This is a genomic window from Mesorhizobium sp. B2-6-4, from assembly GCF_006441495.1.
Taxonomy (GTDB): Bacteria; Pseudomonadota; Alphaproteobacteria; order Rhizobiales; family Rhizobiaceae; genus Mesorhizobium.
Genome location: NZ_VFUE01000014.1, coordinates 113,693 through 167,747 on the forward strand (window position 1 = coordinate 113,693; position 54,055 = coordinate 167,747).

Annotated in this window: 67 protein-coding genes and 1 pseudogene (2 of these 68 cut by a window edge); 48 read left to right on the forward strand and 20 right to left on the reverse strand. The window is 62.2% G+C overall.

Going from position 1 to position 54,055, the window contains the following annotated elements:
- The 5 genes and pseudogenes from FJ426_RS20450 to FJ426_RS20470 all read left to right on the forward strand — a co-directional run.
- Positions 1–2,138: the 3' portion of a cobaltochelatase subunit CobN gene (locus FJ426_RS20450; RefSeq protein ID WP_140825512.1), read on the forward strand. It extends 1,600 nt beyond the left edge of the window; the window shows 2,138 of its 3,738 coding nt (coding positions 1,601–3,738); its start codon lies beyond the left edge, outside the window; it ends in the stop codon at positions 2,136–2,138.
- A pseudogene (gene cobG, locus FJ426_RS20455) lies at positions 2,135–3,704 on the forward strand (precorrin-3B synthase). The gene FJ426_RS20450 and the pseudogene cobG overlap by 4 nt, the downstream one beginning before the upstream one ends.
- A complete protein-coding gene (locus FJ426_RS20460; RefSeq protein WP_140559575.1) occupies positions 3,628–4,260 on the forward strand; it encodes a precorrin-8X methylmutase in 633 nt (210 codons plus the stop codon). The pseudogene cobG and the gene FJ426_RS20460 overlap by 77 nt, the downstream one beginning before the upstream one ends.
- Positions 4,257–5,027, forward strand: coding sequence for a precorrin-2 C(20)-methyltransferase (locus FJ426_RS20465; protein WP_140521148.1), 771 nt, complete (start codon positions 4,257–4,259; stop codon positions 5,025–5,027). The genes FJ426_RS20460 and FJ426_RS20465 overlap by 4 nt, the downstream gene beginning before the upstream one ends.
- A complete protein-coding gene (locus FJ426_RS20470; protein ID WP_140495567.1) occupies positions 5,024–5,788 on the forward strand; it encodes a precorrin-3B C(17)-methyltransferase in 765 nt (254 codons plus the stop codon). Before FJ426_RS20465 ends, FJ426_RS20470 begins: the two co-directional genes overlap by 4 nt.
- Here FJ426_RS20470 and FJ426_RS20475 read toward each other — a convergent pair.
- Entirely contained in the window at positions 5,752–6,513 is a 762-nt protein-coding gene (locus FJ426_RS20475; RefSeq protein WP_140559574.1) for a cobalt-precorrin-6A reductase, read from the reverse strand. The genes FJ426_RS20470 and FJ426_RS20475 overlap by 37 nt on opposite strands.
- A 1-nt stretch (position 6,514) precedes the next feature.
- Between FJ426_RS20475 and cbiE the strand changes: the two genes are divergently transcribed.
- The 43 genes from cbiE to FJ426_RS20675 all read left to right on the forward strand — a co-directional run bounded on the left by cbiE (position 6,515) and on the right by FJ426_RS20675 (position 36,147).
- On the forward strand, positions 6,515–7,750 hold the full coding sequence (cbiE, locus tag FJ426_RS20480) for a precorrin-6y C5,15-methyltransferase (decarboxylating) subunit CbiE (RefSeq protein WP_140559573.1): 1,236 nt from the start codon (positions 6,515–6,517) through the stop codon (positions 7,748–7,750).
- Positions 7,747–8,133, forward strand: coding sequence for a cobalamin biosynthesis protein (locus FJ426_RS20485; RefSeq protein ID WP_140521152.1), 387 nt, complete (start codon positions 7,747–7,749; stop codon positions 8,131–8,133). Before cbiE ends, FJ426_RS20485 begins: the two co-directional genes overlap by 4 nt.
- Positions 8,130–8,894 carry a precorrin-4 C(11)-methyltransferase gene (gene cobM, locus FJ426_RS20490; RefSeq protein ID WP_140559572.1) on the forward strand — a complete coding sequence of 255 codons (765 nt, stop codon included), beginning with the start codon at positions 8,130–8,132 and terminating at the stop codon, positions 8,892–8,894. Before FJ426_RS20485 ends, cobM begins: the two co-directional genes overlap by 4 nt.
- Entirely contained in the window at positions 8,891–9,709 is an 819-nt protein-coding gene (gene cobA, locus FJ426_RS20495; RefSeq protein WP_140495562.1) for a uroporphyrinogen-III C-methyltransferase, read from the forward strand. The genes cobM and cobA overlap by 4 nt, the downstream gene beginning before the upstream one ends.
- Positions 9,706–11,019 (forward strand): cobyrinate a,c-diamide synthase, encoded by a 1,314-nt coding sequence (locus tag FJ426_RS20500; RefSeq protein ID WP_140559571.1) that lies wholly within the window; start codon positions 9,706–9,708, stop codon positions 11,017–11,019. The genes cobA and FJ426_RS20500 overlap by 4 nt, the downstream gene beginning before the upstream one ends.
- A 3-nt stretch (positions 11,020–11,022) precedes the next feature.
- On the forward strand, positions 11,023–11,799 hold the full coding sequence (gene cobS / locus FJ426_RS20505) for an adenosylcobinamide-GDP ribazoletransferase (protein ID WP_140554992.1): 777 nt from the start codon (positions 11,023–11,025) through the stop codon (positions 11,797–11,799).
- A gap of 24 nt (positions 11,800–11,823) precedes the next feature.
- Positions 11,824–12,834 carry a nicotinate-nucleotide--dimethylbenzimidazole phosphoribosyltransferase gene (gene cobT / locus FJ426_RS20510; protein ID WP_140559570.1) on the forward strand — a complete coding sequence of 337 codons (1,011 nt, stop codon included), beginning with the start codon at positions 11,824–11,826 and terminating at the stop codon, positions 12,832–12,834.
- Between the two features lie 39 nt (positions 12,835–12,873).
- On the forward strand, positions 12,874–13,137 hold the full coding sequence (locus FJ426_RS20515; protein ID WP_140516441.1) for a hypothetical protein: 264 nt from the start codon (positions 12,874–12,876) through the stop codon (positions 13,135–13,137).
- Between the two features lie 332 nt (positions 13,138–13,469).
- Positions 13,470–13,919: a helix-turn-helix transcriptional regulator gene (locus FJ426_RS20520; RefSeq protein ID WP_140579858.1), complete on the forward strand. Its 450-nt coding sequence runs from the start codon at positions 13,470–13,472 to the stop codon at positions 13,917–13,919.
- Positions 13,916–14,092 carry a hypothetical protein gene (locus tag FJ426_RS31455; protein ID WP_181176978.1) on the forward strand — a complete coding sequence of 59 codons (177 nt, stop codon included), beginning with the start codon at positions 13,916–13,918 and terminating at the stop codon, positions 14,090–14,092. Before FJ426_RS20520 ends, FJ426_RS31455 begins: the two co-directional genes overlap by 4 nt.
- Positions 14,093–14,118: 26 nt before the next feature.
- Positions 14,119–14,463 (forward strand): hypothetical protein, encoded by a 345-nt coding sequence (locus FJ426_RS20525; protein WP_140579859.1) that lies wholly within the window; start codon positions 14,119–14,121, stop codon positions 14,461–14,463.
- A complete protein-coding gene (locus tag FJ426_RS20530) occupies positions 14,460–15,062 on the forward strand; it encodes a hypothetical protein (RefSeq protein WP_140579860.1) in 603 nt (200 codons plus the stop codon). Before FJ426_RS20525 ends, FJ426_RS20530 begins: the two co-directional genes overlap by 4 nt.
- A gap of 1 nt (position 15,063) precedes the next feature.
- On the forward strand, positions 15,064–15,453 hold the full coding sequence (locus FJ426_RS20535) for a hypothetical protein (protein ID WP_140579861.1): 390 nt from the start codon (positions 15,064–15,066) through the stop codon (positions 15,451–15,453).
- 11 nt (positions 15,454–15,464) lie between these two features.
- On the forward strand, positions 15,465–15,764 hold the full coding sequence (locus FJ426_RS20540) for a hypothetical protein (RefSeq protein ID WP_140825513.1): 300 nt from the start codon (positions 15,465–15,467) through the stop codon (positions 15,762–15,764).
- 1 nt (position 15,765) lies between these two features.
- The gene (locus tag FJ426_RS20545) at positions 15,766–16,053 is read left to right on the forward strand and encodes a hypothetical protein (protein WP_140579863.1); all 288 of its coding nucleotides are present in this window, start codon (positions 15,766–15,768) and stop codon (positions 16,051–16,053) included.
- Complete coding sequence (locus tag FJ426_RS20550) at positions 16,046–16,411, forward strand: hypothetical protein (protein WP_140579864.1); 366 nt, start codon at positions 16,046–16,048, stop codon at positions 16,409–16,411. Before FJ426_RS20545 ends, FJ426_RS20550 begins: the two co-directional genes overlap by 8 nt.
- Positions 16,395–16,790, forward strand: a complete 396-nt coding sequence (locus tag FJ426_RS20555; protein ID WP_140579865.1) for a hypothetical protein — start codon at positions 16,395–16,397, stop codon at positions 16,788–16,790. Before FJ426_RS20550 ends, FJ426_RS20555 begins: the two co-directional genes overlap by 17 nt.
- A complete protein-coding gene (locus tag FJ426_RS31625) occupies positions 16,774–17,028 on the forward strand; it encodes a hypothetical protein (protein WP_140579866.1) in 255 nt (84 codons plus the stop codon). Before FJ426_RS20555 ends, FJ426_RS31625 begins: the two co-directional genes overlap by 17 nt.
- Positions 17,021–18,646 carry a helicase-related protein gene (locus tag FJ426_RS20560; RefSeq protein WP_140579867.1) on the forward strand — a complete coding sequence of 542 codons (1,626 nt, stop codon included), beginning with the start codon at positions 17,021–17,023 and terminating at the stop codon, positions 18,644–18,646. The genes FJ426_RS31625 and FJ426_RS20560 overlap by 8 nt, the downstream gene beginning before the upstream one ends.
- 122 nt (positions 18,647–18,768) lie before the next feature.
- A complete protein-coding gene (locus FJ426_RS20565; protein ID WP_140579868.1) occupies positions 18,769–19,440 on the forward strand; it encodes a hypothetical protein in 672 nt (223 codons plus the stop codon).
- Positions 19,441–19,533: 93 nt separating this feature from the next.
- Positions 19,534–19,797 carry a DUF2312 domain-containing protein gene (locus FJ426_RS20570; protein WP_140579869.1) on the forward strand — a complete coding sequence of 88 codons (264 nt, stop codon included), beginning with the start codon at positions 19,534–19,536 and terminating at the stop codon, positions 19,795–19,797.
- The gene (locus FJ426_RS20575) at positions 19,797–20,024 is read left to right on the forward strand and encodes a hypothetical protein (protein ID WP_140579870.1); all 228 of its coding nucleotides are present in this window, start codon (positions 19,797–19,799) and stop codon (positions 20,022–20,024) included. The genes FJ426_RS20570 and FJ426_RS20575 overlap by 1 nt, the downstream gene beginning before the upstream one ends.
- Entirely contained in the window at positions 20,021–20,791 is a 771-nt protein-coding gene (locus FJ426_RS20580; protein ID WP_140579871.1) for a hypothetical protein, read from the forward strand. Before FJ426_RS20575 ends, FJ426_RS20580 begins: the two co-directional genes overlap by 4 nt.
- Positions 20,788–23,502, forward strand: coding sequence for a DNA polymerase (locus FJ426_RS20585; RefSeq protein WP_140579872.1), 2,715 nt, complete (start codon positions 20,788–20,790; stop codon positions 23,500–23,502). The genes FJ426_RS20580 and FJ426_RS20585 overlap by 4 nt, the downstream gene beginning before the upstream one ends.
- Positions 23,499–23,969: a sigma-70 family RNA polymerase sigma factor gene (locus FJ426_RS20590; RefSeq protein WP_140579873.1), complete on the forward strand. Its 471-nt coding sequence runs from the start codon at positions 23,499–23,501 to the stop codon at positions 23,967–23,969. The genes FJ426_RS20585 and FJ426_RS20590 overlap by 4 nt, the downstream gene beginning before the upstream one ends.
- A complete protein-coding gene (locus FJ426_RS31460; RefSeq protein WP_181176979.1) occupies positions 23,966–24,139 on the forward strand; it encodes a hypothetical protein in 174 nt (57 codons plus the stop codon). The genes FJ426_RS20590 and FJ426_RS31460 overlap by 4 nt, the downstream gene beginning before the upstream one ends.
- The gene (locus FJ426_RS20595; RefSeq protein WP_140579874.1) at positions 24,136–24,432 is read left to right on the forward strand and encodes a hypothetical protein; all 297 of its coding nucleotides are present in this window, start codon (positions 24,136–24,138) and stop codon (positions 24,430–24,432) included. The genes FJ426_RS31460 and FJ426_RS20595 overlap by 4 nt, the downstream gene beginning before the upstream one ends.
- Positions 24,429–25,499, forward strand: a complete 1,071-nt coding sequence (locus tag FJ426_RS20600) for a hypothetical protein (RefSeq protein ID WP_140579875.1) — start codon at positions 24,429–24,431, stop codon at positions 25,497–25,499. Before FJ426_RS20595 ends, FJ426_RS20600 begins: the two co-directional genes overlap by 4 nt.
- Complete coding sequence (locus FJ426_RS20605; RefSeq protein WP_140579876.1) at positions 25,499–25,714, forward strand: hypothetical protein; 216 nt, start codon at positions 25,499–25,501, stop codon at positions 25,712–25,714. The genes FJ426_RS20600 and FJ426_RS20605 overlap by 1 nt, the downstream gene beginning before the upstream one ends.
- Positions 25,714–26,004 carry a hypothetical protein gene (locus FJ426_RS20610; RefSeq protein WP_140579877.1) on the forward strand — a complete coding sequence of 97 codons (291 nt, stop codon included), beginning with the start codon at positions 25,714–25,716 and terminating at the stop codon, positions 26,002–26,004. Before FJ426_RS20605 ends, FJ426_RS20610 begins: the two co-directional genes overlap by 1 nt.
- The gene (locus FJ426_RS20615) at positions 26,004–26,279 is read left to right on the forward strand and encodes a hypothetical protein (protein WP_140579878.1); all 276 of its coding nucleotides are present in this window, start codon (positions 26,004–26,006) and stop codon (positions 26,277–26,279) included. The genes FJ426_RS20610 and FJ426_RS20615 overlap by 1 nt, the downstream gene beginning before the upstream one ends.
- Positions 26,280–26,287: 8 nt before the next feature.
- Complete coding sequence (locus tag FJ426_RS20620; protein ID WP_140579879.1) at positions 26,288–27,082, forward strand: thymidylate synthase; 795 nt, start codon at positions 26,288–26,290, stop codon at positions 27,080–27,082.
- Between the two features lie 14 nt (positions 27,083–27,096).
- Positions 27,097–27,300, forward strand: coding sequence for a hypothetical protein (locus tag FJ426_RS20625; RefSeq protein ID WP_140579880.1), 204 nt, complete (start codon positions 27,097–27,099; stop codon positions 27,298–27,300).
- 100 nt (positions 27,301–27,400) lie between these two features.
- Positions 27,401–27,823 carry a hypothetical protein gene (locus FJ426_RS20630; RefSeq protein ID WP_140579881.1) on the forward strand — a complete coding sequence of 141 codons (423 nt, stop codon included), beginning with the start codon at positions 27,401–27,403 and terminating at the stop codon, positions 27,821–27,823.
- Positions 27,799–28,371, forward strand: coding sequence for a 3'-5' exonuclease (locus FJ426_RS20635; RefSeq protein ID WP_181176980.1), 573 nt, complete (start codon positions 27,799–27,801; stop codon positions 28,369–28,371). The genes FJ426_RS20630 and FJ426_RS20635 overlap by 25 nt, the downstream gene beginning before the upstream one ends.
- Before the next feature lies 1 nt (position 28,372).
- A complete protein-coding gene (locus FJ426_RS20640; RefSeq protein ID WP_140579883.1) occupies positions 28,373–29,344 on the forward strand; it encodes a metallophosphoesterase in 972 nt (323 codons plus the stop codon).
- Entirely contained in the window at positions 29,334–29,564 is a 231-nt protein-coding gene (locus FJ426_RS20645; protein WP_140579884.1) for a hypothetical protein, read from the forward strand. The genes FJ426_RS20640 and FJ426_RS20645 overlap by 11 nt, the downstream gene beginning before the upstream one ends.
- A complete protein-coding gene (locus tag FJ426_RS20650) occupies positions 29,557–31,557 on the forward strand; it encodes an AAA family ATPase (RefSeq protein ID WP_140579885.1) in 2,001 nt (666 codons plus the stop codon). The genes FJ426_RS20645 and FJ426_RS20650 overlap by 8 nt, the downstream gene beginning before the upstream one ends.
- The gene (locus tag FJ426_RS20655; RefSeq protein ID WP_140579886.1) at positions 31,538–31,927 is read left to right on the forward strand and encodes a hypothetical protein; all 390 of its coding nucleotides are present in this window, start codon (positions 31,538–31,540) and stop codon (positions 31,925–31,927) included. The genes FJ426_RS20650 and FJ426_RS20655 overlap by 20 nt, the downstream gene beginning before the upstream one ends.
- A complete protein-coding gene (locus FJ426_RS20660) occupies positions 31,920–32,447 on the forward strand; it encodes a hypothetical protein (RefSeq protein ID WP_140579887.1) in 528 nt (175 codons plus the stop codon). The genes FJ426_RS20655 and FJ426_RS20660 overlap by 8 nt, the downstream gene beginning before the upstream one ends.
- Positions 32,440–33,036, forward strand: coding sequence for a dATP/dGTP diphosphohydrolase domain-containing protein (locus FJ426_RS20665; protein ID WP_140579888.1), 597 nt, complete (start codon positions 32,440–32,442; stop codon positions 33,034–33,036). Before FJ426_RS20660 ends, FJ426_RS20665 begins: the two co-directional genes overlap by 8 nt.
- A gap of 62 nt (positions 33,037–33,098) precedes the next feature.
- The gene (locus FJ426_RS20670) at positions 33,099–33,653 is read left to right on the forward strand and encodes a hypothetical protein (RefSeq protein WP_140579889.1); all 555 of its coding nucleotides are present in this window, start codon (positions 33,099–33,101) and stop codon (positions 33,651–33,653) included.
- An 85-nt stretch (positions 33,654–33,738) separates the two neighbouring features.
- A complete protein-coding gene (locus FJ426_RS20675) occupies positions 33,739–36,147 on the forward strand; it encodes a ribonucleoside-diphosphate reductase (protein WP_140579890.1) in 2,409 nt (802 codons plus the stop codon).
- 30 nt (positions 36,148–36,177) lie between these two features.
- Here FJ426_RS20675 and FJ426_RS20680 read toward each other — a convergent pair whose 3' ends face one another.
- The 19 genes from FJ426_RS20680 to FJ426_RS20765 form a co-directional block, all read right to left on the reverse strand.
- The gene (locus tag FJ426_RS20680) at positions 36,178–36,477 is read right to left on the reverse strand and encodes a hypothetical protein (protein ID WP_140579891.1); all 300 of its coding nucleotides are present in this window, start codon (positions 36,475–36,477) and stop codon (positions 36,178–36,180) included.
- A 258-nt stretch (positions 36,478–36,735) separates the two neighbouring features.
- On the reverse strand, positions 36,736–37,050 hold the full coding sequence (locus FJ426_RS20685; protein WP_140579892.1) for a hypothetical protein: 315 nt from the start codon (positions 37,048–37,050) through the stop codon (positions 36,736–36,738).
- Positions 37,050–37,736, reverse strand: coding sequence for a lysozyme (locus FJ426_RS20690; RefSeq protein ID WP_246675577.1), 687 nt, complete (start codon positions 37,734–37,736; stop codon positions 37,050–37,052). The genes FJ426_RS20685 and FJ426_RS20690 overlap by 1 nt, the downstream gene beginning before the upstream one ends.
- Positions 37,723–37,956, reverse strand: a complete 234-nt coding sequence (locus FJ426_RS20695) for a hypothetical protein (RefSeq protein WP_140579893.1) — start codon at positions 37,954–37,956, stop codon at positions 37,723–37,725. The genes FJ426_RS20690 and FJ426_RS20695 overlap by 14 nt, the downstream gene beginning before the upstream one ends.
- 57 nt (positions 37,957–38,013) lie before the next feature.
- Complete coding sequence (locus FJ426_RS20700) at positions 38,014–38,358, reverse strand: hypothetical protein (protein ID WP_140579894.1); 345 nt, start codon at positions 38,356–38,358, stop codon at positions 38,014–38,016.
- A 57-nt stretch (positions 38,359–38,415) separates the two neighbouring features.
- Positions 38,416–38,595, reverse strand: coding sequence for a hypothetical protein (locus FJ426_RS20705; protein ID WP_140579895.1), 180 nt, complete (start codon positions 38,593–38,595; stop codon positions 38,416–38,418).
- Positions 38,588–38,977, reverse strand: a complete 390-nt coding sequence (locus tag FJ426_RS20710) for a hypothetical protein (RefSeq protein ID WP_140579896.1) — start codon at positions 38,975–38,977, stop codon at positions 38,588–38,590. Before FJ426_RS20710 ends, FJ426_RS20705 begins: the two co-directional genes overlap by 8 nt.
- On the reverse strand, positions 38,964–39,470 hold the full coding sequence (locus tag FJ426_RS20715; RefSeq protein ID WP_140579897.1) for a hypothetical protein: 507 nt from the start codon (positions 39,468–39,470) through the stop codon (positions 38,964–38,966). The genes FJ426_RS20710 and FJ426_RS20715 overlap by 14 nt, the downstream gene beginning before the upstream one ends.
- Positions 39,467–39,856 carry a hypothetical protein gene (locus FJ426_RS20720; protein ID WP_140579898.1) on the reverse strand — a complete coding sequence of 130 codons (390 nt, stop codon included), beginning with the start codon at positions 39,854–39,856 and terminating at the stop codon, positions 39,467–39,469. Before FJ426_RS20720 ends, FJ426_RS20715 begins: the two co-directional genes overlap by 4 nt.
- On the reverse strand, positions 39,849–40,142 hold the full coding sequence (locus tag FJ426_RS20725; protein WP_140579899.1) for a hypothetical protein: 294 nt from the start codon (positions 40,140–40,142) through the stop codon (positions 39,849–39,851). The genes FJ426_RS20720 and FJ426_RS20725 overlap by 8 nt, the downstream gene beginning before the upstream one ends.
- Positions 40,143–40,213: 71 nt before the next feature.
- Positions 40,214–40,615, reverse strand: coding sequence for a hypothetical protein (locus FJ426_RS20730; RefSeq protein ID WP_140579900.1), 402 nt, complete (start codon positions 40,613–40,615; stop codon positions 40,214–40,216).
- Positions 40,615–46,059 carry a phage tail protein gene (locus FJ426_RS20735; RefSeq protein ID WP_140579901.1) on the reverse strand — a complete coding sequence of 1,815 codons (5,445 nt, stop codon included), beginning with the start codon at positions 46,057–46,059 and terminating at the stop codon, positions 40,615–40,617. Before FJ426_RS20735 ends, FJ426_RS20730 begins: the two co-directional genes overlap by 1 nt.
- Positions 46,052–47,056, reverse strand: coding sequence for a hypothetical protein (locus FJ426_RS20740; RefSeq protein ID WP_140579902.1), 1,005 nt, complete (start codon positions 47,054–47,056; stop codon positions 46,052–46,054). The genes FJ426_RS20735 and FJ426_RS20740 overlap by 8 nt, the downstream gene beginning before the upstream one ends.
- A gap of 27 nt (positions 47,057–47,083) precedes the next feature.
- Positions 47,084–47,611, reverse strand: coding sequence for a tail assembly protein (locus tag FJ426_RS20745; protein ID WP_140579903.1), 528 nt, complete (start codon positions 47,609–47,611; stop codon positions 47,084–47,086).
- The gene (locus FJ426_RS20750) at positions 47,601–47,951 is read right to left on the reverse strand and encodes a hypothetical protein (RefSeq protein ID WP_140579904.1); all 351 of its coding nucleotides are present in this window, start codon (positions 47,949–47,951) and stop codon (positions 47,601–47,603) included. The genes FJ426_RS20745 and FJ426_RS20750 overlap by 11 nt, the downstream gene beginning before the upstream one ends.
- The gene (locus FJ426_RS20755) at positions 47,896–48,411 is read right to left on the reverse strand and encodes an NlpC/P60 family protein (RefSeq protein WP_140579905.1); all 516 of its coding nucleotides are present in this window, start codon (positions 48,409–48,411) and stop codon (positions 47,896–47,898) included. Before FJ426_RS20755 ends, FJ426_RS20750 begins: the two co-directional genes overlap by 56 nt.
- Positions 48,411–48,908 (reverse strand): hypothetical protein, encoded by a 498-nt coding sequence (locus FJ426_RS20760; protein WP_181176981.1) that lies wholly within the window; start codon positions 48,906–48,908, stop codon positions 48,411–48,413. The genes FJ426_RS20755 and FJ426_RS20760 overlap by 1 nt, the downstream gene beginning before the upstream one ends.
- On the reverse strand, positions 48,905–49,288 hold the full coding sequence (locus tag FJ426_RS31465; protein WP_181176982.1) for a hypothetical protein: 384 nt from the start codon (positions 49,286–49,288) through the stop codon (positions 48,905–48,907). The genes FJ426_RS20760 and FJ426_RS31465 overlap by 4 nt, the downstream gene beginning before the upstream one ends.
- A protein-coding gene (locus tag FJ426_RS20765) for a phage tail tape measure protein (RefSeq protein WP_140579907.1) crosses the window boundary here: on the reverse strand, positions 49,288–54,055 show its 3' portion. Its footprint extends 668 nt past the window's final position; only the last 4,768 of its 5,436 coding nucleotides appear in the window; the start codon falls outside the window, past its right edge; its stop codon occupies positions 49,288–49,290. The genes FJ426_RS31465 and FJ426_RS20765 overlap by 1 nt, the downstream gene beginning before the upstream one ends.

Below are 54,055 nucleotides of genomic sequence, written 5' to 3' on the forward strand. Positions count from 1 at the left end.
GGGGCAAAGCCGAAGGCGAGACAGGTTTGCGCGAGGCACCCCCCTCTGTCCTGCCGGACATCTTCCCCGCAAGGGGGGAGATTACGCCGTCATCTCTGTCTTCGCCAATCTCCAACGTTGCAAGAGTAGCTCCAGCGTCGAAACTGCCAATCTCCCCCCTTGCGGGGGAGATGTCCGGCAGGACAGAGGGGGGTGTTCAAGCGCTGCCCGCCGCCAAATTCCCCTTCCGCGCCGCGACCTTCGGCAACATCACCGTGGCGCTGGCTCCAGACCGCGGCCGCTCGGCCGACCGCCGCGCCGACTATCACGACCCGACGCTGCCGCCGCGCCATGCGTTGCTCGCCTTCGGCCTGTGGCTGCGCAAATTGCTCGGCGTCCATGCGCTCATCCATGTTGGCGCGCATGGCACGCTGGAATGGCTGCCGGGCAAGACGGTTGCGCTTTCGCAAAGCTGCTTCCCCGAGATCGTCACCGGTCCCCTGCCCGTCATCTATCCCTTTATCGTCTCCAATCCCGGCGAGGCGGCGCAGGCGAAGCGGCGGATCGCCGCCGTCACGCTCGGCCATCTGCCGCCGCCGCTGACCGGCGCCGGATTGGACGAGAACCAGCACAGGCTCGAACGGCTGGTCGATGAATACGCCCAGGCTGACGGTCTCGACCGCCGCCGCCGCGACCGTCTGGCCAGTCTGATCGTCGAAACCGCGCAGACCACGGGCCTCGCCGCGGAGGCCGGCGTTGCCCGCACCGACGCGCCGGACGAGGCCCTGCGCCGCATCGATGCCTGGCTCTGCGACCTCAAGGATTTCGCCATCAAGGACGGGCTGCATGTCTATGGCCGTGCGCCCGAGAACGAACCCGACGCCATGCGCCGGCAAAGCGCCGGAACCGAAAAAGCCGCCCTTCTTGCCGCGCTCGACGGCCGTCATGTCACGGCGGGCCCGTCCGGCGCGCCCGCGCGCGGCCGTTCCGACGTTCTGCCCACCGGCCGCAACCTGTTCACGTCGGACCCGCGCGCCATGCCGACGCCGACGGCTTACGACATCGGCAAGGCTGCTGCCGAGGAAGTGGTGCGCACCTATATGCAATCGCATGGCGACTGGCCGCGCTCGCTGATCATCGACCTTTGGGGTTCGGCGTCTTTGCGCACCGGCGGCGAGGAGATCGCGCAGGGGCTTTCGCTGATGGGCTGCCGCCCGCAATGGGATGCCGCCACAGGTCGCGTCACCGGCATCGAGGTGTTGGCACCGGCAGCGCTTGGCCGCCCGCGCGTCGACGTCACCTGGCGCATATCGGGCCTGTTCCGCGACATGTTCCCGACCCAGATCGCGCTGATCGATGCCGCTGCCAACGCCGTTGCCGCGCGCGACGAGGACGATTCGGAAAATCCGCTCGCCGCAAGGACCCGCGCCGAGGGCAAGATCAGCCCGCGCATCTTTGGCACCTCGCCTGGCACTTACGGCGCTGGCGTCGAGGAAATCCTGTCGAGCGGCGACTGGGCGGCGCGCGAGGAAATCGGCCGCGCCTATCTCGATGCCACGTCGCATTCCTATGGCGGCGCCGGCGGTGAGGGGATCGCCGCGCCCGGCGCATTCGAGAACCGCATCGCCGAAGCCGATCTTCTCGTCCACACCGGCGACGATCCCGGCCGCGACATCCTCGAAGGCTCCGCCGATGTCGCTTTCATCGGCGGCTTCTCGGCCGCCCTTGCAGCGCTTGGCAGGAATGCCGACGTCATCGTGCTCGACACGACCGATCCGCAGAGGCCGAAGCCGCGTTCACTTAGTGAGGCCGTGACGCGCGTCGTGCGCGCCCGCGCCGTCAACGCCCGCTTCATAGCGGGCCAGATGCGCCACGGCCCGCGCGGCGCCTCGGAATTCGCCGAAACGGTCGACCGGCTGGTTGGCTTCGCCGAAACCACGCAGGCGATACCGGACGCGCTGATAGAGGCCGTGCACGATGCCTATCTCGGCGACGCGGACGTCCGCGCCTTCATCCTGCGCGAAAACCCGGCCGCCGCGAAAGCCATTGCCGAACGCCTCCTGTCGGCGCGACGGCGGGGCCTCTGGCATCCCTTGCGCAATTCGATCGACGACGACCTCGCGGCACTGATTGCCGAGGCACGGGAGTTGGCGGCATGAACGCCTACTCCCGACGCGGCGCCTGCCCGGCCCTTTCGGCGCCGATGCAGACCGGCGACGGCCTGCTGGTGCGGCTCAACCCGGTCGCCGGAGGCCCATCTTCTGGCGGATTGTCGCCGAAGCTTCTGATCGGGCTGGCAGAATCCGCCCTGCGGCACGGCAACGGCATCATGGAAGTGACAGCGCGCGGCAGCTTGCAAATACGCGGATTGACCACGCAAAGTGCAACCCTGCTGGCGAAGGAAGTCGATGCGCTGGGCATTGTGGTCCGCACTGGCGTACCAGTGGAGACCGGACCACTGGCCGGCATCGATCCGCAGGAGATCGCCGACCCCAGGCCGCTGGCTGATCGGATCAGGGAAGCGGTCGAGGACGCCGGGCTGACGCAGCGGCTCGGGCCGAAGGTTTCGGTCGTTGTCGACGGTGGCGGGCAACTCACGATGGATGCTGTGACGGCCGACGTGCGGCTGAAGGCGGCGAGCACCGAGGCGGGAATCCGCTGGCGGGTGTCGGTTGCCGGTGACGGGCGGAATGCAAGGCTGCTCGTAACGGTCGATGCAGACGCCGCGCGCGACATTGTCGTAGCTGCGCTGAGAATGGTTGCCGAGAAAGGCCGCGACGCTCACGCAAGGGATTTGTCGGAGCGGCAGTTGGTGTCTCTGGCGGGTTGGCTATGCCTGACAAGTTTGCGCGAGGCGCCCCCCTCTGTCCTGCCGGACATCTCCCCCTCAAGGGGGGAGATTACGTGGTCACCGACGGTTTCGCCAATTTCCGGTGCTGCTAAAGAAAAGCCGACGTCGAAGCCGCCGATCTCCCCCCTTGAGGGGGAGATGTCCGGCAGGACAGAGGGGGGCGCCTCGCGCAAACCTATCGGCCCTTTCCCCTTAGCCGGCGACGTCCCCACTCTCGGCATCGGTCTCCCCTACGGCAGCATGCCCGCCGAAAGGCTCATCGCCCTCGCTCAAAGCGCTCTCACCCTCGGGACGTCGGAAATCCGCCTCGCCCCGGGCCGCGCCCTGCTCTTCCTCGGCCAGCCACCAGCCGCCAATCCTTCCCTCCAACTCACCGCCGCCACCCTCGGCTTCGTCACCTCCCCCACCGACCCGCGCACGCGCATCGCTGCTTGTCCCGGCGCGCCGGCTTGCGCCTCGGGTCGCATCGCCACGCGCGACATCGCCGAGGCGATTGCCACCGAAAACGCCGATAGTCTCGACTTCACCTTGCATGTTTCGGGCTGCGCCAAGGGCTGCGCGCATCCCGGCCCAGCGGCGCTGACTGTGGTCGGCGGCGAAAATGGAGCCGGACTTGTCGTGAACGCGACGGCAAAGGCCCTTCCTGCCGGTTACAGGCCGGGCTATGACGCCGCGCGCGGCATCGGCCGCGTCGCGGCGGCAATCCGCAGCGCACGCTATCAGGGCGAGACCGCCGCCGCCTGCCTGACAAGGCTGGGGCCGGCCGGCATCGCAGAGGCTTATCGACAGGAATGACAATGGTCGCCTACGACTACATCCACGACGGCACGGCGATCTACGAACGCTCCTTTGCCATCATCCGCGCCGAGGCTGATCTCGCGCGCTTTTCCGAAGCAGAGGCCGATGTCGCGGTCCGCATGATCCATGCCTGCGGCCAAGTGGAAGCCGCCAAGAATTTTGTCTTCTCCAGCGATTTCGTTTCCGCCGCACGGGCCGCGCTTGCCGCCGGCGCGCCGATCTTCTGCGACGCCGAAATGGTCTCGCACGGCGTCACCCGCGCCCGCCTGCCTGCCGGCAACGAGGTGATCTGCACCTTGCGCGACCCGCGCACGCATGAAATCGCCAAGACGATCGGCAACACACGTTCTGCCGCCGCGATCGACCTGTGGGGCGAGCGCATCGCCGGTTCGGTGGTGGCCATCGGCAATGCGCCGACCGCACTCTTTTATCTTCTGGAGAAGCTGCGCGACGGTGCGCCGAAACCGGCCGCCATCATCGGCATGCCGGTGGGCTTCGTCGGTGCCGCCGAATCGAAGGACGCGCTGGCGCAGAATTCCTACGGCGTACCCTATGCAATCGTGAGCGGCAGGCTTGGCGGCAGCGCCATGACCGCGGCAGCCCTCAATTCTCTCGCGAGGCCCGGCCTGTGAACGCGCTCCCCAAAACCGGCTCGAGGGGCCGCCTGGTCGGCGTCGGTACCGGTCCCGGCGACCCGGAACTGTTGACGCTGAAGGCCGCGCGTGCGCTGGCCGAGGCCGATGTGGTGGCGTATTTCGCCAAGCGCGGCAACAACAGCAATGCGCGCGCCATCGTCGAGACGCGCTTCCGACCCGACATGCTGGAGCTGCCGTTGCTCTATCCCGTGACCACGGAGATCGACAAGGATCACGACGATTACCGCGCGCAGATATCGGCCTTCTACGAGGAGTCCGCCGAGACCGTTGCCGGTCATCTGGATGCCGGTAGGATGGTCGCCGTGCTGTCGGAAGGCGATCCGCTCTTTTATGGCTCCTACATGCATCTGCATGTGCGCCTCGCCCATCGTTTTCCGACCGAGGTCATTCCCGGCGTTACCGCCATGTCGGGCTGCTGGTCGGCGACCGGCCTGCCGATCGTTCAGGGCGACGACGTGCTGACCGTGCTGCCGGGCACGATGAGCGAGTTCGAACTGACCCGGCGCCTCGCCGACACCGATGCCGCCGTTATCATGAAGGTCGGCCGCAACCTGCCCAAAATCCGGCGGGCGCTGGAGGCCACCGGCAAGCTGACACGCGCCGTCTATGTCGAGCGCGGCACCATGCCGGGCAGCGTCTCGATGCGGCTCACCGACAAGCCGGACGACAAGGCGCCCTATTTCGCCATTGTGCTCGTTGCCGGCTGGTCCGGACGCCCTGTCGCGTCGGCGGGTGGCGCATGAGCGGCCGCCTCACTGTCATCGGGCTCGGACCTGGCAACGCCGATCAGGTGACGCCGCAGGCGAGCCACGCCGTCGCCGAGGCAAGCTTCTTCTACGGCTACAAGCCCTATCTCGACCGGCTGGAATTGCGCCCGGACCAGACCCGCATCGCCTCCGACAATCGCGAAGAGCTTGCCCGCTCCAACGAGGCGCTGGCGAAGGCGGCCGAAGGTCACAATGTCGCCGTCGTCTCCGGGGGCGATCCAGGCGTCTTCGCCATGGCGGCGGCCGTCTGCGAGGCGATCGAAGCCGGCCCCTCCGAATGGCGCGCGATCGATCTCGCAATCGTGCCTGGCGTCACCGCCATGCTCGCTGTCGCTGCCCGCATCGGGGCACCGCTCGGCCATGATTTCTGCGCCATCTCGCTGTCCGACAATCTGAAGCCATGGGACTTGGTCGAACTGCGCCTGCTGGCGGCCGCCGGCGCCGGCTTCGTCATCGCGCTTTACAATCCCATCAGCAAGGCGCGCCCCTGGCAGCTTGGCCGCGCCTTCGAATGTCTGAAGGCCATTCTGCCGGGCACCACGCCCGTTATATTCGGCCGTGCCGCAGGCCGGCCCGATGAGCGCATCGAGGTGTTCCTGCTGGCGGATGCCGATGCCGACAAGGCGGACATGGCAACCTGCATCATCATCGGTTCGCCGGAAACCCGGATCATCAGGCGCGGTAACAGGCCGGCGCTGGTTTACACGCCGCGCTCCGCGGCAGGCTCGACAAGATGATCGACCATGTCGGCAAGCTGATCAACGGTCGCAGCCGAAGGAACCTCCGGCAGCGCAGGCCTGCGCACCATGACGACGTCGAGGCCAAGCGCCCGCGCCGCGGCGATCTTGCCATAAGTCGCCGCGCCGCCGCTGTTCTTGGATACGACGATGTCGATGCCGTGCCGCTGGAGCAGCGTGCGTTCCTCCGCCTCGCGAAACGGCCCGCGCGCCAGGAGATAGGTGGCATCGGGCACTGCCAGCTTCGGCTCGACCGGATCGACGCTGCGGATGAGATAATGGTGCTGGGGCGCGGCTTCGAAAGCCGCGACCTCCTGCCGGCCGAGAGCCAGGAATACACGGCGCGGCGCCGGTCCAAGCGCCTGCACGGCATCGCCTGTCGTATAGACCTGCGTCCAGCGATCGCCCTCGACAGGCTCCCAGCCGGGACGGCGCAGAGCGACGATCGGCACCCCGGCCATGCGCGCGGCCTGCGCCGCATTGGCGGAAATTCGCGCCGCGTAGGGATGCGTGGCGTCGATCAGCAGCTCGATGCTTGTCTCCTTGAGATAGGCGGCCAGACCATCGGCGCCGCCAAACCCTCCACTGCGTACCGGCACGCCCTGCGTCACCGGGCTTTCGGTGCGGCCCGCCAGCGACAGCATCACCGAGTGACCGGCTGCCAGTTTTCCAGCCAGTTGCCGGGCTTCGGTGGTTCCGCCGAGGATCAGAATGCGGTGGGTCATCATGCCTGCTAAGAGTCTACGCGGCGCCAACCAAAAATGGCTCACCATCGTCGGCATAGGCGAGGACGGTGTAGCCGGTCTCGGCGACGAGGCCAAGCAGCGGATCGCCGACGCTGAAATCATCTTTGGCGGCAAGCGGCATCTGGCGCTCGTCTCATCATTCGCCAAGGGCGATCCGCGCCCATGGCCGGTTCCCTTCGATGCCAAGATGCACGACGTGCTGTCGCTCGCCGGCAAGCGCGTTTGCGTTCTTGCCTCCGGCGATCCCTTTTTCCACGGCGTCGGCGTCACCCTCGCCCGCAAGGTCATGCCGCGGGAGATGCATGTCATTCCCGCCCCGTCGGCCATTTCGCTGGCGGCCGCTCGCCTTGGCTGGGCGCTGCAGGACATCGAAACCGTCTCGCTGCATGGCCGCCCCATCGACCTGATCCGGCCATTGCTGCAACCCAACGCACGCATCCTGGCCCTGACATCCGATGCCGATGCACCGGCGGCGATCGCCCGCCTGCTCACCGAGCTTGATTTCGGCGCCTCGCGGCTGACGGTTCTGGAGGCGCTTGGCGGGCCAAAGGAGAACCTGCGCTCGGCCCGCGCCGATGCGTTCAACCTCGAAAACATCAATCCGCTCAATGTACTGGCGCTCGAAATTCAATCTGGTCCGGATGCGCGTATCCTGCCTTTGACATCAGGCCTCGCCGATCATCTGTTCGACCATGACGGCCAGATCACCAAACATGACATCCGCGCCATCACGCTGTCGGCGCTGGCGCCGAGGCGCGGCGAACTGCTGTGGGATGTTGGCGCCGGCTCCGGTTCCATCGGCATCGAATGGATGCTCGCCCATTCCTCGATGCGCGCTGTTGCCATCGAAGCCGACCCGATCCGCGCCGCCCGCATCGCCCACAATGCTGCCGCGTGTGGCGTTCCCGGCCTCATCGTGGTCGAAGGCAGCGCTCCCAAGGCGCTTGCAAGGCTCGAGACGCCAGATGCGATTTTCATCGGCGGCGGCGGCAGCGATGCCGGCGTGCTGACCGCCGCCATCAAGGCGCTGCGCACCGGCGGCCGCCTTGTCGCCAATGCGGTGACGCTGGAAATGGAGACGCTGCTTCTTGCCCGTCATACCGAGCTCGGGGGCGATCTCACCCGCATCGCCATATCCCGCGCCGCGCCTGTCGGTTCGATGCAGGCCTGGCGGCCGGCGATGCCGGTTACCCAATGGAGTTGGATCAAGCCATGATGGTCGCGGGCATCGGCAGCCGAAAGGGCGTGAGCGTCGAGGACGTGCTTGCCGCGATAGAAACCGCGCTCGAAGCGCACGGGCTGGCGATGACGGCGCTCTCGTCGCTCGCCACCGCCACGCTCAAGAAAGATGAACAGGCGATCGCTGCCGCAGGTCGCACACTCAACCTTCCCGTCATTGTCGTCGATGAGGCAGCGCTTAAAGCAGCGTCGACGAAGGCGCTCAGCAACTCCAGCCTCTCGCAGGATCTGGCCGGCACAGCATCGGTGTCCGAAGCATCGGCGCTGGCCGTCGCCGGCGAAGGCGCCAGGCTGCTGGGACCACGCATCGTGCTCGGCCCGGTCACCTGCGCCATCGCCATCAGCGGAGACGCGGCATGACCGTCCATTTCATCGGCGCCGGTCCGGGCGCCGCCGACCTCATTACCCTGCGCGGCGCGCGGCTGCTGGCAAGCTGCCCGGTCTGCCTCCATGCCGGCTCGATCGTGGCGCCCGAATTGCTGCAGCATTGCACCCCGGGAACGAAGCTGATCGACACCGCGCCGATGTCGCTCGACGAGATCGAGGCCGAATATCTGGCCGCCCACAAGGCCGGCCATGATGTCGCGCGGCTGCATTCCGGTGACCTGTCGGTATGGAGCGCGGTTGCCGAACAGATCCGCCGGCTGGAAAGGCACGGCATTCCCTACACGCTGACGCCGGGCGTTCCCTCTTTCGCTGCCGCGGCGGCTGTTCTGCGGCGCGAGCTGACCATTCCCGAAGTCGCCCAGAGCCTGGTGCTGACCCGCGTCTCCGGCCGCGCTTCAAAAATGCCGCCTGGCGAAACGCTGGCCGGCTTCGGCCGCACCGGCGCCACGCTTGCCATTCATCTTGCCATCCACGCCATCGATCGCATCGTCGCCGAGCTGACGCCGCTCTATGGCCGCGATTGCCCGGTGGCGGTCGTCTTCCGTGCCTCCTGGCCGGACGAGCGCGTGCTGACCGGCACGCTGGAAACCATCGAGGCACAACTGGCCGCCGACCCGATGGAGCGTACGGCCATCATCTTCGTCGGCCGCTCGCTGGCGGCGGAAGGCTTTGGCGAGAGTTCATTGTACGACGCGCATTACCAACGGCGTTTTCGCGGACGGGACGGATTGTGAGCGACAGCACCAAAAATAAGGGCGAGAACGCCGCGCTCCAACAGGCGCTTGCCCGGCTGAACTTCAAGCCGCGGACGCTTGAGCCCGGCCATGTCTGGCTCGCCGGCGCCGGCCCCGGCGATCCCGGCTGCCTGACGCTGGAAGTGCTGGCGGCGCTGAGTGAGGCGGATGCGCTGGTCTACGATGCGCTGGTCTCCCCGGACGTCGTCGCGGTTGCCGAAAACGCCGAGCTTTTCTTTGCCGGCAAGCGCGGCGGAAAACCCTCGATGAAACAGGACGACATAACCGCCCTGCTGGTCCGGCTGGCGCGCCAGGGCCGCCGCGTCGTCAGGCTGAAGGGCGGCGATCCCTATATTTTCGGCCGTGGCGGCGAAGAGGCGCTGGCCCTGGCGCGGGAAAACATCCCGTTCCGCGTCCTGCCCGGCCTCACCTCGGGCCTCAGCGCGCTGGCCGCCACCGGCATCCCCGCCACCATGCGCGGCATCAACAAGGCGGTGATCCTGGCGACCGGGCATGCCGCCGGCACCGATGACGATCTCGACTGGGCCGCGATCGCGCGCACCGGCCAGCCAGTGGTTGTCTACATGGGCATGGCCAATTTGCCTGTGATATCGGCCGCATTGCTCGACGGCGGGTTGGCGCCATCGACTCCGGCGGCGGTGATCGTCGCCGCGACGACGCCGCAGGAACGCATCGTCGTCGCCACGCTGGCCACCATCGCCGAGGAAGCCGCCGCCGCCGGCCTGTCCGCGCCGGCGCTGATCGTGGTCGGCGGCATCGTCGCCATGCGCGCGGCGCTGGCGGGTGCGTCGTGAGCGCCCGCGCGATCATCATCGGCGCGCCGCGCTCCGGCTCGGGCAAGACCAGCGTCACCATCGGTATTTTACGCGCACTCACCCGGCGCGGCCTGAAAGTACGCGGCGCCAAGTCCGGCCCCGATTACATCGATCCCGGCTTCCACACCGCCGCCACCGGCCTGTCCGGCGTCAATCTTGACAGCTGGGCGATGTCGCCGTCGCTGCTCAACGCACTGGCCGTAAATGCCGCCGACGACGCCGATTTTGTCATCCTCGAAAGCGCCATGGGCCTGTTCGACGGCATTCCGGCCGCGCCGGGCCGCAGCGGTTCGGCGGCCGATCTCGCGCGGCTCTACGGCCTGCCGGTGCTGCTGGTGCTGGACGTTTCCGGCCAGTCGACCACGGCGGCGGCCGTCGCCAAGGGGTTCGCCACCTATGATCCGGAGGTTCGCATGGCGGGCGTCGTGCTCAACCGGCTGGGCAGCGAGCGCCACCGCCGGCTGTCCGGCGACGCCATCGAGGCGATCGGCCTGCCGGTCGTCGGCGCCATCCTGCGCGATCCCACCTTGAACCTGCCCGAGCGCCATCTCGGCCTCGTCCAGGCCGGTGAATATGATGACCTGATGGCGCATCTCGACCGGTTGGCCGACATGGCGGAAAAGTCGCTCGACCTCGACGCCGTCATGGCGCTGGCAACACCTCTCGCCCCGGAGCCCGGCAGCTTCGACGATGCGCTGCAGCCGCCCGGCCAGCGCGTCGCACTTGCCGAGGATACCGCCTTCACCTTCCTCTATCCGCACGTCGCGGCCTACTGGCGCAAGGCCGGCGCGGAGATGGTTCCGTTCTCGCCGCTCGCGGACGAGGCGCCTGACGACAGCTGCGACGTCTGCTGGCTGCCCGGCGGCTATCCCGAGCTTCACGCCGGCCGTCTCGCCGCCGCTGCGAATTTTCGGAAAGGAACGGCAAGGTTCGCCGGGACGAAGCCCATCCATGGTGAGTGCGGTGGCTTCATGGTGCTTGGCGAAGCCCTGGAAGATGCATCTGGCGAAACGCACAAAATGCTCGGCCTGCTCGGCCATTCAACCAGCTTCGCCAAGCGCAAGATGAACCTCGGCTATCGCGAAGCGCGGCTGCGCGCCGACTGTCCGCTCGGCCCGCGGGGCGCGTTGATCCGCGGGCACGAATTCCACTATGCGCAGATGACGGCTACCGGCGATGACGAGCCCCTGGCCGACCTCGCTGACGGGCAAGGCAATCCGATCGGCGCCTCGGGCTACCGGCGCGGCCAGGTCAGCGGCACCTTCTTCCATGCCATCGCAAGGGGCTGAGGCATGAAGTTCCCGAAGGTCACCCTTTCGCCCCGGCAAATCCCCAGCGATGTTGCCCTCTGCCTGGTCTTCTTCACCAGGCTGCCCTTGCCCGTCATCGACTTTCGCGGCCGCAGCCTTGCCGCCGCGATCTGGGCCGCCCCGGTCGCCGGCCTCGTCGTCGGCCTGATCGGCGCCATCGTCTTTGCCACGGCGGAACGGTTTGGCCTTGCCATCGGGTCGGCGGCAGCCCTTGCCCTGGTTGCAACCGCGGTCACCACCGGCTGCCTGCACGAGGACGGGCTGTCCGATGTCGCCGACGGTTTTGGCGGCGGCAACACGCGCGGTCGAAAGCTGGAGATCATGCGCGACAGCCGAATCGGCGCCTACGGCGCCATGGCGCTGGCGCTGTCGCTGCTCATCCGCTGGAGCGCGCTGTCGGAATTCGTCGATCCCACACAAGCTCTCTTCGCGCTCCTGGCCGCCCATGCGGCCTCGCGCGGCGTATTCGGCGCCTTCATGCATCTCTTGCCCCCGGCGCGCGACGATGGCCTCTCGGCCGGCGCCGGCACCGTCTCGCGGGAAATTGCCCTCGCCGGCGCCGTGCTCGGCGCCATCCCGCTCCTCCTGCTCGGGCTTGGCGGCGCCATCGCGGCGCTTATCCTGCTCGGACTGCTGTTTGCCGCCTTCCACGCGCTTTGCCTCAACCAGATCGGTGGCCAGACCGGCGACACGATCGGCGCTATGCAACAGGTGAGCGAAATCGCGGTGCTGCTCGTCGCTTCCGTAGCCCTTTCCTGACTCTGTTTCGGAGAATTTCCTTCCATGCCTTTCAAATCCCTAGATGAACTGCGCGCTGCTTGCCTCGACCTGCCTGATGGCGATGACGCCGCCGCGAGCGCGGTCGCTCGCCGCCAGGACACGTTGACCAAGCCGCAGGGCAGCCTCGGCCGGCTTGAGTCCATCGCCGCGTGGCTGGCGCGCTGGCAGGGCCGCGACATGCCTAGGCTCGAGCGGGTGAAAGTTTTCGTCTTCGCCGGCAACCACGGCGTTACCGCCCAAGGCGTGTCGGCCTATCCTTCGGAAGTCACGGTGCAGATGGTGGCGAATTTCGCCGGCGGCGGTGCGGCCATCAACCAGCTCGCCCGCATCGCAGGCGCCGAACTCGATGTCATTCCGCTCGATCTTGACCATCCGACCGGCGATTTCACGCAAACGCCGGCGATGGACGACAAGGCATTTCTTGCCGCCGTCTCGGCCGGCTACGATGCGGTGACTGATGATCTCGATCTCGTCTGCTTCGGCGAGATGGGTATCGGCAACACCACGCCGGCCGCCGCGATCTCGGCGGCGCTGTTCGGCGGCGGTGCCGAAAAATGGACCGGACGCGGCACCGGCGTCGACGATGCCGGCCTCGAGCGCAAGGTGGTCGCCATCGAATCGGGCCTGGAGCGCCATGCCGCTGTTCTTGCCGATCCACTGGGGATTGCCATGGCGCTCGGCGGCCGCGAACTCGCCGCCATCTTCGGCGCCACGCTTGCCGCCCGTCACATGGGCATACCGGTGCTACTTGACGGCTTCGTCTGCACCGCAGCCGCAGCACCTTTGGCAAAGCTGCACTCCACAGGCCTTGCTCATACGATCGCCGCCCACGTCTCGGCTGAATCGGGTCACCGCGGCCTGCTCGAAGCGCTCGACCTGCCGCCGCTGCTCGACCTCGGCATGCGGCTCGGCGAAGGCTCCGGCGCTTGCCTCGCCGTCAACATCGTCCGCTCGGCGCTGGAGTGCCATGCGAGGATGGCGAGCTTTGCCGAGGCCGGCGTGTCGGAGAAGTAACATCTTCCGGTTGTAGCGATTCTCGAATAGATCTGGTGGATGAAAAAGCTTCACCCGGCTGCCGCTGCTATGACTATCGCCGTGCTGCTTGCTGGTGTGCTTCGGCACAGTGGATATTCAACTTACGGCCCGATCGACACCGCAATTCTCGTTGTTTTTCTGGTTTTCTTCTGGTGGCTCATCAGCGATTTCTCAGGCGGAAAGGCCGCCATTGATGCCGACGACGGTCGGAGCGCGGACAACGGCATGGCTTTTCGGTTCGGCAGGTTTCTGAGCCGCGTTTTTCGGCGCGGCCAATCGTAGTCTTTGACCAAGCTGCAAAGTCCCGCGTCTCACCTGGCCAACGGCGGCCGGGTTGCGAAGGCAGCCAAACACTGATGAACGAGCGCGGCAATTGAACCGGCCTATTCAGGGTCTTTCCACCAAGTCTTTGAAGAATTTGGTGGGTGCGCACAGGATTGAACTGTGGACCCGCTGATTAAGAGATAGCGGGGACTTTCTGGTCTAAGTACCTGAAATCGCTATCATCTCCTTGAAAATCCTCGTCTTTCCGATCGCCAAAGAGCGACAAAGTCGGAAATAGCGGGTGTGTTCGGCAGCACGGTGCCGAACACACCCTCGGTCAACGAGGAAAGATGTCCATACAACCAATAGGTGCCGGGTCGAAAAAGCCCTGGCCTGAAGGCACCATCGAAGACTGGCAGCAAGGGGCCAGTTACGGGTGGCTCGCAGACAAGTACGGACGGTCGTATAGCACGGTCGTCAAACTCGTCCGTCGAGCTAAGGAAATGGGGACGAAGCGGATCGAGGTCACGTCGGCCAGACGCCGAGGCGGAAGGCTGGCTTTGGCCGGTCAGAAGCCTTTGAGCTATGGCCATCACTCGATCGGGATCCGCTTGAACAAATACCGGGAAATCGATCATGCCTTCACATACCAGCAGATGGCTGATCAGATCTCGGTTAACCGACTCACGGTGAGGAAAATGGAGATGGGTCTCCACGACTTCACCATCAGGGAGCTGCAGACCTTGGCGACCGTGATGAGCACGTCGATAGAGGAGTTGATGAGACCATTCGCGCAATGATTGACGACCGCATGAAGAACTACTGGGGGGCCGTCCGCGGACTGCGGACGGCCAAGAGCCGAGCCGACTGGCTCAAGGGCCCCTTCCAGCTTGCGATCACGCTGGAGAAGGACCCAAGGCTCCGAGCCCTGCTCATGAGCATCCACGACACGGAAATCAAACAGCCGGCCTAGCGCCGGCTTTTTTTATGGAGTCCAGAATGAACGAAAATATTAGGCCAACGGTGGACGAGCTGCTCGCCGTCAAGGCGAAGCTCGAACCGCTGGAGGCGCGCTACGAGGTTCTCAAGGAACTCATCCGCCCCGCCGGCGCCGACACCTACGACGTCCCAGGCGTCGGCAAGGTGATCGTCTCGGCCCCAGTCGAGCGCAGGGCCAAGGGCTCGGAGATCGTGATCGACCACGCCAAACTCGAGGCGGCCGACCGAAAATTCAAAGCCAAGCTGTTCGAGCTTGGAATTCTGAAGACCGAGACCACTTATACAAGGGCCTCGAAAGCCAAGGTCGAAGTCCAGCTCGCAGAGGAGGTCAAGAAAGCAGCGTGAACGGCATACACTGGGAAGGCGACATCGCCTTTCTGCTGCAAGGCGAGAAGACAACAAGCGCCTTCAATTTTGAGATCCCATGTCCGTTCGAACCGAGCAAGAACCCTTGCGATCATCGCATCGATCTCCGAGCTGAAGTCGACCCTTCACGCTTTCCCGCCGACCCGCTGGTAGACGCCATGTCGCCGGTGCCCCAGGAGATGGGGAACCAAGCGGTGTTCATCCCACAACCAGAACTCCACCTCATCCTTGCGATCCTGTCCAGGATGAGCAGCCCTACCCGACTCCCGATCGCTCCTTTCTGGAGCGTCAGACCTGACAAGATCATCAGATCCCTCGGATACACCAACGTCCAGCCCCTCGTCCTGACCGGCGTGCGGGCCAAGGACAAGCGTTTCGTTGACCAGGTCCTGGAGGCGGCTCCGTACCTGCCCCGCCGGCTCGTCCTTCAGGGTGAACCAACCCTCGTCCTCCGTCCCGAGGCGAGACGATCAACCAGTACTCTAGGGCAAGTGAATTTGGCCGACCTGATCGCCCTCCCCTGGGAGGCGTACGGCGCCCATTTGCTCAAACAGCACATGCTCAGCAAAGGAAACTGAAATGTCTATCGAACGTCAATCCAATGTCATCGCCGCCGTCTTCCACAACTCGGAATATGGCCGCTCAAAGCGGTACCATTATTTCTGCCCTTACCCGGTCGCGGTGGACGACCACGTCATCGTTGACAGCCCGATCGGCGGCTACACCTGCGTCAAGGTGGTCGACATCCTTCCGAATGGCTCGATAAAGGCGACCAAGCGCGTCATCCAAGTCGTCGATGACAGCGACTACAAGGCCCAGGCCGAGCGCGAGAAGCGAGTGGCCGAAATCGAGGCCGCGCTCGAACGGCGCACCAAGGAGTACTCGAAGCTCCAGTTCTTCAAGAAGATGGCCGAGATCGATCCCATCTCGAAGAAGCTGGTCGAGGAACTCGAGGCCCTCGCGGCATGATCGACCACGACTTGAAAGTCCTGCGATCCGTCGCAGGTGACGACGACGCGATTGACGGGTGGGGCGCCGCTGTCGGCGCCTCGCTCGGCTACCTCCAGGGCTCCGGCTACGTGACCAGGGGTATGTGGCCGGAACCCACCGAGAAGGGCTGGAACTATCTCCGCGACCAGGGGATCGAGATCTTCGGGAAGCTGGAGTTGTTCGACGGCCAGCTCCGGCGGGTCGAGGACGCCACCCGCCACGGCTGGTTCCGCTTCAACAAGCACTACGACCGCGGTGGTTACTGCGACAGTCCAGCACGAGGATACTGACATGGGATTGGAAATCGAACAGCTCCTTCGCGCCAAGGCGGAGGAGACGACACGTGATGCTGATCGCTACGCCCTGATCAAACGAGCCCTGCACTGGCTCGAGGACACTGGCCGGGACATCGACATCTTCCCCGAGTTCCGCGGCCACTACGCGTCGTCCTGCATCGGGTACAAGGACGTGATCAAGCTGCTCGACGAACACGTTTCGATGAAGATGAGCGCTGTGATCCAGACCGTCAGGGAAAGCGCTGAGGCCGAACTCAAAGCGCTGGATCAGAAGTATGGCTGACCTCCTGTTTCCCGAGGAGCAGAAAGCCTCGGCCGCCGACGTCGATCTCTATGAGAGCCGAGCCGACGACGGCTGGTATCGATACGAGGACAGCGCTTCCAACCGCACCAGCATCCACCTCTCCCGCTATCGCGTCCTGCGCGAGACGCCGAAGGGCGTCTGGCTCGACGACTACGGTCAGGGGCGCTTCGTCCTGAACGGCGCCGGTAAGCGCTGGGCTTACCCCACCATCGAACAGGCGCGCGAGTCATTCCTGATCCGCAAGCGCCGCCAGGTCCAGCACCTGAAACATTACCTTGCGCACGCCGAGATCGTGCTCGCAGCAGCGGAGAAATTCTTCAATGCACCACAAGGGTAAATCTGACAAGGAACTCCTCTGGGAGGTGATCCGGGAGCGCGATCGCGCGCTTGGCGAGCGTGACGCGTACAAGCTGGCCTGCAAGCGGGCCGGCGTCTGCATGAGTTGTGTGATCCAGCCTCCGGAGCCGTACGGCTGCTCGGATTGCATGAACACCGGCTGGCAGCAGGGTGATCCCTACGAGCGGATCAAGGAGTTGGCGGCGGTCGTCAAGATGACGCTGGATTGGGCTGAGAAGCGCTGCCCTTGCCACAACGAGGAGCCGAACCCATGCACCCTCTGTGGTGCTTCGGTCGAGAACCTCGAAGCCTGCAAATCGGCAGAGAACACGGTCCCTCCGATCATCCTTGACGAGCTTCGACATGTCCGAGCTCGCTGACCAACTAGAAGCCGCCCGCGCCGAGGTCGCCCGCATAGAGCGCGAGATCGCCCAGGGGCCGTGCCGTGAGCACGGCCACCAGTGGCAGTCCTATGGTGGGTCCAACGCAGGATGCACCCCGGACTGCTGGTGCTCCGTCCCGGTCAACGTCTGCTCGAAGTGTGGCGACTGCGACTACGGCGACAATCAGGAAGCGGACGAGGTCCGCAGGAACTGCAAGGATTTGATGAATGGATGATGGTGTATCGCTCCGCGATTACCAGATCGCCGACCTCGCCTACTATATCCGCAATCCGAAGTGGCTGAACCTGTCCGACCCGGGCACGGGGAAGACCCCCTCGGTCTGCGTGTATCAGTGGTGGCTGTGGAAGGAGCATGGCGTAGGTTCTGCGTTCGTCATGCCCCTTTCCCTGCTCAAGAAGAACAGGGACGAGATCCTCCGCTTCACGAACTTCAAGCCCGATGAGGTGACGATCGTCACGGGGCTGCGGCCTCTGTCCCCCGCCCAGAAGAAGCTGGCCGAGACCCTGATGGAATGGGATCACAGCCGCAGCAAGTACAAGCTGATCGGCTCTCAGAATGCCAGCTTCAAGGCCCTCCGCGAGACCGGCGTGGCCCGTGCGGACATGACCATCGACCGCCGAATGCTCCAGGCCCGCACCAAGCTGCCCTATGAGCTCGCCAACCCTGGCAACACCAAGGTGTTCCTGATGGGCTTCGATGCCTTCTCGACCCACTGGGAGGCGCTGCCTGACTTCGTCAAGGCGGTTCAGGTCGACGAGATCCACAAGGGATACAAAGGAGATGCCTCGCAGCGCACGCAGGGCTTCTACGACAGCTTCTTCCGCGGGCCGATGGAGTATTTCGGCGGCATGACCGGCACGCTCGTCTCCGGCCGCCTGGACAGCGCCTATCCGGCGATCCGCATCATCGAGCCGCGCTACTATCCCTCCTACAAGGGCTTCTACTACTACCACTCGATCGAGGACCCGATCACCGGGAAGCTCAAGGCCTGGCGCAACCACGAAAAGCTGTCGGCGATCTTCGGCAAGCACGGCATCCGCCGGACGTTCGAGATGGTCTACGGCAAGGAAGCCAAGGTCATCATCCCCGAATACGTCCAGATGTCCGAGAAGCAACGCGAGATCTACGACAAGTTCAAGGACGACGCATTTGTCGAACTCGACAAGTTCTATCTCGACGGCACCCAGCCGGGTGTCGGCTTCATCCGCGCCCGCCAGATCATGGAGCACCCGAACGCGTTCCCGGATCTCTCCGACCCTGAGAGCGGGAAGACGATCGACATCATGAAGGGTGCCCGCTGCGGGAAGGAGGAACGCCTCGATCTCCACTTCGAGGACCACGCCCGCACCGGCAAGCCAGTGATCGTCTACGCCGCCCTCAAGCCCCAGCAATATCGGATCCTGGAGCTGGCCCGCTCCTACGGACTGAAGGCAGACATCCTGAATGGCGACGTTACGCCTAAGCAGCGCGGTGAGATCGACCTGGCGTTCCGTGAGGGGCGCCTGAACTGCATCATCGCCTCGCCGGCCGTCGCCGACGTCGGCTTCAACTGGCAGTTCTGTGGGGATCAGGAGGTCGATCACATGATCTTCGCCTCGCTGGACTTCCTCGACACCACGGTGTTGCAGGCCTACCGGCGTGCAATCCGCGGCAAGCGTGGCTCGCCGTTGCGCATCACGGTCCTGCTGTACGAGGACAGCCTGGATAACCGGATCACGTTCATCATCTACCAGAAGAGCTTGGACGCTCACAAGGTGGATCCGACGCACGAGGTGCTCAAGCTTTACGAGCACAACATCGAAGGAGGAGAGGAACTAAAAGAGGCCGCATAGAAAACAATCACACCGGTACTCTAGGACAAGAAGAAAAGGCCCGTCGTAATTCGACGGGCCTTTCTTATTTCAAGTTCACCGCACGAAGCGGTGTTGAAAACGCAAACACGAAGGAACTGTTCATGAACAATATCGACAATGCCATCGCTCAGGCTACCCAAGCCGCCGCTGCCATCCCCCAGGACAACGCTCAGCACAACGGCGCCAACGCCGTTACCACTGCTTCGCCGAGCCAGGGTGCGGTCGCGCAGGCTGGTCGCCCGATGGGCCTGGACGACGCGATGGCGGGTGCCGTCGTTGTCGACGAGTGGCTCAAGGTCAACGAGCATGGCCTGCAGATCGGCGCGAAGAAGCCGCTTCTGGAGGAAATGAAAGTCCGGATCGACCTGAGCGACGTCGCCTACAGCGAGTCGGTCAAGTACGGCAACCCGGCGACCTACCGCAAGACCTACGACCGCGTGATGACCACGGACGGTTCGACCTGGGCTCAGGCCCTGTCGGAGGCCCGCGCGGTGGACCCGAAGGCCCGCCCGTACCGGTCGGCCGACATCCAGCTGGAACTGCTCGATGACATCAAGCTGAAGGACGAGACGGTCACCGCCGGCACGATCCTCGGCCACTCGTTCTCGACGACCGGCTTCAAGAGCTTCGCCAAGCTGGTGAAGCAGATGCAGAAGGACGGCAACGACCCGGCCGGCGACACGATCGACGTCACGGTGGGCTACCTGGAGCAGGCCTCCAACGGCAACACCTGGGGCATCCTCGACTTCCGCGACTACACGGTCGTTGGCTAACCGAGTTTAGCCGGGGCTTCTCATCCTTTCACCCGGCCAGCCTGGGCGGGACGCAAGTCCCGCCCTTTTTGTTTCAACTCCCGGAGAACAAACATGGATACCACCGAAGACAGCCAGACCGTGGCCGCTGGACAGCTGCGAGCTTTCATCGAGCGCATCGAGCGCCTCGAAGAGGAAAAGACCACGATCACCGACGACATCAAGGAGGTCTACGCCGAGGCGGGTTCCACCGGCTTTGACAAAAAGGCCATTCGCAAAATCATCGCCCGTCGCAAGCTGGACGCCGACGAGCGCCAGGAACAGGACTCGATCCTGGATCTGTACGAGGAAGCGCTCGGGATGGCGGCGGCCGACTGATGCAGCGCCGCTCCTTTCTCAAGGCGCTCGGGCTGGCTGCTGTCCTGCCCGCTTCGTCTGCGATCAAACCGGCGGCCAAGCCGCCGGTTCTGGTCACCGCCGACGAGGTCGCCGTCAAGCAGCTATCAGGGCTTGATCTGCAGCTAGGCACGATCACCGCCGGGACGCTCCGATACCCCGGCGGGGAGCTCAATCTCAACGCGCGTTACCTGGAGATTTTCGGGTGATCCGCGTTTACGACATGAACTCGTACCTGCGTGTCGAGCTGGAAACGGATGTCTCCGGCTTGGCACCACGCAACTTCATGCAGGACGTGTTCGCCTGTCCCGATCCAGTCATCTGTGTTTGGGACGGACCCAAGGGAAGCCAGAAACGCCGCGAGATTTTCCCCGGCTACAAGGTCGGCCGTAAGGCACCGGACACCGGCATCTACAACGGCTTCCACCTCACTCAAAAGACACTGGAGCACTCGAAGGCGGTACAGATCAAGGTCCCCGGCTACGAGGCCGACGACGTGATCGCGCTACTTGCACGCCGCTACGCGGCCCGGGGTGCCCTGGTCGCGATCTACTCAAACGACAAGGACATGTGGCAGCTCGTCGGCGAGTTCCCCAAGAACGTCGTCTGTGGTGCCAACCCGCTGAAGGGCGTCGAACCCAAGGACACCCGCCTCTACAAAACCTGGGTCGGGGACAGCTCGGACAAGATCCCTGGCGTACCCCGTTTCGGCGAGAGCTTGTGGGAGGAGAACGGCCCACGGCGCCTCCAGCGCGCCACCGACATGATCTTCGCCGGCCAGGATGGCTGGCAGAAACAGATCAAGCTCCAGCCGAAGATGGTCAGCTGGCTCGAAGAGAACCCCGACCAGTTCAAGGCCTACTGGGACATCATCGGGTTCCTCGACGTGCCGGAAGACCTCGTCACTGAGCACACCATCATCGGTCAGCCCGATTTCTACAAGGCCGACCAAGCCCTCAAGGAGTTCATGCAATGACGATCAAGACCGTGCTGGTCGACGCTCGCAACGTCGACCAGTTGATCCCGCACATCGTCAGCCAGGTGAAGGCCACCCCCTTCAACGGTCTGGACTGCGAAACCCAGGACGATGCGCGCCACGACGGCCTGAACCAGTTCATGAGCGTCGACCCGGTCAGCCGGAAGAAGTCCAAGGCGAAGAAGCTGGTCTTCGACATGCGCCGGACGGTGATGACCGGCTTCTCGGTCTACCCGGAGAATTCGGACACTGCCTACTATCTCAACCTGGCGCACGCCGACGTCGAGAACCGCGTCCCGTGGGACGCCGCCAAGGCCGTGCTCGACGCCAAGGCCGGCGATGCTTACTGGATCGCTCACAACGCGCCCTACGAGCTCAGCGCGTTCAAGTCCTGCTTCGGCTACGACCTGCCGGAGATCATCTGCACCTTGCAGATGGCGGTGTCGGCTTATGGCCCCGACGAATACGATCCCAACAATTTCCGCTATGCCGGCCGCGGTGCGTTCGCCCCGCTGATCACTCAGATGATGCAGCTCTGCTCGCAGGGCGGCTTCGACCCCGAGAAGGGAGAGTTCACCGACAGCCGGCTGGCCGAGATCGTCTATTCGATCATCGGCAAGCAATCGAAGGCGGCGCATAGCTACAACGGCTACGTCAACGACCTTGCCTACGGCTACGGCCTGAAAAAGGCGGTCAAGTCGTGGTTCGGCTACAACATGACCACGTTCGACGAAGTCCTCGGCGACAAGGCCCACATGGGCCAGTTGACGGGTGATGAGGTCGCCGCCTATGGCGCCGACGACGCCTACTGGGCTCTGCGTCTCTTCCGCCGCCTGCTCCAGTACATGGTCGACACCAACCGTGGCGTCACGCAGACGTTCTTCGAGCAGGAGAACCCGATGATCCACCTCTTTGCGCAGATGCGCGAGGTGGGCATGAAGGTCAACTTTGACAACATCCTGGCCCGCCGCGCCGAGGAGCGCGAGAACACCGCCGAGGTGCTCCGCAAGACCAAGTCCAGCGTCAAGGAGCTCCTGCCGTTCCCCGAGGAGAAACACCCCGGTCTCGAGAAACGCGACAGCTGGTATCAGAAGAGCGCCGACAAATACCGCAAGCAGATCGAGGACTGGTGCAAGCTGCCTGATTGGCCGGATGCCTACAAGCAGTGCATCCAGGTTCGTGGTGCGGTGTCGAACGCTTGGGCCAACGAGAACGGCGACCCCGAGCCCAAGGGCGTCAACCTCTCGCATTACATGCCCATGCGGACGATCTTCTATGACCTGACGGGCACGAAGGTCATCGTCAACCAGAACAAGACCCAGTCGGACGCTGAGGCGCGCGGCAAGCTGATCGACCGGTTCAAGGAGGACGGCCACGAGACGGCCAAGAACCTCCTCGTGTCGATGGGCGAGCTCGCCAGCATCGAACAGCGCATGAAGCTGTACCTGACGCCCTACAGCCAGCTCACCGACCCGGAGACCGGCCGGATGTACCCGACCGTCACCTCCATGCTGGCGTCTCGGCGCATGGCCTGTGAAGATCCGAACGCCATGCAGCTCGCCAAGCGTGGTGAGAGCACCTACGTCCGTGGCTTCTTCGAAGGCGACGACGACGAGCACCTTGTTCTCTCGCGCGACTGGTCGGCTATCGAGCTGGTCATCATCGGCGAGCTCAGCGAGGATCCGACGTTCATCGACGCTTATTGCCAGATCCCGCACAAGGATCTGCACACCGGCTCGGCGACGGCGGTGCTGGCGGCCGACTGCGAAGGCCTGACGGAGACGACCTTCAAGGCGCTTTCCAAATACGACAACGTCGAAACCTTCCTGGAGGAGTTTGGCGCCAAGTTTAACAACCACGATCGGCTCTTCACCAACCTGAAGGGCGAGCCGCTCCAGCCGGACAAGGCCTACAAATACTGGCGTACCGAGGCTGGCAAGAACTCGAACTTCAACTACTGGTTCTCGGGCTGGCTGGCGACCATCGGCGAGCGGATGGGCTGGTCGCAGGAAAAGACCAAGATGGCGACCGAAATGTATCGGGATCGCTTCTCGGTCGCCGAGCAGTGGCGCACTGGCCTGATCGAAGAGATCGCCCGTGAGGGTGTTGTCTACCTGCCTGACGGTCACCGTCGCGTCCGTTACGAGGCCACCAACCAGTGGCTCATCTCGTTCAAGCAGAAGTTCGACATGGGCAACGGCGCCGAGATGGCGACCTACAACGCGCTCGTCCACTGGATCGCCAAGAAGATCCAGAAACGGGCGTTCAACCAGGGTGTCAACTCGGTCGTCCAGGGCACATGCGCCACGATCGCCAAACGTACGGCGATCAGAGTCATGGCTCGGATGAAGGAGATGGGCTGGGACTTCCGCATCATGCGGCTCATGGTCCCGATCCACGACGAACTCGTGTTCTCGATCCACCACAAGCATGTGCTCGACGGCATCCAGATGCTCGGCGAGTGCATGAACAACCACCCGGACATCTTCAAGGCCTGCAAGCTCGACAGCTCGCCGGCACTGGGGGTCACCTTCGAGCCCTACGACCCGAAGAAGGCGCCGGCTGGCCAGATCGAGCTCTACGAGGCGCCCAAGCTCCCCGGCGTTCTGCCCGAGGACACCGCGGGCCAGCGCCTCGGCGACGACCACGTCCTGTCGGTCGTCGACTACCTGATGTTCCAGAAACGCAAGCTCATCAAGGAAGCAGCATGACATTTGAGGAGGAACTGGTGGGGCTGCGGCCCCACCTCTTCCGGCAGGCAATGAAACTCGCCCGCACGATCGATGGGGCCGAGGATCTTCTGCAGGATACCATGGTGAGAGCTCTCACCAACCGGACCCAGTTCCGGCCAGGGACAAACCTCGCGGCGTGGACATTCACCATCCTGCGAAACCAGTTCATCAGCAGTAAGCGCCGTGATGGACGCATCCTGGACGACCCGGACGACCATCACACCATGGCAATGGCCATGGACGCTCCACAGGAACCCCGGGAGGACTTTCGGGACTTCTTGGACGCCTTCATCACCCTCCCACTGAAGATGCAACAAGCCCTCTACCTGGTGGGGCTGCTGGGTCACGAATACGGCGAGGCCGCAGAGATGCTCGACCTGCCCGAAGGGACCATCAAGAGCCGGGTCAGTCGAGCAAGAACGAAACTGGAGAAAGCACTGACATGAAACTGCAGCTGATCGCCCGTCACATCCGTGACGACCAAGACAACATTCTCGAGTTGGACGACGACGTCGTCGCCCTGCTCGAACGTATGAAACTGGAGATCGAGGAGAACAAGTCCGAAGGCTCCAACTGGCGCTTCGCCATTACACCAACGAAGGAGGCTTACCAGTGAGCATCATCACCGCCAGGGCTAAACTCTTGGCGATTGCCGACCGCGCCCCAATCGAGCTTGGCGTCGAGATCATCGAAATCATCGAGAACGAGATGTTTCGGGCCTCGCCCATCCGGAAAGCCCGTCGCACCTCGTCGGCCCTAACAGAGGGATTGCGCCGGCGGATCAAGCGCTACGCCCACGAGAACCCCGACGCGACGTTCCACGAGATCGCCACACACCACAACGTGTCGATCGGCCGCGTCTCCGAAACCCTTAACGACGTCTACCGCAACCGAAGGACTGCTCAGTGATCTCATCCAACCCCATTTACAAGCTCGACACCCAGGGCCGCCTCCGCAGCTGGCGATACGAAGTCGACCGCAACAGCTGGCGCTCGATCTCCGGCCTCGTGGACGGCGCCCAGACGCCCACCGACTGGACTGTCTGTTACGCAAAGAGCCAGGAGACCAACGAGGGCCAGGCTCGGTTCGAGGCCGAGGCCGAGGAACGCAAGAAGCTGGAGCGCCAATATCACCGGACGCCGGAGGCCTGCGCCACGCCGAATTTCTTCGAGCCGATGCTCGCCAAGGGCTACAAGGCCGGAAAGACCAAGTTCCCGATCGCCAGTCAGCCGAAGCTGGACGGCATCCGTTGCATCGCCCGGGCCGAGGGCTTGTTCTCCCGCCAGGGCAAGCCGATCGTCTCCTGCCCGCATATCGAGGAGGAGCTGGCGCCGTTCTTCGCCGCCGACCCCGACCTGATACTGGACGGCGAGCTCTACAACCACGACCTGAAGGCCGACTTCGAGCAGATCGTCTCGCTGGTCCGCAAGCAGGAGCCGAACCCGGCGACCGCTGGTGTGGTCCAGTATCACGTCTATGACATCCCCTCGTTCGACGGCACATTCTTCCAGCGCGCGCCGGTCTACAACGCCATGCTGCAGGGCTGCACCCACCTGTTCCCGGTCGAGACCCGCATCGCCTTCAACCAGGCGATGTTCGACAAGGACTACGAGGAGTTCCTCGGCGAGGGCTGGGAAGGCCAGATGGGGCGCGTGGACGGTGAATACGAGATCGGCAAGCGCTCGGCCCACCTCCTGAAGCGTAAGGAGTTCCAGGACGCCGAGTTCAAGATCGTCGAGGTCGTCGAAGGCCAGGGCAACTGGTCGGGCTACGCTAAGCGCCTCACGGTCGAGCTGCCGGACGGACGCACCTTCGGCGCCGGCATCGCCGGCACGCAGAACTTCTGCCGCCAGCTGCTGGAGGAGGCTGATGTCTGGGTTGGCCGCCAGGCGACGATCAAGTTCTTCACCCCGACCGGCGATGGCATCCCGCGGTTCCCGGTCGCCATCAAATTCCATGAAGGAGCTCGTCTCTAATGGATACGATTAGCGTAGAGCAGCGGGAGGCCATGCGTCAGGCCTTCCGCGAGGAAAACCGCCGCTCATTCGAGCTGGAGCAAGTTCACTTGGCCGGTCGCCTCGAACGACAGGAGATCCAGCAGTTCTCCAAGGCCGCCACGAGCGGCCAAGGAAACCGCGCGCAGCGCCGCCGGATGCAGGCCGAGCTCAAGAAGATGATGAGGAAACGCTGATGGGCTTCCCAGCACCTTTCGTCGGCTCCAAGCCGATCGCCGCCCCTCCAGGCCGGGACGATATCCTCCCCGGCCACTTCTTCACGAACGGGCGCTTCGTTGTAAGTGCTTGGCAGCTGACGCCCGAAGAGGTGGCCGTAATCAACCACAATGGCGGCAAGATCTTTGTCGCTGTGGGGACGGGTCGAGATTTCTATCCGACGCTCGTCGGTTCATCGGAGACGCTCAGGATGATGCTGCTCGACTATGGCGGCACCTTCCCGAGCCAGCCGCTGGAGGTGATCGCCTGATGTTCGACAACCTCATCCTGAAACGCAAGCTCAGGAACTCGCTGATCATCTGCTTCCGGTGCGACGGGTGCATGGGAACCGACCACAATTTTCAATGGATCGGTACCGTCGTCGGGTTCGAGAAGACCAGGTTTGCCGGCGAGGCCGCCCAGGTCCGGATCATCAAACGCGACACACATGGCGACTGGCGAGACGGGAGCCAGGGCTTCGAGCTCGTCACCCTCGGCGAGAAGCCTCAGAAGCTCGCCCCCGCCCTCTACGCCGTCTATCGATAAGGAAAGACATGCAACAATACCACCACCTTCTCCGCAACGTCCTCACCAACGGCGTCGACCGCGGCGACCGCACTGGCACCGGCACGCGTTCGGTGTTCGGCTATCAAATGCGCTTCGACCTCGCCGCCGGCTTCCCCGTCCTGACGACGAAGAAGCTTCACCTCAAGTCGATCATCCACGAGCTGCTCTGGTTCCTGGCCGGCGACACCAACGTCAAATATCTCAACGACCATGGCGTCACGATCTGGAACGAGTGGGCCGACAAAAATGGTGAACTCGGCCCGGTCTACGGCAAGCAATGGCGCTCATGGCCAGACCCGGCCGGCGGCCAGATCGACCAGATCCGGAACGTCGTCACTGATCTCATCGGGAACCCCAACGGGCGCCGGCATATTGTGACTGCCTGGAACCCAGCCGAGGTCGACGACATGGCCTTGCCACCGTGTCACTGCCTGTTCCAGTTCTATGTCTCTGAAGGCCGGCTGTCCTGCCAGCTCTACCAGCGCTCGGCCGACATCTTCCTGGGCGTGCCGTTCAACATCGCGTCCTACGCCCTGCTGACGATGATGGTCGCCCAGGTGACCGGTTTGCAGCCTGGGGAGTTCATCCACACGTTGGGTGATGCCCACATCTACCTGAACCACTTCCCGCAGGTTCATGAACAGCTCCGGCGCACGCCGAAGCCGTTGCCGACGATGTGGATCAACCCGGACGTCCAGGATATCTTCGCCTTTCGGTTCGAGGATTTCCGGCTGGACAACTACGTGGCCGACGCTAGCATCGCCGCGCCAATAGCGATTTAGCAAGGAGTCTGGGCATGGCAGAATTTAAGGTCGGCACCATTGTTCGCGTCCGCGGGGTCCGAGGACCGGACATGGTGATCGAGGAATTGCCAACCCTGGCAGTGGATAGCGGGGGTGTGGCAACATGTCTTTGGTTTGCCGAGGGCAAAGCGCAAACACGCAATTTTCGGATTAAACTTTTGGACATCGTGGAGAAGGTCGATCCAAAGGCCGTTTGATGACAGCAGCCACTGCTGCGCGGGGAAACTAATCTTCCCCTATAGTACCAACAAGATCTAGCATTCTCGACAACATCAGGGGCGCCCATATGCGCCCCTGATGGCTAAGAACACTGGAAAATCCTCCGAACAAGAATTTGAGCGTATCTGGAACAAGCTCGGCAAACGAGCCTGGGTCTGGAGAGTGGTCGACGCGGCTGAAGTCCGCGGTCGAACCGGCGTGATCGGGTTCACCCGATCGGCCCCGAGCGACTATGTTGTCGCCCACAACGGCGTCCATTTCGCCGAGGTGAAGTCCACCCAGGACGACACCGCGTTTCGCTTCTCTCTGCTCCGGAAAATCCCCTCTGCGATGGCCACCATGATCCTGGCGGCTCACGGCGATTACCTCGTCTACATCCACAGGATCCCCACCGACGAATGGTTCTGCATCCCCTACTCGATGATCCGGGACCATTCGGCACGCTCCCTGACCTGGAAAGAACTCGAAAGGCACAAATGGAAACTCGCAATCTTGACGTGATGGTCGACATCGAAACGACCGGCACACATCCCGAGCACAACGCGATCATTCAGATCGCCGCGGTGCGCTTCAACGCCGTGACCATGACGGTCGACGCTTCTGACATGTTCGATCGCGCGCTGATCGTCGCCCCCGGCCGCTTCTGGGAGGAGTCGACCCGCGCCTTCTGGCAGGGCAAGAACCTCAAGGTCTATCAGCAGATCTGCGCCCGCATGGAGGATCCCTTCCTCGTGCTCAAGGCCTTCCAGGAGTGGGCCAACAAGGGCCGTGCGCCATCGGATGCGCCGCTGCGCTTTTGGGGCAAGCCGACGAGCTTCGACTACTCGTTCATCCAGTCCTACTTCCGGCAGTTCAACCTCCACCTGCCGTTCCACTACCGCTACGCCCGCGACATGAACAGCTACATCGCCGGCCTGCGCGGGAACCCCGATCACCCGGAGATCAACGTGCCGTTCAACGGCGACGTCCACAACGCGCTGCACGACGTCCTCCACCAGATCAAGACGATCTTCGTCGCCCGCGAGGAACTGAGAAAGGAAGCCGCCTAAAATGAACCGCATAACCGAGATTGAAATCGGCGCCGCCAGCGTCGGCATTCTCGGAGACCCGCACCTCGGACGAGCCTTCGTCCGGGGTGTTTCGCTTGAAAAGCGTGGTCTCCGCGAGAAGATGGTCATGGAGGATTTCCGGCAGCGCCTGAAGGGGTCGGGCAAGTACGACGTCTTCATCTGCATGGGCGACCTCTTCGACAAGTGGGCCGTGCCCTACAGCGTCGTGTTCCAGGCTGCATGGGCCTATCTGGCCGCCGCCAGGACGAACCCGAACACGGAATACTTCGTCATCGCCGGCAACCACGACATCTCCAGAGACCTGGAGAAGAAGGGCGCGCTGGATCTGTTCGAGCTGATCGTCGGCCACCTGCCGAATGTCCACGTCATTCGCCACACCGGTGATGGCTACGTCACCAAGATCGGCGGCGACCGGGTCGGGTTCTTTCCTTTCCACCCTACCCTCCCAGCGAGCGAGCTCGTCACCGACAAGATCGACGTCGCTTTCGGCCACTGGGACACGCTGTTCGGCGAGGACAACATGATCCCGACAAAGAGGCTGGCCGAGGTCGGCTGCAAGACCGCCTACACCGGCCACGTCCACCTGCCGGACGAGTTCGAGCGAGACGGCGTCAAGGTCGTCCAGATCGGCTCGATGCAGCCCTACGCCCACGGCGAGGACAACGGCGAGATCTACGTCACCCTCCCCCTCGACGAGCTGGGCGGCAAAGACCTCCGCGACAAGTGCGTTCGCGTCCTGCTCGCCCCCGGCGAGAGACTCGACGTGGAGGTGGACTGCCTGCAGCTCACCTTTCAGCGCGCCGGCACCAACGCCGAAGAAGCCGAGGAGGTCGTCATGGGCGACTTCAACCTGATGGGGCTGTTCAGCCAGGCGTTCGAGGAGGCCGGCGTGCCGGACGAAGTCCGCTCGCAAATCCTGACCCGATACGAGGAGAGCCGAGTTGCCGAATAGCCTCCAGATCACCAGGGCGATGGACGAGTGGCTCTCCACGGAGGGCCTCCATCCTGCCGAGGTGGGCATGATCGAGGAGATGAAGCGCGCCGGCGCGTTCGGACATGCCCCTCTCCTGCTCGCGGCGAGGACCTTCGCCGAGACCATGCCCGACATCGTCATCAGCGCCGTGAACAAGGCGCGATCCCAAGGAAAATGCAAGGAGTGGCCTAGTGCTTAACCACCTCACATACAGCGTCACCTTTCCCTCGACAGGCCGCACCCTGTCGGGGGATTTCTCATTCCAGAAGGGTTTCGGCGCCATCACCGGTCCGAATGAAGCTGGCAAGTCCGTCATCCTGGAAATGATCCGGTACTGTCTCTTCGGCACCTCCGCGTTGCGGGGCAAGGCCGAAGACTACAAGAACCTGAAAGCCGCCCTGACCTTCACCACAAAGGGTGAGGCCTGGACCGTCGATCGGACGATCACCTCCGCCAAGCTGTTCCGCGGCGGCAACCCGGCCGCCACCGGCCAGAAGGGTGTCAATGCCAAGGTGACCGAGATCCTCGGCTTCGGCCTGAAGGTGTTCGATACCGCTTGTGTCGCCAACCAGGGCGACATCGAGAAGCTCGGCGCCATGCAGCCAACCGAGCGCAAGGCCATGGTCGACAGCGTCATCGGCCTGTCGGCGATCGACGACTTGGCCAAGTGGTGCGGCCAGGAGGCCAACAGCCTGGCCTCTCTGATCTCTGGCATGGAGGACGGTCTGGTGAAGCCCACCAAGCCGGACCAGCCGGAAGGGTACGTCGAGAGCTCGGAGATCGCCGGCAATGTGGCGCAGCTCCGCGCCCTGAATGACGAGCTGAACCAGATCAAGGGCCGCCTTGCACAACCCCGGCAGGCGCAGCCCGTGGAACCGGTTGCGAATTGCAATCAGTCTGCGGGTGAGATCGAGCAGGAGCTGGATATGGCCCGCGCCTACGAGCAGGCCCAGGCCGAGCTCAAGCGCCTGCCGCCACCTCCCCCGGAGTTCTCCGAGGAGGGCATCGACGATTGGGAACTGCGCGAGAAGATCCGGCGGAACTACCCGACCACGATGACGGCAGAGCAGATTGCGAAGGCCGATGCTGATGTGGAACTAATCCGTCAGTTCGAGAGGCGCGACCACCTTCGGAAGCAATACGACGACCTCCGTGCTGTCGGAATGCACAATTGCCCGTCTTGCTCGTTCGAGTGGCCGATCGAGGCCGCGCGTGTCAACGAGGTAGCCGAAAAGCTGTCCGTGGCGGAGGAACTGTTGGAAGGCCTGGAGCGGCCGAGCAAGCCCGACATGGTCAACGTCGACGTGGCCCGTCGCCAGCTGCAGGCGTTCGACAAGGTCAGGGACGATTGGGAACGCGTAAAGGACGCTGTCCAGCCGGTGCATACGCGCCAGCAGGTGGCGGAGTTCAAGGCCGCTCTCCAAGCTCAGGGACGCCGTGCAGAGCTCGAAGCCGTAGAGCCGGCCTCGGCGACGTCCAAGGAGCTCAACGCTCTCTGGCGTGACCGCCTGGCCTACGAGCATGAGCTTTCCTCCTACCATGATCGTCGAAGGGCTTGGGAGGAGCTGGAGGTCAACCGCGTGATCGATGAGGAACGTGCCGCTCAACTGGCTTCGGTACCTCACGAACTCACCAAGCTGGAGAAGGCCTACGACACGGCCAAGATCTACGAGGACCGGCTCGCCACCTACAAGCGCGAGCAGAAGGCCTACGCCGAGCGCCAGAAGGAGATCAAGGCGAGACGCGAGAAGGAACAGGGCTACCGGAAGGGTCGCGAGGCGCTGACGATCCTGCGCAAGCTCGTCAAACAGCACCTGATCCCATCCCTGAACAAGGTGGCAAGCCACTACATTTCAAGGATGACCGGCGGGCAGCGCAATGTGATCGAGGTCGACGAGAACTTCGAGATCGTTGTCGACGGCCAGCCGCTGAACACATTGTCGGGCTCTGGCAAAGCCGTGGCAAACCTCTCGCTGCGTCTCGGTCTCGGTCAGGTCCTGACCAACAATGTGTTCTCGGTCTTCCTGGGCGACGAGATCGACGCTTCAATGGACGCCGATCGCGCGCACAATACTGCTCTTACCCTAGAGTATCTCGCAAGTCGTATCTCGCAGATCCTGTTGGTCAGTCACAAATACCCTCAAGCCGATTACTACATTGAGCTTGAGGCAAATGAAAAGAACACTGATTGACGAACTAGTTGAAGAAGAAATCCGGAAGACGGGCGGCAATCTCTCGATGGTCGCCCGTCGTCTTTCCATCCCATACCACTCGCTGGTGGCCCGCTTCGGCCCAACAGCAGTCTCCACACTTCCCCCCGCATGCCCCCGGCCCGACGACATCAAGGAACTCGGCCGGCCACATGTTCGCCAGCACGTGATCGCAATCAAGCGTTGCGGTACCGAATGGACAGCGGAGTTCGACGCGGTGTTGAAGGACGCCCGTCACAAGTTCGATCAGGGCACTCACGAGATGGCCCAGTCGATCGACCAGGGCTGGGTCGTCCAGTACCTGATCCCCCGCCGGAAACCGACCGCACCGCGGAGGTTCTTCCATGGCTGACTCCGACATCCTCCTCAGCAACATGAAACTGGTCAACCCGCTGGACTTCCAGATCAGCGACGTTGATTTCAACGTATCCATCAAGGCCGTGAGCCGTCTGCCCCGCTACTCGGGACACACGACCAAGACCTACCGCGTGGCCGAGCATCTAGTGAAGCTCTACCGCAGGGTGCCCAAGCACCTGCGCAAAGCTGCGCTGCTGCACGACCAGTCGGAAGGCTTCGGCCTGCTGGACCTGGCGCACCCGGTCAAGCGTGCGATCGACGGCTACAGCGCCCTGGAGAAGGCCATGCTCCGCGTGATCTTCGCTGCGGTCAACGAGCCGTGGGAGCACATGGAGGAGCTCGAGCAATACGACCGTCGCATCTGCGCCGACGAGATGCTCCAGGTCTTCGCCTACCCCTGGTGCGCCAAGTTCTGGGAGCCGCTCGGCAACGTCAAAATCGAATTCTGGGGCGAGCGCCGGTGCGAGACTGAGCTGCGCAAGCTCTTCATCAAGGAGGGCCTGCTCAATGGCTAAGCCCACCAACCCGAAGGCCGCCTTTGGCGACAAAAAGCCACCGCTCGCCTACATCCCGCTCTCCGCCCAGCTGGCGGAGCTGGAGGCCCTGTACGACGGGCTCCTGAAGTATGAGCCTCACAACTGGCGTGACACCAAGGTCGAGGCAATGACCTACGTGGAGGCCGCGATGCGACACCTCCAACTCTGGAAGGTCGGTGAGGAGCTGACGCGCGACACGCTCGTCAAGAACCTCGGCGCGGTCAAGGCGTGTTGCACGATCCTGATCGACGCCATGGCCCACGGCACTCTGATCGACAACCGCCGGAAGTCTCAGGTGGAAGCGGATCTTCTCCATCAAGGCGAGGAGTGGGTCGAGCGCCTGAAGGCCGTCCAGGCTGAGCGTGTTCGTCAGCGACAGCAGGCGGCGACCGCGAAGGCACCGCCGGTCATCACCCGTCTCGATGACGATGGCTACCCCCTGGATGAACCCGCGCCAGTAAACACCGCCGCTGAAGGCACGCCTGTCCCCGTCGTCGACGGCTTCCTCGTCGACGGCTTCCTCGACGCCAGCGTGTTCCCGCCCTGGCCATACAGCCGCCCGCTGTGAGCCCCTGCCCCTGGCCACGCGTCAGGGGCCACCCCTCCCCCACTTCAAAGACGAGTTTTCAAATGATCACTGGAATGACCCTAAATCAACTCGCCGCCGAGTGCCACGCCAACAACGCGAAGTGGTGGCACGACCTGGAGACGGGCGCACGTCTCGACCGTGACAAGGGCGAGCTTATCATGCTCGTGCTCTCGGAGATCGCCGAGGCGATGGAAGGCGAACGCAAAGGCCTGATGGACGACAAGCTGCCACACCGCCCGATGCCGGAGGTGGAGTTGGTTGATGCCATCATCCGGCTTGGGGATTTCGCCGGAGCGTTCAGCTACCCGCTGCCGGAAGACACAACCATCCCCTTCTACTCGCTGCCGAACAACAAGGGCGCAGCCCTTCTGAAGATCAGCAAGGCGATCACCAAAGTCCACGATCTCTGCAACAACAACTGCGCACCGGATATGATCGGCGAGCAGATCCGCAGGGCCCTCGACCTGATCAAGCAATATGCCCAGCACTGGGGCTACGACCTGAGTGGCGCCTACCACGAAAAGACGGCCTTCAACAAGGTCAGGAAAGATCACACCGCCGAACACCGCAAGGGAGTTGGCGGCAAAAAGTGGTGATACTATAGGGTGAGCAGAATGCATCACTCACATACAAGATGCTGATTTCCTACCTCTCAGTTCCTACCGAACTGAGAGGTTTTTTATGTCCCGAGATTTCTTTCCGGGGATGGGCCAAGGCGTTGCCGAGCGTACCGTTTCCCGCCTCATCCTCACCGACGAAGCCAAGGCCGACTGGGCTGGTAAACGCTTCGCCAAGCTCAACCCCAAAGACCCTGACTACAAGTCCTGGTGGTCCGCGTTGAGCCTCACCTTCCCCCTGATCAAGATCACCGACGACGACAACGCACCGTTCATGGGCCGCCAGCCGGACACCCGGCGCGAGCGATGGGCCGACGTTGCCCTACGCGTGGCCGAGGGCAACACCTCGCTCGACCCGTACTGCCACGACCTGGAGCCGCTCAACTACCATATCGCGGAGGGCACCATCCTCCTCTCCGGCCGCCACCTGCAGCATGGTGACATCCGCCAGAAAGACCGCCCGATGGAGGTCTTCACCAACTGCTCCACGGCGATGTTCCGCGCCATGACCTTCCAGCTGCTGCTCTCTGGCTCTGGCGTGGGCTCGAGCTACGACGACGCCCTGATGCTCGTCGACTGGACCAAGCAGCCCCGCGTGGTCTGCGTCATCGACAACACCCACCCTGACGTGCTCTCCGGCCTGATCACAGGCTACATGACGCCCCGTGAGGCTCTGCACCTCTACGCCGGCGAGAAGACGATCTATCACATGGTCGGTGACAGCCGTGAAGGCTGGGCCGAGGGCGTCGAGCAGATCGAGGTCGCCACCTACAAGGGGCAGCACGATCACGTTCTGATCCTCGACTATACCGAGGTCCGCGGGTTCGGCGAGCCGATCAAGGGCATGCAGAACCGGCCGGCCTCCGGCCCGGGCCCGCTCATGGGCGCGATCGCCAACGTCGCCCGCCTCCGCGACCTCAACATGCCCCGCTGGAAGGCCGCCATCATCGCCGACCACTATCTCGCCGAGTGCGTCCTGGTCGGTGGCGCCCGCCGCGCTGCGCGCATTGCGACCAAGTATTGGAAAGACCCAGGCATATTCGATTTCATCGACCTCAAGCGCCCGATCGAGTTCCTCGGCCGGAGCTGGGACGAGGTCGACGCCATGGCCGGCCTCCCGCAATACGGCTCGTTCCTCTGGTCCTCGAACAACTCGGTCGCGGTCGACGACGAGTTCTATGAATGCTTGCGCCAGGCGCGCAACCTCATCCGGAATGGGATTGCGCTCAACCATCAGCAGCGCTGGGCCTACATGCTCAACGAGGAGATGCAGCGCCGCCAGTACCACGACCTGACCGGCGAGACCGGCTTCCTCAACGTGTCGAAGCTGAGCGTCAACCTCAAGGGCACCGACGACTATCTGGTCTACCCGTTCGCCAAGTTCGGCGGCGAGGACTTCAGGGAGATGCAGATCGCTCTGGCCGAGCTGGTGATGGACCACCACTACCAGTTCATCGTCAACCCGTGCGGCGAGATCGTGCTCTTCATCCTGGGCGCCTTCTGCGTGATCGGCGACCTGGCGCTCTTCCATGCCAACGACAGCTGGGAGGAGGAGCAGGCTGTGCGCCACATCACGCGCGCCCTGATCCGCACCAACCTCATGTCTTCGATCTACGACCGGGAGGTCAAGCGCACGAACCGCATCGGCGTGTCCCTGACGGGCATCCTGGAATGGGCGATGCGCCGGTATGGGCTCAGCTTCAAGGATCTGATCGCGGTGGATGGTGACGGCGTCCAGATCCAGGACGCCAACCACAATCTGATGCTGGCGCCCAGCGTCCGCTCGATGCCCTTCTGGCTGCGCATGAGGGAGCTCGCCAATATCGTCGACGAAGAGGCTGGCACCTATAGCCAGGATCTCGGCGTCGTGTTCCCGCACACCCGCAGGACAATCAAGCCTGCTGGCACGACCAGCAAGCTGTTCGGCCTCACCGAGGGCGCTCACCTGCCGGCCATGCGGGAGTATCTCCGCTGGGTGCAGTTCCGCTCTGACGACCCGCTGGTGGCCGAGTATGCCGCCAAGGGCTACCCGACGAAAGAGCTGCAGAGCTACAAGGGCACGACGATCGTGGGCTTCCCCACGGCTCCGGTCATCTGCAACATGGGTGGCGAGGTCACCACCGCTGGCGAGGCCACGATGGAGGAGCAGTTCCGCTGGCTGCGCCTCCTGGAGACGTTCTGGATCGGCCGTGAGGGCGGCAACCAGGTCTCCTACACCCTGAAGTACGACCCCAAGAAGGTGAGCTACAAGGAATACTCGAAGGTCATGGACGCCAACATCAACCTGGTGCGCGCCGTGGCGGTCCTTCCCCAGGTCGAGACCCTATCCTACGAGTACCAGCCGGAAGAGCCGCTCACCAAGGCGCGCTATGAAGCGGTCGTCGCAGCCATCAACGAGCAGATGGCCGAGGACGTGGACAAGGTCCACATCGACTGCGCCGGCGGCGCATGCCCGGTCGACTTCGACAAGTGATCAACGAAAGGGCCGCGTCAGCGGCCCTTTTCATTTGCACTGATATCGATGCTGTTCGCCCGCCTTATTGTCCCAATGGATGCTGCTGACCTGCGGGAAAAACAGACAGAGCTGTTCGGCCGCCGACTGGCCCTTCGTGAGGTCCTTCCAGGAGACGAGAACCATCAGCTTGTCGTGATCCCACGAGGATGAGACCACCTCCTGGACGTTCCCGGTGCCGGCGATGGCGTCTTCAACTTGTTGGTGGGTTGGCCCCGAGGGCATCAGGGCGTACGCCAAGCCTGTGCCCGCGGCGAGAATGACGACTGCACCGGCGATGAGCTTTTTCATAGGTCCCCCGAATACTATAGGAAGACCTATTTAGTGCGCGCCCTGCTCTCACGCAACAGTTTAGCCAGAGCTTTGGGGTCACCGGCCGCGTCAATGATGGCGATAAGTCGCTTCCCGCAGCTGGACTTGGTCCTGTCCGACCGGATGAACTGGTCGATCTTGTCGAAGACCATGAGGTCGTCGATCGGCTTCCCCTCTGGAAACGGACCGACCATTGTGTCGAAGCAGGTCCGGAGATCCTCTGGGATCGGGGGGAGTTCAACCTTTCCAGAGGTTGCGCACCCGGTCAGCATCATCACCGTCAAAACAGGTAGTGCGCTTCTTAGGCGTGATCGCATCACGCTGCTCCTTTGCGTTCTTGTCGTATTGGGCGAGCTTCCCGGCATCGACGACAGCCTGGCTGGAGTCGGCTTCGAGGATCGCGACGTTGGTTTGCAGCTGCGTGACCTTGCTCTTGAGGGCGGCGATCTCGGCCGCCTTCTCGAACTTCATCCAGCCGGAGCCAAAGCCGGCCAGGAACACGCCGACACAGATGCCGGCGCGGAGCAGGAGCAGTTGCAACCAGGCAGGCATCAGAGACCACTCACGCAGATTTCGGCCTCGCCCTTGCGGTTCTTGTCCCCGTTCTCACGCCGGTTGACGAGACCGTCGAGACGCACACCCCCGGCCTTGTTGAAGGCGGTCAGAGCGGAACAGGCCCGGAGGTAGTTGTGTTTGCTGATCCAGTCCGCGCCGGTCGAGTTCTTCGCGGCCTTGACGCCGTAGTTGTAGGCGCCTGAGAGCAGTGAGGCCTGTACCGACACCGGAGCGACCGCGTAGTCCTTCACGCCGTCGACCAGCGGCAGATAGTAGTCGTGGGTGACGCGCTTGATCAGCATGGCCACGCACTGCTCGCGCGTGAACTTCATCCCCTTCTTGATGTTGAGGGTCTCGCCATGGCAGACGGTCCACACAGGCTTCTTCGGGAGGGTGTCCAGATACGCGGTCAGGCGCAGCCCTTCCCAGGGCATGATCATCTCCTCGACCGCCAGCTTGACGGCCGGAGGGACTTTGCCGGCCGCGACCTGTTGGTGGATCAGCTTCTCGGGCGTGAGTGCAGGCGCCACGACGGCCGGACGGACCATCTGGACAACGGCAGGCGGCGTGTACGCCGGCGTAGGCTGATCGACGGCCTGCCAGCCGGAGGCGCCTGCGAAAATGAGGGCAGCGAGGACGGCGGCTTTTCCACGCTTGGTCGCCACGATTTTATTGATCGGCATTGCGAAAAACCTTCTGGCTGACAAAAACACTGCTGATGAAGGCCCCGGCCACGACCAGACCCGTGAGAATGCCCATCACCTGCGGTGAGAGCGTCAGGAAGGCCGGCAGATACGGGAGCATGGCCTGCATGCCAGCGAGGATGCCGGCAACCGCAAGGAAGCGGTTGCTCCACGCGTGTCGCAGCTTCTTCTTCCAGTCAGGGTGTAGCCACTTCTTCATGGCCCCTATATGGGACCGAAGGCCGTCATTGTTCGGCCTGTTGTGCTGCGCTGTGCATCACGGTTTCGAGGGCGTGTTGTCCTGCTTGTACTGGACGTTACCAACTGCGATCGTCAGCTTGGTCATCTCGCCGGTCATGGCCTCAACCTTGTCGAGGATCATTTTGTAGTCCTGGCGAGTCTGCTGGTTGGAAGCTTCGAGCTGAGCCTGGAGCTTGGCCACCTGGGTGTCCACCTTCGCGTCCAGCTTGGCGATGTCTTCCTTGGCCTGGGTCAGCACGAAGCCCTGATAGGTCACGTAGCCGACAGCGCTGAAGAGCACGCCGATAATGGAGACACATCCGACAATGGCCGAGATGACCTTGCCGTTGATGACGACCCCTTTGAGCTCTTCTGTGGACATGGTGTTCCCTTAAACGCTCCCGGCAATATAGGGCTGAAGGCAAGGGATTGTTTGTCGCTACTGCTGCGCAATGATGCGTTCAGGAGGCGTGTCGGCGAAGGCCGCGGCGTACTGTCTCCGGACCTCCTGGATGATCCAGTCGGACGCGGTCTTGCCAGTCAGGCTGGAGAGCACCGCGAGCTTCGCACGGTCCTCGTCGGTGCCGTAGGCAATGATCCCTTTGTTGCGTTTAGGCATAAAACGCCGACCAATCAACGTTCGACGCCTGTTCGATCGCAGCAGGATTGGTGGCCTGTGCGACTGCGGCCTTTGCTGCCAACCGCATGGTCTCGATCTGCGCCGAAATCGCCGTCCACTGCTCGGACATGGTCAGCACGATCACCGCCTGGTCATAAGGCGTGATGCCGTTCAGGGCCGCCTCGGCGGTTATGTGTGGGATCTCGGATGGGGAGATGTCGAGTTGCGCCATCAGCAGCTCGGCCTCGACGCGCTTCTGCTGATAGACCATCTCCTGGCCCGGTACCGATGTGATGAACAGTTTGCGCACCTCGCCGGCTGAGTTGTCGATCTTCTCCACGGCGGCGGCGCGCAGAGGCGTCAGGTTCTTACTCAGGAGCATGGGCAGTCACCTTGATGGTTTTGGCAATGTAGGGCCACTGGAGGAGCTCCAGCGTGTATTCGGCCGGCATGTCGGAGGAGAGTTCGAGCGTGCCGCCGGTGAGCGTCATCGGCTCGCCGTCGAGACGGACGTCACAGGGATCCGGAATGGAAAGCGTCTTGATGTCGACGCCATCGGCGATGATCGAGATCTCATCCGGCAGATCCAGAACCGGCCGGGGAGTGACATGGTCATCGCCGGGGTTCGCGACATAGTCCGTCAGGATGTCACAGTTCTGGCTGATCTTTCCGTTCGACACCATCTTCGGCGAGCCGTCTTCGTTATAACGAAGCTCACCGGTGTCCCAGTCCTTTTCATGCTCCAGAGGCGTTGGAAGGGGCGGCAGGTTCAGCACGCCACTCTCCTTGGCAAGCATCATCTCCAGAACGGTTTCATGAACCGGGTCGGAAATGATGTGGGTGATTTGACCCTTTTCGTCGTATTCAACAATCATAGATCCAGATCCCAGATGATATATTTCATGACCATTCCCTGTTTAAGTGGGCCGGAGTATTGGAAATTGCTGGCGTTCACCCGAACCCATGCTGAAGCATTGGTTGGAGAGGCAGAAAGAACAAAATCGTTGATGTAGAGGCCGATATAATCATTCGGCCCTGTCGTCTCCACGCACGAGAACATAATCATCGGCATGTTCACGAACGTTTTTCCGTAATTTATCTGATTGATATTTGATTGGAATACAACCGACCCCTTTGAATGAACCGGACCCTGACCGAAATCGCTGTCGAACAGCAGATCCTTGCCGGTCACGGTCATCACGTTGAAACCGGGTTTCGATACCTTCAGGCCGCTTGCTGTGAGAAGAACCCTGTTAGCCAACTGGGATCCTTAATACCGCATAGGTCATCGTTCCGTCGTTCGAGATAGAGACGTCGCAGTGGAGCTTGATCGAGGTGAAGCTCAAATATTGAGCCCATATAATAGACGTATACTGAGCATTGAACCCCGTAACCTTTGGAAAAATCATAATCATTGGAAAAAAGCCGAGGTTCGGCGTCGTGATGGTTACCTCCTTGCCTGACGGGATTGTCAAGCGACCCGTCTGAACAAACTGGAACGCCTGAAAATTCGTCGAGAACAGCAAGTCGGAGTCGGCTGCGGTCATGACGTTGACCCCCGGCTTCGAGATGAATAGTCCAATGTCCGAGCCTCTGTTTCCCAGGCAAAGTCTGTTGCTCAAAATTGGTTTCCCATGATCGCGTAATAAACGATGTCAGAAGCGCCACTATTCCCAAGGGAGAATGTCACCGACCCGTAGGAGCTCTGCAACACGACACTGTGGTTTGTTTCGTCCGTAAGCATGATGCACCGGAGAACATTCAGTGGATAAAATAGACCTCCCTTCTTAGCCATGGCTAGACAAGACAGGCTTGTGTTGTAGAACGGAAGAGGGAGGCGGACATAATTGGAGGCTGTCAGATTGATTTGACCGACTTGCAGAATGTTGCCCGCCTCGTTCCAATCACTGCTGAAAGCCAGCTGCTCGTTCTTGACAGCAGTGGTCACATCATAACTGGGTTTCGCGATCAGCAGCTTGTAGTTGGCGCCGATCTTGCCGAGAAGAACTCTGTTCGACATCAGGTGTTATCCGACATGAGAAGGCGCCCATTGGTCAGGCTCCAGCTTTGCTTGCCGTCTGACGAGCGGATCTCACCGACCGTCACAAGGCCGACGTTGGCGCTGATCGCGGACAACGAGTTGGTCTCAATGCTGCCGGGACCAATCAACGTGGCACCACCAACGCTCCATGGCGACGGCTGGGTCTGGTTGTCGGTCGCCTCACCAAAGAAGGGGCGAGCGAGCCAACAATAACAGTCCGTGCCGGCAACTTTTGGCAAGGAGCCAAGAATTACAAGAGCTTTTACGGCGCCGGCTGGAGCCGTAGCAATAACAAATTCACGACGATATAGACCAAGGTTGTAGTTTGCCAGTCCATTGTCTGGACCACCGCTAGAGATATTGCTATCTAGAATAGCTACTCCGTCAGCATTGTAAAAACGTAAAATGCCAAAGTTCTTTGTTCGGATCGTATAGAAGTATGCTGAAAGTTGATACTTCTTTCCTGGAATGACCGGGAAATATTTAGTCGCTCCAACTGCATCGGTCGCTACAAAATAACCATAGTCAGCCGCTGCTGACCCAACAGCCGTGTATATCTGAAGCGCTCCACCCGGAGGTGCATAACCGTCAGTTCGTATGGCAGCACCGACAGTCGCCGAGGTGCGGCTTAGTGCCCAATTGGTCAATCCGGCACTGAGATCAGCATTGTCAAGCCAGTTTCCGCCCGTGCCTACCTGAAGATGCTGTGCCTGGATCCCGCCATCAACGATCAAGCTTCCGCCATATCGTTTTCTAAGAGACCCGTACTCACACACGTAAGCGGTGTCTGGTGCGGCGCCACCGTTGGTGTCAAAAACAAGACGAGCAAACGATGCACCTACAGGAGCATTCGCAGACACCGACCTCAACGTGTGACCAGTGTCTGCGATACTCCATACTGGAAGAATGGTATTGGTGATTATAGTCGTTTTATCTGCTTTAACCCACTGACAATACATACGCAGATTGCCAATAGTGCCGGCGGTGCCCATACGCATAACGCCGGATATTTCGTAATTTTCTCCTGGGTCAACAGATATCCACTGGCTAATCGCAATATTTCCCGACGTTTGCGCCGGCATCAACAAATCAGTTCCACTGCTATTGTAGCCAATGTTGCCAACATTCAATCTAAAGCTGGCGCTGGGGTGTAGTATTGCCCAGGCATTTTGACTGGCAAAATACGGATCAGAATTCAGATTGTCGAAATTGGTGATCAACATCTCGCGGGCTGTGACTGAGCCTGCCTGGATGTGCCGGGACTTGATGGCGTCGGTTTGGATGGCATCGGAGTCGATCGCGTTGACCCGCGCCTGGTCGGCGATGACCGTGCCGGTCTTCAGCTGACCACCGTCGATGATCGTGCGCCCGTAGGTGCCATCCAGGGACTTTCCCCCTTTGTAGGTCGCAACCACGATCGCGTCGTGATCGAAGGCCGTCAGAGGGTCTGTGGTGGCCGTAAGCGTCGTGGCGCCCTTCATGAAGCAAATGAAGAGGGTGCTCGTCGCCCAGGTGGCGTTGCCGGCCGCGATATTGCGCGTGGCTGTGTTGCCGTCGTCGCCGGTGTAGCGCACGACGCCAGAGGTCCACGACACCATGTTGGTGCTCGGGCTGTTGTAGTCGAAGATGATGTCCTCGACCTGAAGACCACGCTGGCCGAAGATGCCCTTGTCAGCTGTGACGGTTCCGGTCCCCAGCTTGTTGCCGTCGATCGTCGTCAGATCGCCAGGGTTGCGCCAGTCCGACAACATGGTGTCGCCCTGGACGCGGACCTTGCCGCCTTCGATCGAGACTGAGCCACCGTTGATCAGATCCGCGAGTTCAGGGCACTCGGGCGTGACCAAAGTCTCTTCCGCGGTGGTGCCGGAGCGGTTGCCGAACTGGTCGACCGCAGACGCACGAACCTTGTAGGTCTGGAGCGGAAGCACGGTCCACTCGAACGTGGGCGTACTGGAGGTGAAGCTCACCCAGTTGCCGGCGTTCTGCTTGATCTCGAAATCGAAGTAGGCGAAGTCCTGGTCGGCCGCCGCGTTCAGGCCAGCTGTCAGGATCATGCGCTGCACGACGCCCTCGACCGTCTCCAGGCGAGAGGACAGCGCAAGGCCAGTCGGGTCAGCCGGGGGTTCGATGTCCACCGTCTGATAGGATTGAGCTAAGACCTCCTGACTGTAATTCAGTTCGGTCTTGCCCATCGTGTCGTAGAGAGCGACCACGGCGTAGCAGACACTCATGCTCGGGACCGCCACCGACAGAGTGTTGCTGTTGATGTCCATGCTGGGAGCATGAGAGGTCGGATCTATCCCCGGCGTGTTTGAGAGCCAGATCAGGGCGCCCACATAGTCGACCAGGCCGTCGATCGGCCAGGAGAAGGAAACCGATCCGAAACCACGGTCGGCCGCCACCAGGGGTGCTGCCGGAGCGGGGTTCTTGATCAGGAAAGAGACTGGGGCCGAGTTGTTGCCGAAGAGATCGTAGGCGGTGACCGCCACGCGCAACTGGCGCGTGGCCGCGTCGGCGCGGATCATCGCGGTCGTGTACGAGAAGGCCGGAGCGCTGACGAACACCGTTCGCAGGAGCACTTCGCTGTCGTTGAAGATCTGCACACGGTAAGAGGCGAGCGCGGGGTCACTCTCCCCAGGCTCCCACTGCAGATCAGCATGGACATCGTCGAACAGATGCAGCGCGCCGTCGACCCCAGACTGGTTGGTGAGCGTCAGGTTCTTGATCGGGGCGACCGCACGGACCTCGCCACTGAGGTCGATGTCCGCATAGCCGATGACGGATTTTTGACCGGTCAATGCCAGCGCTTGGATCGAGAAGAGGTAGCGGCCCTGCTTGACGTCGTAGAGCTCAAACCGGGGTGTCTTCACCTCGCCGTTGAACTGCCACTGGTCGTCGTTGAAACGCGAGCTGATCGAATAGGTCCGCACGAATTTGTTGGGGTGTGGATCCCATTCGACACGCAGATTTTGGACAGGGCGACCGTTGCGGACCTCCGAGAAGGGTGTCACACGCGCGTTGGTGACGGCCGAGAGATCGGTCGGGAACTCGGGAATATCGACGACGACTGAGCCTGGTGACTCGGCGGCGGTGGGATACTTCGTCCGGTTCACCTCGATCGCGCTGATGGTAACGCTCTCGCTGTCCCCTTCCCCCTCACCACCCTCACCGATCGTGAGAACCCGGTAAGGCTTTGCGTTCAGGCCGATAGAAAAGACTGCCTGGGTAGGAATGCCGCTTGGCAGCTGCTCGGTGACCTTGAGCACCTTTGTCGCGTGGCCAACCGACGCCACGTCGATCGGCAAGGTTGCGAGCTCAAACTGGTTCAGGTTGATGACGATCTCGTGGTCGAAGCCGTCTTCCAAGAAGACGTTGTCCCGCAAGAAAATAAGCTGACTGCCATCAGTGCCTGTGATGCGGCCGGTGATGACGTCATCCATGGTGTCGTCGGAGACAAGGATGATCTCGTAAGGCTCGAGATAGAGACCCTCGCGCGCCGTCTCGAACGTGACCGTTTCCACTTCGGTCTGATCAGTCAGCAGCTTGACCGTTGCCCGGAAGATGGCCTCGTCGGCGTTGTTACAACCTACCGCGATGAAATCGTCGGGAGCACGCCCGTACGCGTCGATCGCCGGCTGGGACCTGACACGCCGCTGGTCTTGGGCGTAGAAGAGCGCCGGGTTTTTGAAGGCAACCGTGTAGTCGTTGATGCGGCTTTCGATTTCCGTATAGGAATACTTGAAGATGCCGTTTTTGACGTTCTCCTTGGCGAACAGATGGACTGCCGGCGCTTGGCCGTTGTCCAGGCGCAGCCGGCCGTAGCCGTTGCCGTCGTCAAAGAAGCGACCACCGAACACACCGAAAATGTAGGTGGCCAGCTCGCGCGGCGATTGGGGGTCTTTGATCAGCTGGTTGAAGGTGAATTGGGGCTTGCCGTTGGGGAGCCGGATATCGCACCACTGGCCCGCCTCATAGACGTCGAAAGGATCGAGCGTGATCGGATAGGTGGAGCTCATGCCATAGACGTCGTTCTCGACCATGTCGTAGCCGACGAAGGCAGGGTTATTGCTGTAGGCCTGCTTCCAGGTGCCGTCCCAGATGCCTGCGTAGGTGCGAGCCACTGGGTCGTAGTTCGAGGGCACCTTGACGATCCGTCCTTCGTAGACGCCCTGAAACGTCGGCAGGCTGGAGAACTGATCGCTGGCCCTGCCCTTCAGACGGATGGTTGCCAGGTTCGGGAACAGCAGCGGCTCTGCCTTCACCTCCTGGAAGCTCTCCCAGGAGACGTCGGTGCGATCGTCTTCGAGATCGTCGCTGTCCGTCGTCAGCTTGGTGACGCGGATGTCGTACGGGACGCCGATACGGTCGACCTTGATCCGCACTTCCTTGACGGCGTTCGAGGTGATCTTCTCGTTGACATGAAGAACGCCATTCTGGGAAATGATCTTGTTGCCGGCGGTGGGGTCATAAGTGCCCTTTGCCGGAAGCGACGTGACCCAGGCAGCGCCATTGAACCACAATAAGCGGGCGGAGGCCGGATTGTACCAAAGGTCACCGACCCGGGGGCTGGCGGGCGTGCCAGACGTCCAGAAATAGATGGTGCGCTTGATGTCCGACCGGGTTGGGTCGATCAGGGCGATGTAGTTCGCATCCTCGAAGGTGGCGCTCTCCCGACCGACCGTGGCGTCAACGGTGAGACCGTCAGGAACATAGAACTCCTCATTCGAATAGAACTTCGGGTGGAACTCACCCGCGGCCGAATTGATCCACCACACGCGGTTGCCATAGGCGGGCGCCAGGGCACGCTCTTCGGAGGTCGGGTCCGGCTCGGCAGGTTGGTTGTAGATCACCTGAGTACGGCCGGCGGTCATGGCCGATACGATGTCACCGCGGTGGACGACCTTCAGACTGTTCTCATACTGCTGGGTCGTCGTTCCGATCTCGGCATACAGGACTGGAAGCTGCCAAGTTGCTTCGTCGGACGGCTTGATCTCGATCCTCACATCGAGATCTCGGGCGCTCGTCCCGTCCTCATTTGAACGCAGGAGTTGATTGATGACGAGACGGAGCTCCAGCCAGTCGATGTCGACTTGCGAGCCCTGTCTGGTGACGCCAACATTCTGCGCGAGACTGCTACTGACGGTCGTGCTGGTGGCCTGGCCACCCAGCGACAAGACGATGAGCTCGCCCTGCGGTGACCCCACATTCACGTCGAGCTCAAAATCCTGAAAATTGGGGCTTCCGTTTGCGTTGAGCAGCGGGGTTTCGCCAATGTAGAAGTTCTTGGCGCTGTTGTCCTTCAGACCCTTGATCTTGCCTTCGGAGACGGCCAGAACCACTTCGACGATATCGTCGGTGAAATAGCTGTCGGGACTATTGCTCGCCCCACCGCCACCAAAGCCGCTGCCTGCAAACTTACGCATTGGCCCACCGCTTACGCATCCACGCGAGACGATCGACCGCTTGCTCGGGGTCGAACTCCCAACGGATAAAGTTCAAGGGTGAAGTCGCGTACGGGTCGATCAGCGCCACCGGGCAGGTGTAGAGATTGAGGTTCTCCGCGCCGATCGCATCGCCGAAGCTGTCGATTTCCTTGTAGGTGCCGACCTGGACCGCGTGGAAAGCGCGCTCGGCGCCGGGATGAGCTCCCAGCGTGTAGCCGGCCGAGTGAATGTGACCAGAGACGTAGATGTCGTGCTGACCGTCGAACAGCGCCTTCTTCACGGCGCCGAAATTCTTCAGGTACATGGAATTGCCGGGGAAGCCGTGCGCGGCGTAGATGCCCAGCTTGCGACCGTTTGGGAAGCGCAGGCCGACACGGGCACGCCAGTCGCGGGCGGCGCCCGCATTGCCGGCCAGCATCTGGTCGAGGATCTTGGAGTGGCCAGACCACAGGTCGTGGTTGCCGTAGATCACGAACATCCAGTGGACGCGGTTCAGGAAATATTCGACCAGTGCGCGGGCCTCGGCCCCATCAGTGGTCTGCTCGGACCAGAGACGTGCGAGACGGCCGGACCAGTTGTTCCACATGTCGCCGAGGCAAGCACCGAACATGCCCTCGTTGCGACCGTCGAAGATTTCGGTGTGTCGAAGCAGGAGCTTGATGTTGCAGCCGTCGCTGTCGACGTGGGGGTCACCCATGAAGCCGAGACCGACCGGGCCGTCGATGTTGATCCTGACCGGGATCAGCTTGTCGTGCTCGCGCTGCTTGTTTTTCTTTTCGAAAACCCGGATCCGGCGCTCGAGCAGCTCTTCGATGTCGACAGCCGGACCATCATCCACCGTGAACGGCTCATCGGCCGCTGTGGGCATGTTTGCCAGCGCGCGCCGGAGCGTCCGCTCGGAGATGTCGAAGCCCATGCTGCGAAGCATCCGCTCAGCCGGTCGGAAGCCTCCTGCCTTGCTGAACGCCTCGATCATCTTCTCGGGAGTTGGTTTCATGTGCTGTTATCCCGTTACAATTGCGTCGGTGTCGAAGGAGAGGTAATGGCCGCCGCACAGGTCCTCGCCGTACAGAAACGGGATGCGCGTCCCGATCGTGACCGTGTTCTCGGAGGCTCCGAGGTAGTGAGATTTTTTCTGGTCGTCTTCGCTGCTGGGGGTCGGCATCAGCATCTGCGCAACGCCACCGAGGAAGGCGAGCGCGCCCGCTTGAACCAGCCAGCCGACGCCCGCAAACCAACCCACCGCCACGAGTGCGACACCGAGCAGGATCTGGAGAAACCCGCCCTTCTTGCCGCCTACGAACTGGGGAATGAGATGGATCTCCCCGTCCTTGGCCGGCCGGTACAAGTCTTCGACCTTGTCACAACCCACCACCGAGATACGGTGGCGGCCGTGGACGGCGTTTGGACGGAAGCCAGGGAGTTGGGGAGTAACGAGGGCGACAGCTTCGGCGACAGTGGCGGCTTCGACCTCGATCGGGCCCTCATGGAATTTGGCGAAGTATCCGTGGAGGAATACCTTAACCTTCATTTTCCCATTTCTGATCGGTCAGGACGCGGCCCTTATCGACGCGATACGAAGTCACTCCGTCCGTACCGATGATGAGGTGAAGCCAGTCGCGATAGTTGCGGAAGCCGTACCAGTCGTTGGTCGAGAGGTTCGAGTTCTGGCCGGGGTGGGTGTGCCACGTTGCGGCGATCTTGTCGTGGTACTTGAGTAGGTCCTGACCCGACACTTCGAAGCCGTTGTCCGAATGGATACAGATGTTTTCAACCTCGACGATCTCGCCGGTCGTCAGGACGAAGCCGACGCGCTCAGGGCCGTCCGTCAGCTTCTGGTTGAGTTCCTGAATGGGCGGCTCGAAGTTCATCCAACAGCTTCTGCTTGCTCGGCGAAAGGAAGTCCCGAAGATCTCGTGTCTCCGTCTCGGTGACGACGACACTTGGAACATCCTGATGGCGATAGATCGCGATGCAGTTGTTCCTCATAATTCCCCGGAACGGGTCGACCTTTGAAAGGCCACCGTACAGGTGGTGGAGAATGCGTCCGTTTTCAACGAAAACACCGCAGTGATTTCCAAAAGTGGAGCCGACTGCGGCGACCGCAACATCCCCGAATTTGATCTCGGTCGGATGGACCTGAACTTCCCGAAAGCCCATGCTCTTGTAGTTGTCGCCGAACAGGTTTAGACCTCTCTGATAGAAGTCTTCTGGACGGGCTATATTGGGCAATTCGATGCCGAAAATGTCACGATAGAAGTCGCGCACCAAGCCGAAACAGTCACACGACGCCCATACGAATTGACGGCCAAGAAGGTGCTGATAGTTCATCAGGCGAGCCTCACCATGGGGAACTCCGGAGGGATGAATTGGCGGGCCGGAACCTTGCTGTTTGGCCCCTCGGTCATAACCCGCAGCTCTGCGGTGATTGATTGGCCGGCGGTTACATCAGCGATCCGGGAAATGTACCACATGCGGCGCTGATAGATCTGCACGTCGCCTTCGTAGTGGTCACGCAGGAGCCGATAGCGAATGACTGTGGCACGATCGAGCAGACGCTGGCGCACGAGCGTGCTGAACACACCGTCCGGGTTGATCAGCTGCAGCCTCGGTCGGGTTTCCTCACCATCGGCCGATCGTTTCTCCCCCGAGATCTGGATGCCGAACATCTCCCAAGATTGTCCCTGCCAGGTGCGGGTGGTGCTGTCGCTCAGACGCAGAATAACCGGCTCTGTCCGGAGCTGGATCTCGTAGAGGTTCACGTATCCGTCCGCAGTCAGCTTCTGCGACTCGGTCATATGCTCGATTGGTTTGTTGATGTCGCTCATGGCTGGAGGATGAACTCGACGTTGACCTGCTCGGTTTGGCCGTTGCCCTTCTCGACGCCTTTGGGCACCTGGAGCGGCTTGGAGAAACGAACTTTGACCAAACCACGGCGCGGGTGTGGGTAGTTGAATGGCTCGTAGAGCCGATGGGCCTCGTAGAAGTCTTGCAAGCATTGCATGTTGCGTTGGGGCTCGCGGACGGCGTCCACAACACCAGGACTGCTCTCGAAGAACCACATCGCTTTGAAGGCCAGCTTGAAGGTGATCTGGTCCGGCCCGTTGGGCTTGGTGGCGAACTGGTAGCCGCCGCCAAACTGGATCACGGTCGAACTCTGCGGATATTCATCCGCCACGGTGTGAAAGGGAAAGTCGAAGGTCTGCATCATATCTTCCCAGAGTTGATCGCCTTGATCAGCGAGCGGGTCACGCCACGGCGGCGGATGTCGTCGCTGATGTACGCCACGACGTCGTCGGGCCCGAGCTGCGGCTTCTCTTCCGGCAGGACCGCCCACACGTTCACCGGCCGCTGATCAGCCGGCTGTGGGGCCGGAAGGGTCGGCATCCCGGCGGAGATCCGGCGGTTACCCAGCGCGTTCACTTTCTCCAAGGAGTCACGGCCGATCTGATTGACCGCCGAGGCACGCAGGATCATTTCTCCAGGCATCACTTTGCGGAGCTGGCTGTCGCGAAACGGCGTGGTGCCGCCGGGGATCATCTCACCGTTGGCCGACCGCTTGACGCCCGCGATGTACTGGCCGGTGGCGGCGCCGCCAACGAGCATGCTGAAGAAGCTGCCGATGCCGGAGCTCGCACCGCTGCCGCCCATCAGACCTTGCAGCATGTTAAAGACCAGCGCCTTGGCAATCATCTGCATGAGCATCTGGACGACGGACAGGCCGAACTTCTTGAAGGCCTCGCCGGCCGACATGGAGCCTGATGCAAGGTCAGTGAACAAGGTGCCCATCGAGTTGGCGATGCCGTCGAGCGCCTGGCCCCAAGCCGCACCGGCCTTTTGAGCCGACGAGATCATGTTGCCGTTCGCATCCATGATGCCGTTGCGCTGCATCCAGGCGCGGTTCGCTGCCTCGATCGCATCCTTCAGTGTCATCTCGCCCTGGGCAGCGGCCTGGGTGTCGGCGGTGGACTGCCGGCGTACGCCCGTCAGGCTCTGCTCGACCGAATACTGACGCTCCTTCAACGCTTGGACGATCTGGCTGTTGGCGCCATACTGCTGCTCGGCCGCGGCTACCTGCTGGAGGATGTAGGCGTGGAGCTGCTCAAGCTGGTTCAGACGCTCCTGCTGAGCGGCCTGCTGCTGGAGCTGCACATCGTGCTGCGCATCCTGGACCTGAGAGTCAGTGTACTTGCTCGCATAGAGCGGGTTCTGCATTGCCGAGAGCTTGGCCTGCGCCTCTTCGAGCGGTTTGAACTCCATGTTCTCAATGGATTGCTGGTAGCGATCGAGCAGCGTGACGATCTTGCCGCCCAGGCCGCTCTCCAGTTGCTCCTTCAGGGCGGCCAGACGTTCATCGAAACCATCGGTGCCCTCATTGGCTTTGGTGAAGGAGTCGATCTCCTTCGTCGCCATGTCGGCCCACTTGGTCTTGACCTGATCGATGATCGACTGAAGGGCCTGCGGGTCCTGCGCCTTGGACGACTGGACCATCAATGTGTTGATCTGAGCCTCGATCGCCTTGGCCTGGCTGTCGAGAAGCTTGGTCGCCGCCTTGACTTGGTTCTTCTGGATCTTGTCGGTAGCCGAGCGCATCGCATCGCTCGCACCTTCGGTCAGGTTTTTGGTCTGCGTATCCAGGGCATCGTCGGCCGCGTCGACCGGCTTCTCCACCATGTCCTTGACCTTGGCCAGGTGCTGGCTGGCCTTGGCCATGATCATGTCGAGGAACTGCTGGGCGGTCTGCGTGATGTTGCCGCCGTTGCCCGCGACGACATCGGAACCCAAGACGGCCACTGCGTTGCCGTTCGGGTTCTGGACGGCTTTCTGGTAGCCAGATTGGCCGAGCAGGTGCGAGCCGTAATAGTCCTGGAAGGAGAGCTGGGTGGAGCCCATTTCCTTTTGGGTACGCAGCATGTCCTGGATGCCGGCGTAGATCTGCATGTCGACGCTGCTGCGGTCACCGGGCGCCAGGCCATGGCTCGCCCAGTTCGCATCCGTGTTCTGATAGATGCCTGCGGCGGTCGAGCCTGGGTTCTTGGCGTTTGGTTTGAAGCCACTCTCGAATGAGGCAATGGCGAGCGCGATTTGCGGCGGGATCCCGGCCTTGTTCGCGGCCTCAATGATCTTGCGCTGAATGTCGTTGGCGCTGGCCGAAGGCAGGCCGCCCACGGCGAACGAGCCATAGTCCTGCGAGACGCTGATCCCGGCGATCTGGCCGGCGAGCTCCTGAGCCTTCTTGTTCAGCTCGTCCAGCTTCTCCTTGACGGTCTTGATGTAATCCGCGGTGGAGTTGTTATCGATCGACTGGGCGAGATTTTTCATCTCGTCCTGAACGCGCTTCAGCTGGTCGTTGAGGTTGTCGTCGAACGTCTCGTTGGCGACTTTGGCGAGCTCGGCCCGCTTCTCGATCACCGACTGGACGAGATCATCACGGCGCGTCTTAGCCGCGTCACGGATCTGGCGCTTGGCCAACTCCAGATCGGCATCGTTGCCGCCGACATTCTTGTCGGGGTCGGCGTCAAAGGCATCCTGCTCCAGCTTGGCCAGTTTGCCGTCGAGGGCGTAGAGCTGGTTCTCAAGCAGATCGACCTGACGTTCGTTCTGAGCATCGCCCAACTGCTTCTTGACCGCAGCAACCTGGCGCTCGACGTTCTTCTGCTCCTGCTCGGCCATGTAGGCCTGGAACTTCTTGAAGGCCTTGACGGAGCCCTCGGCGCCTTTCTTGAACTCGCCCTGGAGACCAGCGATGTTGGTCTTTAGCTCGCTCCCATCGACGGCGTCCTTGATCTCCTTGTCCGAGAAGTCGCCGGACTTGCGCATCTCATCGGCCGCGGCCTTGAGACCCTCGTTGATCTTCTCGATACGCTTGTCGAGCTCGGCCTGAAGCTCGTCGTAGGCGGCCTTCGTCTGCTCGATCGGCAGATCCGATTTGATGATCTCGCCCAGCCTGCTCGACAGCCAGCCGGTGGTCTCGGTCTTGAGCCTGTCGGCCGTCTGGTAGCCGGGAGTGCTCTGGAGCGTTGCAGCGGACTGCTTCGAGACCTGGACGGTGCGGTCGGCTTTCTCCGCCTGGATCTGCACCAGATATTTGGAGATTGGATCAAAGCCTTCCCGCAATGACTTCAGGAAGTCGAGGTTCTTCTTCAGGGTGGCGAGCTGGGTGCTTTCACCTTCGGAGAGGTCGCCGCCGATACCCATGAAGCCATTGCGGGCATCGAGCGGCTTGATCTTTCGCTCGGTGGACAGGATCAGGCGCTCCAACATGACCCCCAAAGCCTGGGCCCGCTGCCCGTCGACTTTGTCCAGGTCCGTTACCTGGTTGGTGGATATCTTGAAGGCGTCGGCGATGTCCTTGCCAAACTCCTGGGCAACCTTGTCGTTGTAGGAAGGAATGTCCCGGGTCTCGACTGCGCCACCGACGCCGAAGCGCCGAGAAGCACCCAAGGAGGCGGTCCAGTAGCTATTGCCACTCGCCTGATCACTGGCGGCTTCACGCAACAGTCCAGTCTTCTCATCGATCTTGTCGACCAGTAGGCCGAACTGTTCGGGCAGACCCTTGACCATCTCGGCTTTGAGGTTCTGCATGGCCTTGATGAGGTCAGCGACAGAGGACGAAGAGGCGTCGATCTCTCCGGTCAGTTCCTGGAAGGTGGACAGCACCTCCATGACCTTCGTCTTGCGCAGCATGTCGCTGCCCGCGTCCAGGCTCTTCTGCTTCTGCGAGAGGTCGTCCAGCGTCGTGGTGAGGCTGGTGAGCCGGTCGGTGGTGTTGTCGATGGACGCCTGATACTCGTTCTGTTCGGTTTTCAGCCGGTCGAGCGTGCTCGCCACCCGGCCAGCCGTGTCGCCATAGGCCGAAAGGGCCTGCACCACGCCGAGCACGATCGTGGCGCCCAGGAAGATCGGGTTGCCGAGAGTGGCAGCGCGCAAGACCGTGAAGGCACCTGCCGCGCCGGTCGCCGCCGTGCCGAGACCAATGAGGCCCGCTACCAGCCTGCCGAGCTTGACCAGGAGAGCGGCCGAGACCAGCGTTGCGATCGCAGTGCCGACAATCTGCACGAGGGGCTGAAGTTCCCGGAGCCAGGCGATCACGCTTGACCCAGTTGAAACGGTGTTCTGCAGAGTGCGGATGAACGGCTGGAATGCGGTGTAGACCAGGGCGCCGAGGTTCGACCCGAAGTTCTTCGCCGTGTTGGCGAGCGACTCCATCTGGGTCTGGTTCGCCTCGGCCGCAGCGTTGGTCAGAAGGAAGGACTGCCGGAGCTCCGACATCGTGTCCAGGTTGTTTGCGAGTGCCGTGTAGGCGGCGGCGGCACGCACCTCGAGACCGTTGAACGCGCTCGACGTATCGAAGCCGGCGTTCTTGAGGTTCTCCAGGACGCCCGAGAGGCCGTGTGATTTGAGATCGATGTCCTCCAGCGACAGGCCGAGACGGGAGAGCTCGGCCTTGAGGTTCTTGGAAGGTGTGATCAGGTCCACCAGGAGCTGGCGCATGCCGGTGCCGATGGTCGAGCCGGATCTGATGCCGGCGTTGGCCATCGCGCCAACGGCAGCAGTCAGTTCGTTGTAGCTGACACCCACGGTTGCCGCGGTGTTGCCAGCGTACTGAAGGGCGGCCGACAACTGGTCGAGCGTCAGCTTGCTCTCGTTCAGAGCAGCGGTGAAGACGTCGGCCAGGTGGCCCGCCTCGCCCGCCTGAAGACCGAAGATGTTCAGAGAGCTGGTGACGAGATCGACGGCGTCCTTCAACTCAGTGCCGGCAGCGGTCGCCAGCTTGGCCACCGGTTCGATGGCCTCAGAGACCTGCCCAGCCGACATGCCTGCTTGGCCCATCAGGGTCGCAGCTTCGGAGATCTCATTGGCAGTGAACTTGGTCTTCTCCGACACCGAAAGGAGCCGATCCTCCATCAGCCCCATCTCGGCGTTGGTGGAGGCAGTGATGGCCTGGAACTGCTTGAACTGCTCGTCGAGGTTG

What these genes read in the sequence shown, in the direction of transcription:
- FJ426_RS20460 (WP_140559575.1), top strand. Translation starts at nt 3,628, where the DNA reads ATGGTCGCCTACGACTACATCCACGACGGCACGGCGATCTACGAACGC.
- FJ426_RS20470 (WP_140495567.1), top strand. Translation starts at nt 5,024, where the DNA reads ATGAGCGGCCGCCTCACTGTCATCGGGCTCGGACCTGGCAACGCCGAT.
- FJ426_RS20475 (WP_140559574.1), bottom strand. Translation starts at nt 6,513, where the DNA reads ATGACCCACCGCATTCTGATCCTCGGCGGAACCACCGAAGCCCGGCAA.
- cbiE (WP_140559573.1), top strand. Translation starts at nt 6,515, where the DNA reads ATGCCTGCTAAGAGTCTACGCGGCGCCAACCAAAAATGGCTCACCATC.
- FJ426_RS20485 (WP_140521152.1), top strand. Translation starts at nt 7,747, where the DNA reads ATGATGGTCGCGGGCATCGGCAGCCGAAAGGGCGTGAGCGTCGAGGAC.
- cobM (WP_140559572.1), top strand. Translation starts at nt 8,130, where the DNA reads ATGACCGTCCATTTCATCGGCGCCGGTCCGGGCGCCGCCGACCTCATT.
- cobS (WP_140554992.1), top strand. Translation starts at nt 11,023, where the DNA reads ATGAAGTTCCCGAAGGTCACCCTTTCGCCCCGGCAAATCCCCAGCGAT.
- cobT (WP_140559570.1), top strand. Translation starts at nt 11,824, where the DNA reads ATGCCTTTCAAATCCCTAGATGAACTGCGCGCTGCTTGCCTCGACCTG.
- FJ426_RS20515 (WP_140516441.1), top strand. Translation starts at nt 12,874, where the DNA reads ATGAAAAAGCTTCACCCGGCTGCCGCTGCTATGACTATCGCCGTGCTG.
- FJ426_RS20520 (WP_140579858.1), top strand. Translation starts at nt 13,470, where the DNA reads ATGTCCATACAACCAATAGGTGCCGGGTCGAAAAAGCCCTGGCCTGAA.
- FJ426_RS31455 (WP_181176978.1), top strand. Translation starts at nt 13,916, where the DNA reads ATGATTGACGACCGCATGAAGAACTACTGGGGGGCCGTCCGCGGACTG.
- FJ426_RS20525 (WP_140579859.1), top strand. Translation starts at nt 14,119, where the DNA reads ATGAACGAAAATATTAGGCCAACGGTGGACGAGCTGCTCGCCGTCAAG.
- FJ426_RS20535 (WP_140579861.1), top strand. Translation starts at nt 15,064, where the DNA reads ATGTCTATCGAACGTCAATCCAATGTCATCGCCGCCGTCTTCCACAAC.
- FJ426_RS20545 (WP_140579863.1), top strand. Translation starts at nt 15,766, where the DNA reads ATGGGATTGGAAATCGAACAGCTCCTTCGCGCCAAGGCGGAGGAGACG.
- FJ426_RS20550 (WP_140579864.1), top strand. Translation starts at nt 16,046, where the DNA reads ATGGCTGACCTCCTGTTTCCCGAGGAGCAGAAAGCCTCGGCCGCCGAC.
- FJ426_RS20555 (WP_140579865.1), top strand. Translation starts at nt 16,395, where the DNA reads ATGCACCACAAGGGTAAATCTGACAAGGAACTCCTCTGGGAGGTGATC.
- FJ426_RS31625 (WP_140579866.1), top strand. Translation starts at nt 16,774, where the DNA reads ATGTCCGAGCTCGCTGACCAACTAGAAGCCGCCCGCGCCGAGGTCGCC.
- FJ426_RS20560 (WP_140579867.1), top strand. Translation starts at nt 17,021, where the DNA reads ATGGATGATGGTGTATCGCTCCGCGATTACCAGATCGCCGACCTCGCC.
- FJ426_RS20565 (WP_140579868.1), top strand. Translation starts at nt 18,769, where the DNA reads ATGAACAATATCGACAATGCCATCGCTCAGGCTACCCAAGCCGCCGCT.
- FJ426_RS20570 (WP_140579869.1), top strand. Translation starts at nt 19,534, where the DNA reads ATGGATACCACCGAAGACAGCCAGACCGTGGCCGCTGGACAGCTGCGA.
- FJ426_RS20575 (WP_140579870.1), top strand. Translation starts at nt 19,797, where the DNA reads ATGCAGCGCCGCTCCTTTCTCAAGGCGCTCGGGCTGGCTGCTGTCCTG.
- FJ426_RS20585 (WP_140579872.1), top strand. Translation starts at nt 20,788, where the DNA reads ATGACGATCAAGACCGTGCTGGTCGACGCTCGCAACGTCGACCAGTTG.
- FJ426_RS20590 (WP_140579873.1), top strand. Translation starts at nt 23,499, where the DNA reads ATGACATTTGAGGAGGAACTGGTGGGGCTGCGGCCCCACCTCTTCCGG.
- FJ426_RS31460 (WP_181176979.1), top strand. Translation starts at nt 23,966, where the DNA reads ATGAAACTGCAGCTGATCGCCCGTCACATCCGTGACGACCAAGACAAC.
- FJ426_RS20605 (WP_140579876.1), top strand. Translation starts at nt 25,499, where the DNA reads ATGGATACGATTAGCGTAGAGCAGCGGGAGGCCATGCGTCAGGCCTTC.
- FJ426_RS20610 (WP_140579877.1), top strand. Translation starts at nt 25,714, where the DNA reads ATGGGCTTCCCAGCACCTTTCGTCGGCTCCAAGCCGATCGCCGCCCCT.
- FJ426_RS20615 (WP_140579878.1), top strand. Translation starts at nt 26,004, where the DNA reads ATGTTCGACAACCTCATCCTGAAACGCAAGCTCAGGAACTCGCTGATC.
- FJ426_RS20620 (WP_140579879.1), top strand. Translation starts at nt 26,288, where the DNA reads ATGCAACAATACCACCACCTTCTCCGCAACGTCCTCACCAACGGCGTC.
- FJ426_RS20625 (WP_140579880.1), top strand. Translation starts at nt 27,097, where the DNA reads ATGGCAGAATTTAAGGTCGGCACCATTGTTCGCGTCCGCGGGGTCCGA.
- FJ426_RS20630 (WP_140579881.1), top strand. Translation starts at nt 27,401, where the DNA reads ATGGCTAAGAACACTGGAAAATCCTCCGAACAAGAATTTGAGCGTATC.
- FJ426_RS20635 (WP_181176980.1), top strand. Translation starts at nt 27,799, where the DNA reads ATGGAAACTCGCAATCTTGACGTGATGGTCGACATCGAAACGACCGGC.
- FJ426_RS20640 (WP_140579883.1), top strand. Translation starts at nt 28,373, where the DNA reads ATGAACCGCATAACCGAGATTGAAATCGGCGCCGCCAGCGTCGGCATT.
- FJ426_RS20655 (WP_140579886.1), top strand. Translation starts at nt 31,538, where the DNA reads ATGAAAAGAACACTGATTGACGAACTAGTTGAAGAAGAAATCCGGAAG.
- FJ426_RS20660 (WP_140579887.1), top strand. Translation starts at nt 31,920, where the DNA reads ATGGCTGACTCCGACATCCTCCTCAGCAACATGAAACTGGTCAACCCG.
- FJ426_RS20665 (WP_140579888.1), top strand. Translation starts at nt 32,440, where the DNA reads ATGGCTAAGCCCACCAACCCGAAGGCCGCCTTTGGCGACAAAAAGCCA.
- FJ426_RS20670 (WP_140579889.1), top strand. Translation starts at nt 33,099, where the DNA reads ATGATCACTGGAATGACCCTAAATCAACTCGCCGCCGAGTGCCACGCC.
- FJ426_RS20675 (WP_140579890.1), top strand. Translation starts at nt 33,739, where the DNA reads ATGTCCCGAGATTTCTTTCCGGGGATGGGCCAAGGCGTTGCCGAGCGT.
- FJ426_RS20680 (WP_140579891.1), bottom strand. Translation starts at nt 36,477, where the DNA reads ATGAAAAAGCTCATCGCCGGTGCAGTCGTCATTCTCGCCGCGGGCACA.
- FJ426_RS20685 (WP_140579892.1), bottom strand. Translation starts at nt 37,050, where the DNA reads ATGCCTGCCTGGTTGCAACTGCTCCTGCTCCGCGCCGGCATCTGTGTC.
- FJ426_RS20690 (WP_246675577.1), bottom strand. Translation starts at nt 37,736, where the DNA reads ATGCCGATCAATAAAATCGTGGCGACCAAGCGTGGAAAAGCCGCCGTC.
- FJ426_RS20695 (WP_140579893.1), bottom strand. Translation starts at nt 37,956, where the DNA reads ATGAAGAAGTGGCTACACCCTGACTGGAAGAAGAAGCTGCGACACGCG.
- FJ426_RS20700 (WP_140579894.1), bottom strand. Translation starts at nt 38,358, where the DNA reads ATGTCCACAGAAGAGCTCAAAGGGGTCGTCATCAACGGCAAGGTCATC.
- FJ426_RS20705 (WP_140579895.1), bottom strand. Translation starts at nt 38,595, where the DNA reads ATGCCTAAACGCAACAAAGGGATCATTGCCTACGGCACCGACGAGGAC.
- FJ426_RS20710 (WP_140579896.1), bottom strand. Translation starts at nt 38,977, where the DNA reads ATGCTCCTGAGTAAGAACCTGACGCCTCTGCGCGCCGCCGCCGTGGAG.
- FJ426_RS20715 (WP_140579897.1), bottom strand. Translation starts at nt 39,470, where the DNA reads ATGATTGTTGAATACGACGAAAAGGGTCAAATCACCCACATCATTTCC.
- FJ426_RS20725 (WP_140579899.1), bottom strand. Translation starts at nt 40,142, where the DNA reads ATGACCGCAGCCGACTCCGACTTGCTGTTCTCGACGAATTTTCAGGCG.
- FJ426_RS20730 (WP_140579900.1), bottom strand. Translation starts at nt 40,615, where the DNA reads ATGTCGAACAGAGTTCTTCTCGGCAAGATCGGCGCCAACTACAAGCTG.
- FJ426_RS20735 (WP_140579901.1), bottom strand. Translation starts at nt 46,059, where the DNA reads ATGCGTAAGTTTGCAGGCAGCGGCTTTGGTGGCGGTGGGGCGAGCAAT.
- FJ426_RS20740 (WP_140579902.1), bottom strand. Translation starts at nt 47,056, where the DNA reads ATGATCGAGGCGTTCAGCAAGGCAGGAGGCTTCCGACCGGCTGAGCGG.
- FJ426_RS20745 (WP_140579903.1), bottom strand. Translation starts at nt 47,611, where the DNA reads ATGAAGGTTAAGGTATTCCTCCACGGATACTTCGCCAAATTCCATGAG.
- FJ426_RS20750 (WP_140579904.1), bottom strand. Translation starts at nt 47,951, where the DNA reads ATGAACTTCGAGCCGCCCATTCAGGAACTCAACCAGAAGCTGACGGAC.
- FJ426_RS20755 (WP_140579905.1), bottom strand. Translation starts at nt 48,411, where the DNA reads ATGAACTATCAGCACCTTCTTGGCCGTCAATTCGTATGGGCGTCGTGT.
- FJ426_RS20760 (WP_181176981.1), bottom strand. Translation starts at nt 48,908, where the DNA reads ATGAGCGACATCAACAAACCAATCGAGCATATGACCGAGTCGCAGAAG.
- FJ426_RS31465 (WP_181176982.1), bottom strand. Translation starts at nt 49,288, where the DNA reads ATGCAGACCTTCGACTTTCCCTTTCACACCGTGGCGGATGAATATCCG.